This is a genomic window from Pseudomonas sp. PWP3-1b2 (genome assembly GCF_049896045.1).
Lineage (GTDB): Bacteria > Pseudomonadota > Gammaproteobacteria > Pseudomonadales > Pseudomonadaceae > Aquipseudomonas > Aquipseudomonas antarctica_B.
In genome coordinates, this window is the sequence record NZ_JAFCTN010000022.1 from 56,118 (window position 1) to 96,505 (window position 40,388).

Sequence of the window (40,388 nt, forward strand, 5' to 3'; positions counted from 1 at the left end):
GTTGGTCATCCATGAACACCCCAAGACGGCGTCTCAGGAAAGCGTCCATAGCAACCCGGTGGACGGCCACGACGTGCCGGTTCCGCACTTTGGCATCATCCTGGAATGGGCTCAGTGGGAAGCACTGGCCGAGCGTCTTAAGTCCTTCGGCACACAGTTTGTGATCGAGCCCTACATTCGCTTCAAGGGCCAGGTTGGCGAGCAGGCCACCATGTTCCTGTTTGACCCATGCGGCAATGCGCTGGAGTTCAAAGCGTTCAAGGATATGCGTCAGCTCTTCGCCAAATAATAAAAACTGGCGCGCGTTCAAACGCGCGCTCAAGACACTTAAATGAGCTGGAAGCTCATGAATCTAGCTACTGCCCTCAAGCAGTCCTTTCATTCCAACAAAAAGGCTAGACATGAAACGTATTCCTTTAGTTTGGCAAATAGTTGCCGGGCTGTTGCTTGGCGTGCTCGTGGGTTGGTATTTCAATACCCATCCGGAAAATCAAGTGTGGGTCAGTACCGAAATACTTAAACCGCTCGGTGATATTTTCATCAAGATGATGAAGATGGTCGTCGTACCGATTGTGTTCTGCTGCATGATCCTCGGCATTGCCGGGGGCGGCGATAACAAATCGTTTGGCCGCATGGGCGCAAAGTCGTTGATCTACTTCTTTGCCATCACCAGCCTCGCCATTGTCCTCGGCCTGTGCTTTGCTAACCTGTTCGAACCGGGCAAAGGCACCGAAATCGCCGGCATCGCCCATAACGCTGCTGCCGTGCATATGGAGCCGTCGAAAGGCGCGCTGATCATCCTGCAAAATATCGTGCCCGATAACGTGATTGTCGCGATGTCGGAAGCGAAGTTGCTGTCGGTGCTGTTCTTCGCCGTGCTGCTGGGTATGGCGTTGAACACCTTGCCTAAAGAGAAGAGCGCACCGGTTGTTGCGGTGGTGCAGGGCTTTTCCGACGCCATGTTCAAGGTGGTGTCGTTTGTCATGGCATACGCGCCAATTGGTGTGTTCGGCATGATCGGCGCCACCGTCGCAACCTTCGGCTTCGCCTCATTGCTACCGTTGCTCAAGTTGATCGGCGTGGTGTACCTGGCGTTGATTACCTTTGCTTTGGTGATTCTGGGCGGCATGTGCTACTTGATCGGCGAAAACGTTTTCAAGTTGATCAAATACTTTCGTGACGAGCTGATCCTGGCCTTTTCCAGTGCAGCCTCGGCGGCCGTCATGCCGCAGTTGATGACCAAGCTGGAAGCCTACGGTGTGCCTCGGCGTATCGTCAGCTTCGTGGTGCCGGTGGGGTATGCGTTTAACCTGGACGGTGCTTCGATTTTCCTCGGTGTGGCGACGATTTTTATCGCCCAGCTCTATGGCATCGACCTGTCAGTGACTCAGCAGATCTTGCTGGTGGTCACGATGGTGCTGACGTCGAAGGGCGCCGCGGGTGTCCCTGGGTTTGCCATCATCATTCTGTCGGCCACCCTGGCGTCTGCCGGGCTGCCGCTGGAAGGGGTCGCGTTGATTGCCGGGATCTTTCGGATCATCGACAGCGGTACCACTACCTTGAACGTGCTCGGGAATGCAATTGCGCCCCTGGTCATCGCCAAGTGGGAAAGGGCGCCCCTGGAGCGTAATAGAGCTGCGAGTATCGAGCAGAGCACTTAATCAACCCTACAAAAGAGCCTTCCACGTTAACCGCGTCGAAGGCTCTTTTTTTGGCTGGCATATCAATGCCCCGCAGGCGCCAGGGCGTTGAGTGCGCTGGCTAAACCAGTGGTTCACCTGAGTCTTCAGTGATCGCCAAGCGTCTGAACTCCTGGATTGCGCTTTCATGCACCGCCCCCCATTCGCGCATCGCACTGATCAAAGGCGCAAGCGAGTTACCCAATTCTGTAAGCGAGTATTCGACCTTGGGCGGGACCTCTCGATAGATTTCGCGATGGATAACGTTGTCTGTTTCCAGCTCTCTGAGTTGCAGCGTGAGCATGCGCTGTGTCACATCCGGGATTAGCCGGCGCAACTCGTTGAAGCGCCTTGTTCCGGACATCAGATGGAACAGGATGAGCGATTTCCATTTCCCGCCGATGACGTCGACCGTAAACGCGACCGGGCAAGCAAATGCTTCAACTTCACGCTGAGGTATGCATTTTTTCACTGGGATTCTCTTGGTATAAAAAATGTGCCTACAGCACAAAAATGTGCGTACTTACGCATAGGTTGTGCGTACGTTAACATCATTCCGTATCGACCACTACGGAATACACCAGATGAGCTTGTTGCTTTCGCCCCATCAAATAAAAGGCATGAAATTGAAGAACCGCGTCGTCATGTCGCCCATGTGCATGCACATGGCTGCCGATGACGGTTTTGTTACTGAGTGGCACCGCGTGCATTACGGCGCTCGCGCCCTGGGCCAGGCGGCGCTGATTTTCCCCGAAACGCTGGCAGTGCACGCCGATGGCCGTATCGGCGCCGGTGACCTCGGTATCTGGAGCGACGCACACGTCGTCGGCTTGAAGGCGCTGACAGAACTGCTTCACAGCTTCGGTGCAAAAGCCGGTGCGCAGATCGGCCACGCGGGGCGCAATGCTGACCTGCCGAATCTTGTTCATATCGCGCCATCGGCCATTGCGTTTACGGAAACCAGCCCTGTGCCTCGCGCACTGGCGGCTGATGAAATTCCGGGTTTGGTAAAGCTCTACGGCGATGCTGCACGACGCGCCAGTGAAGCCGGGTTCGATGTGCTTGAGGTCCACGCTGCACATGGTTATCTGCTGAATGAGTTCCTCTCCCCACTGGCCAATACCCGCGATGACGAATATGGCGGTGATGCCACGCGTCGCTATCGCTTCTTGCGCGAAGTGCTGGAGGAAGTGAAAACCCATTGGGGCGATCGCCCTCTGTTTGTGCGGATCTCAAGCTCTGATTACGCCGAAGGCGGCAACACGCCTGAGTCGTTCCTTGAATACGGCCGCTGGATGAAAGAGCAGGGCGTCGATCTGATCGACTGCAGCTCCGGCGGGATCAAGATAGTCAAGGTTCAGACCTATCCAGGTTACCAAGTACCGGCCGCTGAGTTACTGCGTAAAGAGCTGCACATTGCTACGGGGGCCGTGGGTTTGATTCAGAGTGGTCGCCAAGCCGAAGAAGTGCTGCAGAACGGTCGAGCTGATCTGGTGTTTATCGGGCGACAGATGCTGCGCGATCCATTCTGGGTACGCACCGCCGCAGATGACTTGAAAGAAATCATCGAGATTCCTGCCGCCTACACCCGTTATGGGGCTGTGTGGCTGGATACCAAAGCGTGAATCAGCGGGTTGTTGAACGCGGCCTATCCTCAATCCAGTGCAGCAGGAGTTAAACCATGAATACACCTACTTACGTACACGAATACCAAGCCATCACCGAGGTGCTGAACACGTACATCGAGGGCTGCAAGCTGGCCAAAAGCAGCCTCATGAAGCCAGCGTTCAACGAGCAAGCAACCATGTTCAGCGTCGATGGCGACGGCAAGTTGGCGGGCGGTGCAATTCCAATCCTGTTCAAGGGGATCGACGAGGGGTTTCGCCCATCTCCTGACGCGCCGGCCGCTATCGTGCGCATTGAGATTGTCGGTACGGCGGCCAGCGCTCGCATCGACGCCAATGACATGTCAGGCATTTCCTTCACCGATTTTTTCCATCTGTTGAAAGTCGATGGCCAGTGGACGGTCGTCAGCAAGATCTTTCACACCCACGTCGCGCCTTGAACCCGCGGTAGTCGAGGCTTCCCGGCACTCCGGCATAAAAATGGAAACGTCATGAAAACCCTTACCTCTGCTTTCGCTCCTACGGTCGTTACCCTTGCGCCCGGTACTGCCTGCGCCACCGCATACCCGGGCGTTGAGCACAACACCGCAAAACTCTTGCAATCCCTCGAAGGAGCCCAGACGCTCGACTCCATGACGCCGGCCGATGCCCGTGTCGCGCTGGCGGCTGCCCAGGCTGCGCCCCAAGTGGCCTTGCCGGCAGCTGACGTGAGTGAGGTGACGATACGCATCAACGACGGCGATCTGAAGCTGACCATCGTGCGCCCGGTCGGTAGCCAGCAGAAGAGCCTGCCCGCGTTCATGTATTTCCACGGTGGCGGCTGGGTGTTGGGCGACTTCCCGACCCACGAACGACTGGTGCGTGACTTGGTTGCTGGCTCGGGTGCAGTGGCGGTCTTCGTCCACTACAGCCTCTCGCCCGAGGCGGGATACGGCGTCGCCACCGAGCAAGCCTATGCCGCGACAAAATGGGTGGCCGAACATGGCGAACAGATCAAGGTAGACGGCACGCGCCTCGCCGTAGCCGGCAACAGCGCAGGTGGGAATATTGCCGCCGTGGTCGCCTTGATGGCCAATGAGAAGGGTGGACCGGCACTGCGCTCGCAAGTGTTGCTGTGCCCAGTGACGGATGCCAACTTTGATACGCCGTCGTACAGAGCGTTTGCCAACGGTTATTTCCTGACGAAGGCCATGATGGTGTGGTTTTGGGACAACTACACAGCGGACGGCGAGGCGCGCAAACAGATTTATGCATCCCCACTGCAGGCCACCAACGAACAGTTGATGGGCCTGCCACCGACGCTGATCCAAACGGCCGAATTCGATGTCCTGCGCGATGAAGCTGAAGCTTACGGCCGCAAGCTCGACGCAGCAGGCGTACCGGTGAAGACGGTTCGTTACAACGGCATGATTCACGATTTTGGGCTGTCGAACGCGTTCAGCCATCTGCCGACGCCTCGCAGCGCGATTGCGCAGGCCGCTGGGGAACTCAAGACCAACCTGAGCAAGTAATTTTCAAAAAAAGAGCCCGCAGGTCACGGTGGAACTGCGGGCGTTTATCAATAATTGCACTCTCTATAAAGAGCGACTAAATGAATACAATGTCTTTTAAGCCTGTGTTGTTTGCGGCCTTGATGTCGAGCTTTTGCGCGATGGCCTACGCAGAAACCTCACCGAGCGCCCCACCAGTCATCAGCAGTAAAACCGTCAGCACACCTACGTATGTAGAAGAGTATCAAGCCATCACTGCGGTGCTTGACGCCTATATCGAGGGTTGCAAACGGGCCAAAAGCAGCATCATGAAGTCTGCATTTAACGAACATGCAACGATGTACAGCGTCGGCGCAGATGGCAAGCTGGCCGGCGGTAAAATTCCAATCCTGTTCGAGGGCATCGACAAGGAATTTCGCCCCTCTCCTGACGCACAGGCCGCTATTACGCGCATAGAAATCGTGGGTAACGCCGCGAGTGCTCGCATTGACGCCAACGGCATGTCTGGCATCTCTTTCACCGACTTCTTCCAGTTGCTGAAAGTCGAAGGCAAGTGGACGGTCGTGAGCAAGATTTTCCAGACCCATCCCGCGGCATAATTGCGGTTCAACCCCTGATGCATTATTTGGGGCGCAACGCCTCTAATGCCTCTTCACGGCTTGCTCGATAATCAGCTGGGCCAGTAATTTTACTGGCTCGCTAAGGCTGCGGCGTGCGCGATGAATAAGGCCGATGTCGCGATGGAATGTACGTTGTTTGAGGTCGATCGCACGCACTTCAGCAGGCCATCCGTTACGGGTGGCGGTTTCCCGTATCAGGGCCACACCGACGCCGTTTGCGACCAGTTTGATGATCGCGTCCAGCTCATCGAGTTCGCAGACTTCATGCAATGAGAAATGGGTTTGACGCAAGAACCTGTCAACCTGGCGCCCGCCAAAAGATGAACGGTCATAGCGGATAAACGGCTGGCTCGAGACCAATTCAGCCCAATCGTCTCCCGGCATATCGGCAGGGACGATCAGCCGGTAAGGTTCACGCGCCAAGGTTGTCCATCGCAGATCACTGTGAAGCGAAAAGGGCGGGCGGATGATCGCGGCCATAGCTATTTCGCCTGAATCGACTTGGTTCACCAACTCCATCGACAGACCGGGGACGACGCGGGTTCTGCATTGCGCAGATTGTTGATGAAATTCAGCCAGAGCGTCTGGCAAGAAGGAGCGCTGAACCGAGGCAATCGCTCCAAGGGTGACCAAAACGTTCGCAGCAAGACCCACCGACGTCGCGCCCAGCTCTTTAAATTGGCGCACCAGTTCCTGACCCTGCACCAACACCTGGTGACCCATTCGATTGAGCTGAGCCGAGCGTCCCTTGCGGTCGAACAGCTCTACCCCGAGCTCCGCTTCGAGGCGTTGCATTTGTGCGCTGACGGCGGCTTGGGTAAGGCCTATCTTGCTCCCGGCTGCCGCGAAGGTGCCTTCCCTCGCCACGGCGATGAGTGTTTTCAGTTCTTTGATCATGCGCAAATAATCATTATGTTTCGCCGGGAGATATATTCATATTTTTGTCTCCCTGTTTCTCAGTCACTCTGTGCGAGCTAAAACGGCTGAATAGCTTCATCGACTGGCGTAGTGCCTTGGGTCAGTTCGATGATGACGCGATTCACGCCCGGCGTTTCAATGATCTGCAACAAGGCTGCCGCGACATCCTCGCGCGGCACATCACCGTAAGGGATGGCGAGGCCGGCGTGGACCTTGCCGGTACCGGGCGCGTCCAGCAACGTACCGGGGCGCAGAATGACCCAGTCAAGATCGCTCGCAGCGAGGTGTACGTCCGCGCGCTTCTTCACGGCCATGTAGTTTTCGAAGGTCTCGGAAACCGCTTTGCCACGGGATGCTTCTGGAAACGCCGAAACCAGAATGAAGCGTCGAATACCCGCCAAACGAGCCGCAGCTACAGACAGCTCCAGGCCGCGACCGTCGATGGCATCCGTCATCTGCGCGCCGCCTTTTCCACCGGCGCCCGCCGCGAACACGACGGTGTCACTGCCTGCCAAAAGTGTGGCGAGGGCCTGTTCATCGAGCTCAAGCAAGTTACCGGCAACGGGAGTGGCGCCCAGTGCTTTGAGCCCTTCGGCTTGTTCTGCATGGCGGTACAGCGAGCGTGGCTGATGACCCCGTTCCGCCAGTTGTCGGGCGAGGCTGCGGGCGATTTTGCCCGAGCCACCGACGATAAAAACTGAGTGCATAGATCCTCCCGATCAGGCGATGTTTTAACAGTGGCTCGCTCAAGCGAACCCGCCGTTGTGAATAACAACTGCGTGCTGCGCCACATTCTATATTGATCACTACAGAAATTGTCAAGCATCCAAAGCGCATGCTTCAGGCGTCTTTTTGCGCATTTTTGCGCGCAGGCGGGAGTTGCCCACTGGCTTGTGTATGGCCCAGAGCTTCAGGATTTCAGATGTGGATTGAGTCAGTGCGCGATGTCGCCCGCGCCTACTTTGGCTCAGTGAGCGCCGGGGCAAGCATGGCGACAGCGGTGGCGCCAATGCCCTGCAGATCTTCACGGCTGGCAGCGTCATGCGCCTGCAATGACATGCCTTCCAGCAACGTGTTCAAGGCCGCGGCGAGCAGACGAGTATTGGTGTCGCGGCGCAGTTGCCCATCGGCAACCGCGCGGTCCAGGCGTTGCTGCAGGTAGTCGCGGCCCTCTTGGCGCAAGGCCTTGAGGGTGGCGGTGACTTCTCCTGCATCGTCCGAGACATTGACTGCGGCGAGTACGACCATGCAGCCACAAGGGGCGTCGGGCTCTGTGAGGATTGACGCGGACGTGTGGAAGAAGTCGCTGATGGCGCGCACGATGTCCGTCTCGCTGTCCATGCGTTCCCACGTGGCATCCCAAAACGTCTCTTCATAGTAGGCAACCGCTTCCAGGAACAATTTGGCTTTGTTGCCGAACGCTGCGTAAAGGCTGGGAGGGCTGATCGCCATTGCTGAACACAACTCCGCCACAGACGCTGGCTCGTAGCCACGCTTCCAAAACACTGCCAGGGCTTGAAGCAAGGCCTGGTCGCGGTCGAACGCGCGCGGGCGTCCTTTGGCGCGTGGAGTAGCGAGCGGGGTAGGGTCAGTCATTGAGTGCATTACCTTAGAGCGTATCGCCAGACGAGCATGCCTGGAACAGAGTTCTGCCGATGATACACAAAACCAACTTTCCAGTTGCGCGACGTGAGTCGTGCGTGGATTCGGAGTGCGCCGTTGGTCGTGGAAAGCCAGATAAGTTCAGAAAAAAATAGACGACCGGTCTAGTTTTTATTAGAGTGGTCGCGTTATTAACAAGCGTCATTGCGAAACTCGCCAACACATTCTGGACATCGCCAGCATGTCGATGGATGGATCAATTACCTCCACGATGCCCATGCGCGATCCTGGCGCAATCTCTCTACCACGTGTGGCTCGGCGCGTCTTTGATGATGAAGATCGGCAAACGCGACGATGCATTCGAAAACTCCCTCACCCTGGCTAAACGACTTTTGTCGTCGCTATTTTTTATTCACTTACTAGATGACCGGTCTATTTAAATGAGGTCTACCATGACAGATAACGCGACTCGTACCGACTTGTTCACCCCCATTAACCTGGGCGCGATGAAACTGGCCAACCGTATTTTGATGGCGCCTGTAACCCGTAGCCGCTACGCCGAAGATGGCATCCCCAACGAGATGCACGCCGAGTATTACGCCCAGCGCGCTACAGCCGGTTTGATCGTTGCCGAAGCCACCAATATTTCCCCGCAGGGTCGCGGTTACGCGGCCACACCCGGCATCTGGAGCGAAGAGCAGGTTGCCGGCTGGAAGAAGGTCACCGATGCGGTGCATGCCGCCGGCGGCAAGATCGTCAGCCAGCTGTGGCATGTGGGACGGTTCTCCAGCGTGGAGCTGCAACCGGAGGGTGCTGCACCTGTCGCGCCTTCTGCCATCAAGGCCGAGGGTGATACCTATACCGTCAATGGCTTCGTACCCGTGTCGATGCCGCGTGCGCTTGAAACCGATGAAATTCCGGGGATTATCGAGCAGTACAAACGTGCCGCCGAGAACGCAAAGCGCGCCGGTTTCGACGGCGTAGAGGTTCACTCGGCCAACAGCTATCTGCTGGACCAGTTCCTGCGTGACTCGACCAACCATCGCACCGACAGTTACGGCGGCTCCATCGAGAACCGTGCGCGCCTGACCCTGGAAGTGACCGAAGCAATCGTCAACATCTGGGGCAACGAGCGGGTTGGCATTCGTCTGTCGCCGGTAACACCGGACGCCGGCAACACGCCGCCCGACAGCAATGTCATGGCGATGTACGGTTACCTGATCCAGCAGTTGAACGCGTTCGATCTGGCATACCTGCACTTCGTCGAGGGCGCTACCGCGACGTCGCGCGAAGTGCCCGAAGGCGTCGACATGGACGCGCTGAGCGCACAGTTCAAAGGCCCCTTCATCGGTAACAACAACTACGACCTGGACATGGCCATCCAGCGCCGTGCCCAAGGCAAGATCGACGCCGTTGCGTTTGGTCGCCTGTTCATCTCCAACCCGGATCTGGTAGAGCGCCTGCGTCGAGGCGCCGAGCTGACGATTGCACCCCGCGAGTCGTATTACGGCGGCGGCGCCAAGGGCTACACCGACTGGCCTGTCGGCAACTACTGATCCCCTTTTGCATCCGCGATAACCCCATCGACTGCCCGTGGAGTCGGGCAGCCCCTCTCTAAAGGAACGCTCATGAACTATCTGCAGAATAAAACCGCGATCATCACTGGTGCATCGTCCGGGCTGGGTGCCGCATCTGCTCGCGCGTTGGCTGAAAAAGGCGTTCGAGTTGTCGCCGCAGCCCTTGACCAGGAAGGGCTGGATGCCATCGTCAGCGAACTGAAAACCAAGGGTGGTCAGGCGGTCGGTCGCGTCAGTGACGTGACCAACCCGGATGATATGAAAGCCCTCGCGCAATTCGCCCACGACTCGTTTGGTTCGGTGGATATCCTCATCAACAATGCAGGCCTGATGCTGTTTTCCAACTGGGTCGACCTGGCCACGGATGACTGGGAAAAGATGATCAACGTGAACATCAAAGGCTACCTGCATGGCATCGCCGCGGTGCTGCCGTTCATGCTCAAACAGAAATCGGGCCAGATCCTCAACATGGATTCGGTGGCCGGGCACCAGGTCGGGCCTGCGGCGGGTATTTACAGCTCAACCAAGTTCTTCGTGCAAGCCATGACCGAGTCGATGCGCAAGGAGCTGGGCGTGCAACACGGTATCCGCGTCAATACGGTCAGCCCGGGTGTGATCAACACCGGTTGGGCCGACAAAGTCACCGACCCCGCCGGCCGTAAAGCGGCTCAGGAACTGAACAAAATCGCGATCTCGCCGGACGATATCGGCCGCGCCGTGGTGTATGCGTTGAATCAGCCTGAAAACGTCACCGTCAACGACCTGATCATTTCGCCAACCCGTCAGGATTGGTAAGCAACCCTAAGCCCGGGCACTGGCGCTAAGCCGTGTACCCGGGCGTTCTCTCATCGAAACTTAAAAAAATAAACCCCGCACCCATTGCTGGGGCGGGGCAGGGCACATCACGCCGAGGCGGTTTGGTTCAGGTGGAGCTGGAGGCTGTCATGCCCGCCGACAATCAGCGACTCGATGGTCGAGGTCAATTGCCCCTCGGGATCAGGCGCGCGGGTGTCGAAGGTTGCCGACCACATAATCACGGTTTTGTCTTCGCCGGTCAGCGGGATCAGTCGCACGGTCAACACGTAGTTGTCCACGGGCAGCGGCGCTTCAACGAAACGGTAAGAGAATTGCAGGTTGACCGCGTCCACCGACAGCAACTGCTCACGCAGGATCGCGCCGTCCTGCAGCGTCAGCCGCCTGATGCACCCAACCAGGCCGTCAGGCTGACCGTCTTCGATCACGCTTTGGGTGATTGCCGGGTGCCATTGGCTGATGTCTGCGAAGCGTTTGAGAACTCCCCAAACGCGCTCGGCGCCGCCGTCTAAAACGGCGGTGTATGTAACTATTGCCATGATTTATTACCTTTTAAACACATCATGCCTTTCAGGCTGCGCTGATCAGCCTTCGAACTGGTGATAAACCTTGGCGATGACCTTCCAGGTGCCGTCGATTTTGATCAGCGTCAGGTAATCGTTGTAGTCGGCGCCAATCGCGTCTTTCTCCATGTCCACGCGAACCACGGCCGTGGTCGGGGTGATCGCCAGCACGTCCAGTCGTGTGCTGATGTCCGGCGCCTTGCCGTTTGTGCGGACGAAGTCGAACAGATTGCTGATCGGCCCGCCCAGCAGTTCGCCGTTGGTGAAACCGTACATCACGGCCTCTTTGTGAAAGGCCTGTTCCAGAATATCCGGGCTGCCATCACGCAGGCCGTCAGCGTACTGCTGGGCCACGGCGATAACGGCGTTGTAATCCTGGGTCGGTACCGCCTTGATGTTTTTGCTCATGATCAAACTCCTGCTCGTTGGAATGACGCTCAATAAAAACGATGGCTCAAGGCGATACGTGTGTGTGGTAAATCTTGCTCACCACCGTCCATTGGCCATTCACTTTCAACAGGTTGAAAAAGTCGGTAAAGCAGAAGCCCGAGATGTCGTTGGTATCGATGCGAGCACTGGCAGCCGTGCCTACGATATCAACGTTGACGATGGCGCCTTTGGCTTGCGGCGAAGGACGGAAGGCGCTGTCGATAGTGTCGAACAGTTGCTGGATCGGCCCACCGGTCAACTGGCCGTCGGCACCGACACCGAATAGGGTGGCTTGCTCATTGAAGGCGGGTTTCATGAGGCTGGCGTCCGCGTGTTTGCCGCCTTCGTTATAGAGGTTCAATACGGCGACAATTGCGTTGTAATCCTGCACGTACGTTGGGTTGCTCATGGTGTCTCTCCAGTGTTGAAAGGGGGTGATGAAGCGCAGGGTTGATGCTCGCTGAACCCTATTTAAATAGTGATCGCTACATATTAATCTAATTCTATAGTGATCACTATGTTTTGTGTCGAGATAGGTGCTTTTGAGGGGGAGGTGTGGCGGGGGATCAACACATGGCTGGCCGGATCGGCGGGGTTGAAGTCTTTTAGCCTGACTGAGCAGCCTGGCGCTGCGCTTCGCAACCCGATAACTACAAAGAACGAGGGCCAATATCGCTATTGGCCCCCGTGGTGTTGCGCTGTTTCACATCCTTACTGGCTTTGTACTTGCTTGATCGCGCCGAGTTGATCGGGCTTACCCTCCACGATCACCAGGTAGCGCCGCTGTTCCGGCACATCTGCCTTAACGATCTGGCGGATTGGACCCACCGTGGAGACCACCGCCGCGCCCGCCGGATTGGTCATAAAGGCCAGCAGCGGTTCGAGTTTGCCGGAGCCATCAGGTTTTTCCGCCAAGGCCAGGGTGTAGGGCTGTTTTGGCTCAAGACCGCTGACCCCGGCTTGCAGCACCTGGGTCAAGCCCTGACTGAACAACGTCACGCTGGTGGCGGGCTGCCCGGCGGTCTTGCCGACAACCTGCAGGCTCAGGTGTTCGGCCTGGCTGGCCAGCCCCAACGGTTTGAGGTTGTCAGTGCCTGGGCCTTTGGTCACGGCATTGGGCACGTAGGCAATGGCTTGGGGCGCCTGGCCAATGGCAATGTTGTTGCCCACTAGCGTGTTGGTCAGGGTATCAATCACTGCAAAGGCGTCATCGTTTTCCAGGCCCACATAGATGCGCGTGCCATCGCCGGACGGCCAGATGCCATGGGGCAAACGACCGACCTTGATCGTGGCGATCTTTTCAAAATTATCGGTGCGATACACCTGCACCTCGTTCAACCCGCCGACGGTGATGTAGGCAAACGAACCGTTGGCGTTATTGACCAGGTTGACGTGGTTGGCAATCGGGCCGATGTCGAGGGTCTTCAGCAGTTTGAACGGTGGTGTGGCCTCAAACACCTGGGCCTTGCCAATGTCTTTCAAGGTGAACCACACCTGCTTGCCATCCGGCGACGCGGCGATATTGGGGCAGAACGGGCTGGCCTGTATCACTTCGCCGACTTTCTTGTGGTCAGCCACGGTGAACACTTCGGTCAGTGGGTTGAATGACGAGCAGACGTAACCGTATTTGCCGTCCGGGGAGAATATCTGCATGCCCGGGCCCGACTGGGTCTTGATGCGGGTTTTCTCCTGGTAGGTCTTCGCGTCGATCACCGACACGTAATCCTCGCCCCGCACGGTGACCCACACTTCCTTGCCATTGGGGGTGAAAAACGCCTCGTGAGGGGCGCGACCGACATAGGTCTTGTGTTTGACGGTGTTGGTTTCGGTGTCGATGAACGACACGGAGTTAGTCCCGATGGAGACTACCGCCAGGGTTTTGTGATCCGGCGAGAAGCCCATGCCGTGTACCAGCACTTCGCCGCGGTACAGCGGGCTCAGGTTGCCCGGTTGCGGATCGCCAAGGCTGATCACGCCGAGCAATTTATTATCGACCGGGTCTACCACAGACACCGTGTTGGAATACTGCTCGGCGGCGTACAACCGGTCCTGGTGGGTGATGGGAATATCGTTGGCTGACGCCTTGCCGGGAATCTGCCCTGCAATGCTCGCTCCGCTTGCCGACAGTAATGCCAGGGTCAGTAATGCCAGCGGGAATGTTGTTTTCTTCATGAATACATCCTTCTTGTTGGAATGCCGGCCCGCGCGGTTCAGGGTTGGGAAGCGGCTGGAGGTTGGGTCGGCGCAGCGGCGGAGGGCGGCAGCGGGCCGTCGATGGCCAACTGCATGGCGGCGATCTCCTGCTGCTGTTCAACGATAATTTCCTGAGCCAGGCGCTTGAGTTGCTCGTTGTGGCCGTATTTGAGGTAGGTGATCGCCATGTCGATAGCACCCTGATGGTGCGGGCTCATCATGGCGACGAAGTCACGGTCGATGTCCCCGGTCGGCTTGGCGTCCATCCCGGCCATCATCTTGTCCATGGCGGCGCTGTTTTCGTTTAGAAAGGGCGTTTCGTTGCCGCTCTGGCTGGCGGTAGCACCGTGTTCATGGCCTTCGTGGGCCATTGCAGCAAACGTCACGGTCGTCAGGGCGAGCGCGGCGATACCGCTGAGCAGGGTGCGAGGTGTGTGTAGAGGCATGGTCAGGTTCTCTTGTCGGTACACAGTGCAGACGATTGGCACACCGATTTATTCCCACTGACGATAGCCCCGCGTTTGAAAAAAACCAGGGACGCGCGCCGAGCCTCAGCGATCACCGCGTCCTTCGGCAACGCTCAGAGCAATAGCGCACCTCTTCCCAGCAGCGCGCCCATTTCTTGCGCCACGTGAAGGGGAGGCCGCAAGTGACGCAGGTTTTGACCGGGAGCTCACTTTTTTTCAAAATGACTCACCTTCATCCAGCTGTGTCAGTAACCGCTGACCACGCTGCCAAAGCGCCTGCTGTTTGGATTCATCCATGCGGTCGAGGTTTTTATAAAGCATGGCCATGCGGTGATTGCCACGCAGGCAGTCGCCGTGACGCATCAGGAAGTGCCAGTACAGCGAATTGAACGGGCAGGCGTCCTCGGTAGTGCTTTCAGTCACCTTGTACGCGCAGCCACGGCAATAGTCAGACATGCGCTTGATGTACTGGCCGCTGGCACAGTAAGGCTTGGAGCCCAGATACCCGCCATCGGCGTGCATGACCATGCCCAGTGTATTGGGCAGTTCCACCCAGTCGAAGGCGTCCATGTAAATCGCCAGGTACCACTCACAGATCTGACTCGGCGCAATGCCGGCGAGCAGGGCGAAATTGCCGGTCACCATCAGCCGTTGGATATGGTGAGCGTAGGCGTGTTCAAGGCTTTGGTTGATGGCCTGGCGCATGCAGTTCATCTGTGTGTCGCCTGTCCAGTAAAACTCCGGAAGCGACCGGGTATTGCCGAACGCGTTGCCATGGGCGTAGTCCGGCATCTTCAGCCAATAGACGCCCCGCACGTATTCGCGCCAACCGATCAATTGGCGAATAAAGCCTTCGGCGGCATTCAGGGCAATGCTGCCAGACCAATAGGCGGCCTCCACATCGCTGCACAGCTGGCGAAGATCCAGCAAGCCGATATTCAATGCAGCGCTTATCCTTGCATGAAACAAAAAGGGTTCGTCGCTGGCCATGGCGTCTTGATAGTCGCCGAAGGCAGCCAGGCCCCAATCGAGAAAGTAATTCCACAATGCTTGAGCGTCAGCGTGAGTAACCGGGTAGTCAAACGTATCAACGGTGCCGTAATGCCCGCTGAAGTGCCTGGCGACCAGCGCGAGCACATCACGGGTGATTGCATCTGGCGTAAAACGCGCCGGTGATGGCGGCTTTATCCCTTTGGGCAAGGCTTTGCGGTTTTCGGCATCGAAGTTCCACGCGCCGCCCACCGGGCTGGCGTCGCCATTGAGCAATAGCCCACTCTTGCGCCGCATTTCGCGGTAAAAAAACTCCATGCGCAGCTGCTTCTTGCCCGCCGCCCAGCGGGTGAATTCGTCACGTGAACACAGAAAACGCGCATCGCTGTGCCATTGAATCGGCAAGCCACAGTCGCGTATCGACTGCTCCAGACGCCAGTCGCCGCATTCGGTCAGGTGGAACTCGGTGGGCTGCAGGCGCGCTTGCCAGCGCAGCAGTTCACCCGGCACTGAGCCACTGTTGTGCGGGTCATCGAGTGCCACGTAGTGAACCTGGATTCCGCGCTCGCGCAACGCCTCGGCGAAGTGGCGCATGGCACTGAAGATCAGCGTGATTTTTTGCGGGTGATGGGGGACATGGCTGGCTTCTTCCATCACCTCGACCAGCAACACCGTATCGCGTTCTTTATCCAGGCCCTGCAGCGAGGCCAGGTCAAAAGACAGTTGGTCGCCCAGAACGAGGCATAGCCGGCGAGTCGATTTCATGGCGCGTTATCCAGTGAGTGAGCCACGCAGGAGCCCGCGATTTCGCCGCAGAACCCCTGAACTGATGCGTGACATAAGCAGTGGTGAATACTTGTACAAATAATGGATTTTGTACAGGTTTCTAGCGCTTTTATTGAGTGTGTGAGGTTGAAACCTTTACGCCTTAAGGCACCCAGAGGAGGACCAATGAACAGCTAGGGACGCGTGGCAATTTCTTCCAGGTGCTGCAGTAATCCCAGTGGATCTTCATACACCCTCAGCGCGCCGGATCGCTCAAGCTCGCTGATGTCGTAGCCACCCGACAGCAAGCCCACACCTGTCGCCTTGCAGCGCCGAGCGGCCAGCATGTCCCACACGGCATCGCCGACGACGACGCATTCCTCGATGGGCACTTCGAGTTTTCGCGCGGCGGCAAGAAACAGGTCCGGGTCGGGTTTGCCGTACTTGACGTCATCGCGAGTGACGATATTGATTTGGTTAATATCCAGGCCCAAAGCCTTCAGGTTGATTTGCGCAGTAGACGACCCACCGCTTGTGGCAATGCACCACTTCATCTTCGCCTGCGTCAGCGTTTGTAAAAGTTCGACCGCACCGGGTAGCGCGGTTATCTGGCCTTTGAGCGATGCGTAGGCTTCAGCATGTTTTTTACTGAGTCTTGTGCCTTGTTCGTCGCTGATTTCCACCCCGGTTTCGCGCGACAGGGTCTTTAACATCAAGCCTCCGCTCATGCCGATTTTCCTGTGGATGCGCCACATGGCGAGCGGAATGTTTTCGGCGTCGAGTGCCTGTTTCCAGGCCGCGACATTTTGATAGACGCTGTCAGTCAATGTGCCATCAAGGTCAAATATAAAAGATGTTTGAGGACGTCCACTTGAATCACTGTCGTCTTCTCGACTGACCCGTTGATCATCCGTCAGGCCCGCCTGTAACAGTTCTTCCTGTGTCGGTGGGGCAACCGGTTGAGTGTTCATTAATGAATTTGATCCCGGTTCTTTTTGCTTAGTCATTACAGCTTTCCCTTTAATTTGAGTGTGAGCGCTTAGTTGTGTGAAACCACCGAGGCCACCCCGTTCATTAATTCGTAAGCGACCAGCGGTGTTCTGCGACGAGCGCCAACTGAGGGAAACAGCCAGAGGTTGAACGAACCTGATCAGCAGGGGATCAGACCACTGATGGAGTCTGTTATGTGGCGTGGACTGATGCCCGGCACACTGATCTCTCCTGGAGGGCGCGCATGTGCATGCGCGCCCTCCAACCAAGGACAATTTGCCATGCGCCTTTCAGCTTTCCTGCTCAGCAATATCGAGCCCATTCTTCAAGAATGGGAAAATTTTGCTCGGACGATCCGTACCGACAGCGCGCCCCTGGACTCCGCCGGGCTTCGTGACCATGCCGAGCTGATGATCAGAGCCATCGCCGATGACCTGCAAACCTACCAGTCCGGGCATCAACAGCTCGAAAAATCCAAGGGGCTGGCCCCCACGGAAGACGATACGGCCGCTCAAACTCACGCTATCACCCGCTTGATGGCCGGTTTCAGCGTTGAGCAAGTCACCTCTGAGTTCAGAGCGTTGCGCGCCAGCGTGGTCAAGCACTGGATGAGCCGCGTCAAGGACGGTGAAACGTTTGAAGTGGAGGATATGATCCGCTTCAACGAAGCGATCGATCAGGCGCTCGCCGAGTCCATCAGCAGCTATGCGAGCGCCGTGCAGTCGTCGCGTGATGTGTTCCTGGGGATTCTGGGTCACGACCTTCGCACGCCCTTAAGTGCGATTCTCATGGGAGCCGACGTGCTCTTGCGCACGGATGACTTAAACGTCAGGACAACCAAAATTGCCTCCCGCATCTACGCAAGCGTCAAGCGCGCGTCACGTATCGTGGGCGACCTGCTGGACTTCACCCGCTCGCAGCTTGGCCGTGGCATTCCTGTCAATCGCACGTTAATTGACATGGCGCCCGTGTTTGATCGAATTGTTGACGAGTCCCGCGCCGTTTACCCTGAGGCCAATATCGTGGCCGACCGAGCAGAGCGTGCGGTCGGCGAGTTTGATGAGGCACGCCTGGAGCAAGTGTTTTCGAATTTGATCAGTAATGCCGTCCAGCATGGCGCCGGTCGCTCACCGGTGAAGGTGACGCTTGAAGCCTGTGACCACAGCCTTTCGTTCAGCGTGCACAACATGGGTAAAGCGATTCCCGAAGACGTGCTGCCCTTTATCTTCAACCCCATGGGCCGTTATTCGCCGCAGTCCTCAGAGGACAACGGCCCCTACGCGAGCCTGGGCCTCGGGCTGTTTATCGTGGATCAGATCGTTAACGCGCACGAGGGCTATATCAACGTCTCCTCCGATCCGGAGGCGGGTACCTCGTTTAACGTCGCTATCCCGCTCAGTTCCACCTCCGCCCACCCCAAGTGGAGACGTCACAGAGAAGAGGCACCCGTGCCCGCGGTGTGGAGTACCAAGTAAGCTCGATACAGGTGCCGGAGCCGGCTGGCTACTCGCCGAAGCCAATGATCGCTTTGGTTTCAAGGTACTCTTCAAAACCCTGTACACCGTACTCACGACCGTTGCCCGAACGCTTATAGCCGCCGAAAGGCGCCATCGGGTTCCAGGCGGGATAGTTCAGCAGCACTTGCCCGGCACGAATGCGCGAGGCAACGGCACGCGCCAGGTTCAGGTCCTGCGCTTGAACATGCGCACCGAGCCCATAGACCGTATCGTTGGCAATAGCGACGGCCTCATCGACCGTCTCGTACGCGATGATGCATAACACCGGGCCGAATATTTCCTCCTGGGCAATGCGCATGGCGCAGCTCACGTCGGAGAACACCGTGGGTTGGGTGTAGAAGCCCTTTTCAAAGCCGGCCACGCGTCCTGGCCCGCCGCACAGCAGTTTTGCGCCCTCGGCGATGCCTGCTTCGATCATGGCCTGAACGCGATTGAATTGAGCCTCGTTGGCAATCGGGCCCAGTTGCGTCGCTTCCGATTGCGGGTCGCCGACGATGATTGCATTCGCGGTGGCGGCAGCCAGTGATTCGACTTCCGCCAAGCGGCTCCTTGGCACAATCATCCTGGTCGGCGCGCTGCACGATTGCCCCACGTTGCGAAACGCCGACATCACGCCCATCGGCACCGCTTTGGCAAAGTCGGCGTCCGGCAGCAGAATGTTCGGCGACTTGCCGCCCAGCTCCTGGGTCACGCGTTTCACGGTGGGGGCAGCGGCCTGCGCTACCAGAGCGCCTGCGCGGTTTGAACCGGTGATTGAAATCATATCGATATCAGGGTGCGCCGCCATGGCGGCGCCCACCTCATGCCCGCTTCCGTTCACCAGGTTGAAGACGCCGGGCGGCAGGCCGGCGTCGTGCACCAGTTGCGCAAACAGCAGCGCGCTCAGCGGCGACAGTTCGCTGGGTTTCAACACCACAGTGCAGCCGGCGGCCAGCGCCGGAGCGACCTTGGCGGTGATCTGATACAGCGGCCAGTTCCACGGGGTGATGAGGCCGCACACGCCGATGGCTTCTCGTTCAATCGCGGTGCCGTTTTCAACCGTCTGGAAGCGATAGCTGGACAGCACGTCACGGGCGACCCGCACGTGTTCGGCCGCCAGCGATACTTGCATCGACCGCGCGAAACTTATCGCGGCGCCCATTTCCAGCGAGAGGGCTTGGGCAAGCGTTTCCTTTCGCTCAAGGATCAGCTCGTGGATTTTGCCGAGCACCTGCGCACGTGACGCCGGGGACGACGCTGACCAACCCGGCAATGCGGCACGCGCAGCGGCAACCGCACGATCAACATCCTCGGCAGACCCGCGTGCAACCTCGGCAACCACTGCTTCAGTGGCCGGATTGACCACCGGCAGGCTCGCCGGGACGGCAGGCGCGCACCAGCGCCCATTGATGTAAAACAGGCGCGAGGTGTGCGGATCAACGCTGTAGCTATTCGAAGAGTGTGTGGTCATCCAACGAGCTCCCTGGAGCGGTAATAGGCGCTGCGACGGGCACGGCCCTGGCGTGTGGTTACGCTAGCAAAACGGCCCAGTCCAAAGATGCCGTTGTTGCCGCCTGCAAGGAATAATCTGCTGAATCCGCCAGGTTGGCCGCGCATCTTGCCTGGCTTCAGCCGATGGCTTGGGTCACCAGCGCAAACTGCTGGACTCCCTCGCGTGATTGCGGGGGCACACCCAACACCATTCTGGGCGCTCGATCAACACAGGGCAGGCCCAGGCTTTCCAGCCACTCGGCCAAGCCGCAATCGGCGAGGATGTCGAAACGCACAAAGGCGCCAGGGATCATGCGCAGCGCGTGGGTAATCAACTGCTGAGCCTGCTGCAGATTCTGCGCAACCACCGGGCCGACGATATGGCCGCGCCCAAATCGGCGGAGCAGGGCGCACCCGGTCAGTTGCCCGTTTACCTCGAAACCCACCACGTGCTCGGCCGTCGGCAGCAGGTCCTTGAGGACGGCGCTGCGGTCCAGGCCACTGCCCGCGTTGGCCAGCTCGATCAGCGCTGGGTAATCGGCCTGGCTTAACACCCGGCACTGCGCGTGCCTGACCAGAGGCATGGGCGCGGGTGTCTGCGGCACGCCCTGGTGTTGCTGGATTCGCGCGAAATCCACGAAGCCCATGCTGGCATACAGCGGCGCGCCGGCCTCAGTGGCGTTGAGGATCGGCGTGCGGGGCGCGGCGGCCTCCAGGCACAGGGTCATCAGGCGGCGCCCGATGCCTTTGCCCTGATGCTGATCGCTCACGATCACCAGGCCGATGGAGGAATAGGCGCCCTGGTGACAGGCAAACGCCACGCCCACCAACTTGCCGTCCTGTTCGGCAACGAAGCCTTCGGAGGTGCGCTGCACCATGGCCCAATCCTCTTCTCGGTGGGGCCACTTCAGGTGCACCGACAGCGCATGCGCCGCCGGCATGTCGGACGCGGTGGCGGGGCGATAAACCGTAGCGAGGCTCATATGAGTTTTCCTGTCGAGAGGGCACTGGTCGCCACAGGCTGGGCAACCGATGGTTGGGTAAAGCGGCGGATATCGAACGGGCTGATCAAGGTGCTGGTGCTGCCGGTGCTGATCAGTTCGGCCATCACATCGCCGACGCCAGGCCCCAGCTGGAAGCCGTGGCCGCAAAAGCCAAAGGCATAAAACAGCCCGTCCACGGCGCCGCTCGGGCCCATCACCGGCAAGGAGTCCGGCGTATAGCTCTCGATGCCGCTCCACACGCGGATGATGTTCAGCTTCTCGGCGCCAGGTAGCAGCCGCTTCATTTGCCGCATCTGGTTGAGCAGGCTTTGCGGCTTGAAATACGCCCGTCGGTTGAGCATGTCCGGTGTGCAGCGGTTACCGCCGCCGATGATGATATTGCCGCGCGGGATCTGCCGAAAATAGATCACCTCTTCCTTGATCTTGGTAAATACCCCGATCACGGTTGGCAAGGCATACGGCACCGGCTCAGTCACCGACATCTGCGGGCCGTTGGGTTCCAGCGGCACCGCCTCGCCGAAACGCTCGGCAAGCTTTGCCGCCCAGGCACCGGCGGTGATCAGCAGTTGGTCGGCGACGAAGTGCTGGCCGTCGGTGGTGGTGACGTGAAACGCGTCGTTGACCTTTTGCACATCGGCAACTTCAGTGCGCTCTTCGATGCGCGCACCGAGCCGACGCGCCGCACGCGCAAACGCCGGCGCCGCCAGCCGGGGGTTGGCGTGACCATCGTGGGGCGCATAGGAGCCGCCCTTGACGTCCGGGCCCAGAAAGCCAAAACGTCGGTGCAGTTCGGCGCCCCGATAAATCTTCAAATCCAGCTGCGCGGCCTCCGGTGCGGCGGCGTAGGCTTCCAGTTCAGCAATTTCATCCTCGCGATAACACACGCGCATGTGCCCGCTGGCGATGAATTCAAGGTCATCGTCAATCAGCTCCGGCAGGCGTTTCCACAACGCCCAGGAGCGGTTGGCCAGCTCCAGTTGCCCCAGGTAGCGGCCCTGGCGTCGCACGTTGCCAAAGTTCACGCCGCTGGCGTACTGACCAATCTGGTCGCGCTCCAGCAGCGTGACCGAGCAGCCGCGCCGACGCAGAAAAAACGCTGAAGAGGCGCCCATGACGCCGCCCCCGATCACCAACACATCACTTTTTTGGATATTCATAACGACTCCGCTGAATTACCAGCCATGCAGGCGGCTCCAGGTGTGCACCAAGCCTTCGGCATCCAGGGCGTGGTAGTCCGGGAATTGCGCGCCGGTGGCGCAGGCGTGATTGGGCAGGATGCGCAAACGGCTGCCAATCGGGAAGCGCGCGACAACGTCGGCCGTGTCGGCGGCGCCCAGGGTGATGATGCCATGTTCCTGGTTGGCGCCAGTGACCCGTGCGCCGTCAATCCAGTCGCCGGCTTCGTTGCACACTTGGCCGTAGCCGAAGTCCTGGCGTTGACGCTGCGTGCCGCGGTCGCGACTCATGGCCATCCAGCCGGCGTCGGTGATGATCCAGCCTTTATCCGGTTGATGGCCGATGACGGTGGTCAGCACGCTCAGCGCCAATTCATCTGCCTGGCACACGCCGATGTTGTGCATCACCAGGTCGAAGAACACATAGACGCCTGCGCGCACCTCCGTCACACCCTCAAGGTTCAGCACCGAGAGCGCAGTGGGTGTGGAGCCGATGCTGACGTCTGGGCACGCCAACCCGGCCTCGCGAATACGCTGCGCGGCGCGCACGCACAGCGCGCGTTCCTGTTCAGCCAGTGCTTGCAGGGCTTGCAGCGTATCCAGGTCATAACTGGACCCCGCGTGGGTCATCACGCCACGCAGTCGCATACCGCCGTCGCTGAGGATGCGCGCAACCTCTATGAGGGCGCCGTCTTCAGTAGCCAGGCCTGAGCGATGGCCGTCGCAGTCAATTTCGATCCACACCTCAAAGCACGCGTCGTGAAGCCGGGCGAAGGCAACGATCGCTTCGGCGCCGACCACGCTGTCGGTGAGCACGCTGAGGTGGCAGCCCTCACGCATGAGCGCCAGGGCTTGAGGCAGCTTGGCCGGCGCCATCGCTACGGCGTAAAACACATCGCGGATACCGTGCGTGAAGCAATGCTGAGCTTCCTTGAGGGTGGAAACCGTCACGCCGCTGGCGCCTGCGGCCATCTGTGCGCTGATCACCGGCAGGCACTTGCTGGTTTTGATGTGCGGGCGCAAGCGCACGCCGAGGGTGTCCATGCGCTGCTGCATGCGCTGGATATTGCGCTGCATTCGCGGCACATCGACTAACGCTACGGGCGTATCGAGAGGGGCAATCGGCGTGGACATGATGGCACTCGAGTGGCTGGGTACGGGCTGCACTCTACTCAGCAATCCTTAAGGTGTGGTTCAATTGAAGCTCATCAATCATTAAGTAAAATTGAATGATCTCCATCGAAGACTTGCGCCTCGCCGTCACGCTTGCCCGCTCTGAATCACTCAGTGCTGCCGCCAGAGCCCTGAACGTGTCGCCGCCCGCGCTTTCCATGCGCCTGCGCAAGCTCGAAGGGCAATTGGGGCTCACGCTGGCCAATCGCGACGCGCGGCGCCTGAGCCTCACCGCAGAAGGCGAACGGTTCTCGCGAGAAAGCGCAGTCTTGTTGGACCAGTTGGAGGCGCTTGGGGAGTCCTTCACGCAAAAAGACGAAAGGCTGGTGGGAACCTTGCGGTTGGCGGCGCCGTTTGGTTTTGGCCGACAGCGGATCGCGCCGTTGCTGGCACGTTTTGCAAAGCTGCACCCACAGGTGTGCCTGCAGTTGGATTTACGCGAGACACCCTGGCCCGATCGCCATGACAGCGATGCGGTGATTCACATCGGTCACCTGAATGACAGCCTGTGGACCGCCCGGCAACTCACGCCCAACGAGCGATGGTTATGCGCCAGCCCTGCGTATTTGCTGGAGCACGGCGTGCCGTCGACGCCCGAGGAACTGGCCTCGCACCGCTGCATTTGCATTCGTGAAAACGATGAGGACGTGACCTTGTGGCACCTGCGAAAGGGGCAGGGGCGCAAGACCCTGCGCATAGAGCCCGCCCTGTTGAGTAACGACGGCAGCGTCGCCCGGCGCTGGGCCGAGCAAGGTTTGGGGTTGGTCTTGCGTTCGCAATGGGATGTCAGTGACGCCATTGCCAACGGCAGCCTGGTACGCGTGTTGGCGCCGTGGAGTTTCGACAGCGCACCGATCAACCTGCTGGTGCCTTCGCGCAAACTTCGCAGCCCGCGCGTGCAGGCGTTGGTGGCGTTTCTGGAAGACAGCTTGAAAACCTGAACCCAGGGCCGTGTACCTGCGGTTTCGCCCCTCTGCAGTTCACTGCACGGCGTAAACCTTGCGCACATACACCGTGCTGGTCCAGGCGCACGGTGCGCCTTTTGCCACAAAAACGGTGTCACCGGTGCAGACGGTCACGTCGGTGCCCTCGGCGTCCCGCAGCGTCACGGCGCCCTCCAGCAGATGCATTAATTCATGCAGCTTGTGCGGGCGGCCGTGGCGGGCGTAGGGCGTCGAGTCCCACAGGCCCACTCGCAGCTCGGTCACGGCGTCGTCGAACAGGTTGAGGGCGCGGCACTGCGGCGCCGGGCCGATCAGGATGGCAGGTTCCGGCGCGGCGGAGGGGTTCAATAAGCTGTGCGCAACCATCAGCGTCACGCCTGGCCGTGCGGGGGCGGCGGGCTGGTCGACGGCGCAGAAGGCCCATTGGCTGCCCACACTTGCCTGCACCGTGAGGCGCGTGCCACGGCCAATTACCGCGCTGTCACCCACGCCCAGGTCCAGGCTTTGTTCGGCGGTATGCAACACCACTTTGCCGGCGTGAACCACCAGCGTTTCGCTGTGCGGGAAATCGTCGACGGTGAGTTCGCCGCTGAACCCTACCAGGCCTGCGGACACGCCATCAGTTCCGAGCCAGGCGAGTTGGCGGGTGTCTGCAAAGGGGTCCAGCGGGCTCAGGGCGCCACGGTTGAACGGCGTGTCGACGCGGTTGCCGTCGGCGCGTGCCAACAGCAGAATTCGGGGAGAGGGCATGGGTAAGGCTCCGGATGAACAGTCAGCTGATTGCTTGGGTGATCAGGGCAAACGGGTGAACACCGCCGCTGGCCCGAGGCGGTTTGCCCAGGGCCATCTGCGCGACCGTGTCGATGTGTTTCAGGCCACTGTGTTCGAGCCAGTCGTTGAGGCCGCAATCGGCAGGAATGTCGATGCGAACAAAGGCATCCGGCACCTGCGCCAGCAACACGCCAATCAGGTGTTTGGCCTGTTTCAGGTCCTCGGCGACTACCGGGCCGATGCAGCGCCCACGCCCAAACGGGCGCAGCAATGCGAAGCCGCGTAACTGGCCATCGCGCTCAATGCCCACGGCATGCTCCACCTGCAGGTCGCGCAGGACCTCGCGGCGGTCCAGGCCGCTGGCGGCCTTGGCGAGCGCGAGCAGGGCGGTGTGATCATCGGCGCGCAACGCTCGGCAAGTTTCGCCTTCGCCAAGGTCGGGCAAGGCCGGTACCTGCGCCTGCCCCTGATGCTGTTGCACCCGTCCGAATTCGACAAATCCTTGGCTGGCATATAGCGGCGCACCGGCGAGGGTCGCGTTGAGAAGTGGCGTACGCGACTGGCACGCTTCGAGCGCGTGCTCCATTAGCCGGCGACCGATTCCCTGGCCCTGGTAATCATTGCTGACGATCACCAGGCCAATGGTGGCGTAGTCGCCCTGGGGGCAGGTGAACGCGCTGCCGATCAGACGCTCGCCGTCCAGCACCACGAAACCGTCGCTGACGCGTTGCAGCATGGCCCAGTCTTCCAGGCGGTGCGGCCATTTAAGCTGCGCCGACAGCGCATGGGCGGCCGGCAGGTCGGCGCGGGTCATCGGGCGGTAGACATAAGCGGGGTGTGGCAGTGCGGACATGGCGAGGCTCCGGAGTGCGGTTTGGGCGATGGGGGCAGGTCACTTGAACGCCTGTATCGCACCTGCATTCAGGGCTGGCAATAGGGCGCGGGTGATTCGGTAGATTTGGTGGGCAGAGGGGTGGACGGCCATAGTTACTGCTTAATTTCGGGGATGGGCCGGTAGCAAATGCCAGGCGCTTTTTTGCCGGGGCAGGTTGTGCTCGTGCTGCTGTATTGCGCCCCACAGGTTCTGCCGCCGCCAACCCTTATCCTTAAGCCTTCCCACCGCAAAAGCCCCGTAAAAGCGCACAAACAAAGGCTCTGCCCAAGCCTGGCGCGCACCGCAAACTCTGCTGAGGCCAGCCACCAAAACGGTGGTTTGTATTGAGTGCAGGTCGTTTTAGACGTCATATGCTGATTTCACAGTGGTGTAATGAAGCTGTGCTGCAACGAGGCCGACGCGCCGCCAGGGCAGCGAACGCTTGTCACCTTCAACTGACTTCAGGACCGCACTCAATGAGCTTTCTTCGTCCCAAATTCATTACGTTCGACTGCTACGGCACGCTGACCAACTTCCACATGGGCACCATGACCCGCGAACTCTTCGCAGACCGCATCACCCCCGAGCACATGGACCAGTTCGTCAAAGACTTTTCCGCCTACCGCCTCGACCAGGTCATGGGCGACTGGCGCCCATACGATGAAATCCTCAAGACCGCCCTGGCCCGCACATGCAAGCGTTGGGGTATCGACTATCGCGAAGAAGGCCAGCTGTATTACGACGCCGTGCCGACGTGGGGCCCGCATGCCGATGTACCGGCGGGCCTGTCAAAAATTGCCGACAAGATCCCGCTGGTGATCTTCTCCAATGCCATGGACAGTCAAATCATGTCCAACGTCGACAAGCTCGGCGCGCCTTTCCACAAGGTCTTCACCGCCGAACAGGCCCAAGCCTACAAACCGCGTCTGGCGGCGTTTGAATTCATGCTCGACAACCTCGGTTGCGGTCCGGAAGACATCTTGCATGTGTCTTCCAGCTTCCGTTATGACCTGATGTCGGCGCACGACATGAAGATCAAGCACAAGGCGTTCGTTGCCCGTGGTCACGAAGTACCGGCCAACGCGTTTTACGGCTACCAGCAGATCACCGACATCGGTGGGTTGCCAGCATTGGTCGGTCTGTAACAGCACACCTGGGAGTAAGACATGGGCAGTGAATCCTATTGGCTCGACACTGCACCGGCATTCACCGGTGCGCAGCTGGGCGACTTGCCCAAGCAGGTCGACGTGGCTGTGGTCGGCGGTGGGTTCACCGGCCTTGCGGCGGCTCGCGCCCTGGCGCTTAAAGGCGCCAGCGTGGTGGTGCTGGACGCCGGGCGAGTGATAGGCGAAGCCTCGGGGCGCAACGGTGGGCAGTGCAACACCGGGGTGGCCCAGGACTACGCCGGCCTGTACGCCAGCCTCGGTGCCGACAAGGCCCGCGCTTATTACCAGGCCTATGAAAACGCAGTGCACACGGTGGTTTCGTTGGTGGAGCAGGAAGCGATTGCCTGTGACCTGGTGCGCAACGGCAAGCTCAAGCTGGCGGCCAAGCCCCTGCATTACGAGGGCCTGGCTCGAACCTGCGAGCTGATTCGGCAGGAGGTCGATGCCGACGTCGAGTTGCTCAGCGCCGAGCAAACCCGCGCAGAGGTGCGCTCGTCGCAATTCCATGGCGGTTTGCTGCAACGTAACGGCGTGCAGATGCACGTCGGGCGTTTTGGTGTGGGGCTGGCAGAAGCCGCAGCGCGGCGTGGCGCAATGATCTACGAACACACCCAGGTCAAGGACTGGAAGGCCCAGGCGGGCGGCTATCACGTCAATACCGCCAAGGGCTCGCTGCACGCCGGTCAAGTGTTGCTGGCGACCGGTGCTTGCCAGCATGGCGACCTGGGTTGGTATCGCCGGCGGATCGTGCCGCTGGGCAGCTTTGTCATCGCCACCGAAGTATTGCCCCAGGCGCTGATCGACCAATTGCTGCCCCAGCAGCGTGCCTACGTGACCAGCCGCATGATCGGCAACTACTTTCGCCTGACCCCGGACAATCGCCTGCTGTTTGGTGGGCGTGCGCGGTTTGCGATGTCCGACAGCGTCTCCGATGCCAAGAGCGGCAAGGTGCTGCAGGCCGCGATGCTGAACATGTTCCCGCAGCTGGCGCACGTGAAAATCGACTACTGCTGGGGCGGCCTGGTGGACATGACGTCCGACCGCCTGCCGCGCGCCGGCCAGCACGACGGGGTATTCCATTCCATGGGCTACAGCGGCCACGGCGTGCAGATGTCGGTGCACATGGGCCAGGTGATGGCCGAGGTCATGGCGGGCAATGCCGCCGCCAACCCGTGGCGTGAACTCGATTGGCCGGCCATTCCCGGGCATTTCGGCAAACCCTGGTTCCTGCCGTTCGTGGGCGCCTATTACCGGTTCCAGGACTATCTGCACTGAGTTGCCGTTGTTGCGTCACCGTCGTTTGCGTTTCCAGGACGCTCCGGACATCCGTGAGCACTCGATTCTTCCGATTATCGACAGGTAGCCTTGATATGACTGACAACAAAAACACACCCGAGCTCATTTCCGGCCAGGAAAGCCTGCGGGTCTTCGAAAGTCTCAACCGTGGCATGTCACGCCGCAATGCCCTGCAAATGCTCGGCGTTGCCGGTGTGGCCGCCGCCGGTGCCGGCAGCCTGTTCGGCAGCGCGGGCAAATTGTTCGCCGACGAGGCGGCCGCTGAAGGCAAAGGCAAGCCAGGCGGCAAGATCCGTGTGGCCGGCATGTCCAGCTCCACCGCCGATACGCTGGACCCGGCCAAGGGCGCGCTGTCGACCGACTATGCGCGCCATTACATGTTCTACAACGGCCTGACGCGTTTTGATAAGCACCTGGTGCCGCAGCTGGAGCTGGCCGAGCGTATCGACAACGTCGATGCCACCCTCTGGACCATCACGTTGCGCAAGGGCGTGACCTTTCACAATGGCAAGGCCCTGAGCGCCGCCGACGTGGTGTTCTCACTCAACCGGCACAAAGACCCGCTCACCGGCTCGAAAGTCATGCCGTTGATGGAGCAAATCGTCGAGGTCAAGGCCAGCGGGCCGAACGAAGTGCAGATTCGCCTCAGCGCGCCCAACGCCGAACTGCCGTCGATCCTGGCGGTGTCGCACCTGCTGATCGTTCCCGAGGGCACGACCGACTTCAACAAAGGCATCGGCACCGGGCCGTTTACCGTGGGCGAATTCAAACCGGGCGTGCGCTCGATTGCCGTGCGCAACAAGAACTACTGGAAACCGGGCCTGCCGTACCTCGACGAAATCGAGTTCATTGCGATTGCCGATGAACCGTCGCGGGTCAATGCACTGCTCTCGGGCGATGTGCACATGATCAACGAGGTCAACCCGCGTTCCACCACGCGCATCGCTGCCAGCGCCAAGCACCGGGTCGTCGACGCGCCGTCGGGCAACTACACTGACTTGATCATTCGCCAGGACCAGTTGCCAGGCAAAAGCCCGGAATTCACCCAGGCCATGAAGCTGCTGCTGGACCGCGAGCAGGTCAAGTCCGCCGTGTTTCGCGGGTTCGCCGTGGTCGGCAATGATCACCCGATTGCACCGGGTTCACGCTACTTCAACACCGACTTGCCGCAAACGGTCTATGACCCGGAAAAAGCCAAGTTCCTGTTGAAAAAAGCCGGTATGGAAAGCATCACCATGCCGCTCATGGCGTCGCCTGCGGCGACCGGTTCCGTGGACATTGCGGTGCTGTTGCAGCAATCGGCGAAAGAGGCCGGGCTCAAGCTTGACGTCAACCGCCTGCCCGCAGACGGCTATTGGTCCAACCACTGGATGAAGCACCCGTTGAGCTTCGGCAACATCAACCCACGGCCGAACGCCGACGTGATGTTCTCGCAGTTCTTCCAGTCCAAGGCGCCATGGAACGAGTCCGGCTGGCAGAACGATCAGTTCGACCAGTTGTTGATGCTGGCCCGTGGTGAAACCGATGACGCCAAGCGCGCCAAAATGTACGCCGACATGCAGACCCTGGTGCATGACCACTGCGGTATCGGCGTGCCGGTGTTCATCAGCAACATTGACGGCGTCGACCAGCGTGTCAAAGGCTACGACACCAACCCGTTGGGCGGTTTCATGGGCTACATGTTCGCCGAGCAGGTGTGGCTGGACGCTTGAGGAGGGCAGCGCGATGAATAGCAATACACTGTGGTTGATTGGCCGGCGCTTCGGCGCCGGGGTCGTGACTTTGTTGATAGTGTCCATGGTCGTGTTTGCGATCACGGCCGTGCTGCCGGGGGACGCGGCGCAACAATCCCTCGGCCAGTTCGCGACCCCGGAACAGGTGGCGGCATTGCGCCTGAAGCTGGGGCTGGACCAACCCGGTGTGTTGCGGTATTTGCACTGGCTGATGAGCCTGCTCACCGGCGACCTGGGCGTGTCGGTGTCCAACGCCATGCCGGTGGGTGAATTGATGGCGGGCAGGGTGCCCAACACCCTGATGCTGGCCGGCGCGACGGCGTTAGTGTCGGTGCCGGTGGCGCTGATTCTCGGTATCGGTTCGGCCATGGGCCGGGGCGGGCGCATCGACAGTTGCCTGAGCTTTGTCACCCTGGCGATGGTGGCGGTGCCGGAGTTTCTGGTGGCAACCCTGGCGGTGCTTATTTTCGCCGTCAACCTGGGCTGGCTGTCAGCACTGTCTTACGCCAGTGACATCACCTCACCGCTGCAATTTCTGCGCACCTACGCGTTGCCGGTGATGACGCTGTGCTGCGTGATCGTCGCGCAAATGGCGCGCATGACCCGCGCCGCCGTGATTGACCAACTCGACAGCCCCTATGTGGAAATGGCCCGGCTCAAAGGCGTCAGCCCGATACGTATCGTGCTGCGCCATGCCTTGCCCAATGCCATCGGGCCGATTGCCAACGCCATCGCCCTGAGCCTGTCGTACCTGCTGGGCGGCGTCGTGATTGTCGAAACCATCTTCAACTACCCCGGCATCGCCAGCTTGATGGTCGATGCCGTGACCAACCGCGACATGGCGCTGGTGCAAGCGTGCACCATGTTGTTCTGCGCGGCCTACCTGGGGTTGGTGCTGCTCGCCGACCTGTGCGCAATCCTGTCCAACCCGAGGCTGAGAAACCAATGAACAACCTCATTGCGAAATCCAAGCCTCTGTCGTCCGCCCTGGCACTCGCCAAAGTCTCCAGCGGCCCGTCATGGCTGGGCCTGCTCGGCGCCGTGGTGTGCGTGGTGTGGTTGCTGGTGGCGCTGTTCGGGCCCTGGCTGGCGCCGCACCCGGTGGGTGAAGTGGTGTCCGATAACATCTTCGAAGGCTTCAGCCTTGCGCACCCTTTCGGCACCGATTACCTGGGCCGCGACATGCTCAGCCGCGTGTTGGTGGGCGCGCGGTTTACAGTTGGACTGGCGCTGGTCGCGGCATTGTTGGCCAGCACTTTTGGCACCGGTTGCGCGCTGTTGTCGGTGGTATCACCCAAATGGCTGGACGAAATCATCAGCCGCATCATGGACGCCTTTATTTCGATCCCGAGCAAAATGCTCGCACTGATCATGGTCTCGGCCTTTGGTTCGTCCGTCACCTTGCTGATCTGCACCGCCGTCATCAGTTACATCCCGGGCTCGTTCCGCGTGGCCCGCAGCATGGCCGTCAACATTGAGGCGCTGGAATACGTACAGGTGGCGCGCACTCGCGGCGAAGGCCGTTTGTACGTGGCGTGCATGGAAATCCTGCCGAATATGCTCAACCCGGTCTTGACCGACCTGGGCCTGCGCTTCGGCTACATCGTGTTGTTGCTCAGTGGCATGAGTTTTCTCGGCCTCGGCGTGCAACCGCCCGATGCCGACCTCGGCTCGCTGGTGCGGGAAAATATCGGCGGCCTCAACCAGGGCGCGCTGGCCATCATCATTCCGGCGCTGGCCATTGGCACGCTGACCATCGGCGTGAATCTGTTGATCGACTACCTGTCTTCACGACGTAGTCGACGCACGGGAGGCCATTGAAATGAGCGAATTGATTCGCGTCGAAAACCTGCGCGTCGTTGCTGGCGATGAGCGCGGCGAAGTGGAAATCGTCAAGGGCGTAAGCTTTTCCCTGGAAAAGGGGGAAGTGCTGGCGTTGATCGGCGAGTCCGGCTCGGGCAAGACCACCATCGCTTTGGCGCTGCTGGGCTACGCACGGCGTGGCTGTCGATTGGCCGGCGGGGTGGTGCAGGTCGGCGAACACGACATGCTCGCCTTGAGCGAAAAGCAACTGCAGGGCCTGCGCGGTAATCGCGTGTCCTACATCGCCCAAAGCGCCGCCGCTGCCTTTAACCCGGCCAAAAAGCTCCTTGACCAAGTGGTGGAGGGCGCGTTGATTCATGGCCTGGGCACGCGGGCCGAGCTGGAAGCCAAGGCCATCGGCTTGTTCCGTGACCTGGCCTTGCCCAACCCCGAGCGCATTGGCCGACGCTACCCGCACCAGGTCTCCGGCGGGCAACTGCAACGGGTGATGGCGGCAATGGCGCTGATCAGCGACCCCTTGCTGGTGGTGCTGGATGAGCCGACCACGGCGCTGGATGTGACCACCCAGATCGACGTGCTGCGCGCATTCAAACGCGTGGTGCGTGAACGTGGCGCAACGGCTGTTTATGTGTCCCATGACTTGGCCGTGGTCGCGCAAATGGCCGACCAGATTGTGGTGCTCAACGGCGGGCAGATCCTCGAACAGAGCGCCACCGCGCCGCTGCTGAAGAACCCCGCCCACGACTACACCCGCAGCCTGCTGGCCGCCGCGCGGCCGGACACCAGCATTCGCCCGCCCTGCGGAATTGCCGAAGACGTGCCGCTGCTGACCATCAGCGGCCTCACCGCCGGCTACGGCAACAAGAACATGCACGGCATGCCCGCCATTCGGGTGCTGGAAGACATCGACCTGACCGTGCGGCGCGGCCAGGCCATCGGCGTGATCGGTGAGTCGGGCTCCGGCAAATCCACGCTGGCGCGTGTGGTTGCGGGGCTGCTGACCCCGGCCCTCGGCGGGCTGACATTTGACGGCCAGCCGCTGGGCGGCAGTCTGTCCGAGCGCACCTCGGAACAATTCCGGCGCATCCAGATGGTGTTTCAGAACGCCGACACCGCGCTTAACCCCATGCACAGCGTGGCGACCATTCTCAGCCGCCCGCTGAAAATGTACTTCGGCCTTAAAGGCGCGGCGCTACAGGCGCGCGTCGGCGAATTGCTCGACCTGGTGCGCCTGCCGCGTACCCTGGCTGAACGCCGCCCCAATGAACTTTCCGGCGGGCAAAAGCAGCGCGTCAACCTGGCCCGCGCGCTGGCGGCCAAGCCCGATTTGATCCTGTGCGATGAAGTCACCTCGGCCCTCGATACGGTGGTCGGCGCGGCGATCCTCGAACTGCTGCGCGACTTGCGCCAGCAACTGGGCGTGTCCTACCTGTTTATCAGCCACGACATCTCCACCGTGCGCGCGCTGTGCGATGACATCGTGGTGATGTACAGCGGCCATAAGGTGCAGGCCGGCAGCCGCCAGTCGTTTGCCGAGCCGCCGTTCCATCCGTATACCGACCTGCTGATCCACTCAGTGCCTGAATTGCGCCAGGGCTGGCTGGAAAGCTGCGGCACCACCTGCGCCACACTGCCGACGCTCGGTCAGCGGGCCAACGTGCTGGAGTTGTGTACCTTTCTCGATCGCTGCCCGGTGCGCGTCGACGGCCTGTGCAATCGCACCGCGCCAAGCCGCCGCACCCTCGACAACGGCAGTGAAATCCTTTGCCACCACGACAGCGCCCGCTTGCTGAACACCCAGCAGGGCGTCACGACCATGACTTTGGGAGCCTATGCATGAAGGGGCGTTTTGTGAGGCTGGCCGAACAGGGCCGGCCAACGGTCAGCCTGACCGTGGATGGCTCACCCATCCAGGCGTTGCAGGGCGATACGCTGATGGTCGCCGTGCTGACCCACGCCAATGCGCTGCGCCAATCGGAATTCGACAGCGGGCGCCGCGCCGGTTTTTGCCTGATGGGCGCGTGCCAGGATTGCTGGGTATGGACCCGCAGCGGCGAACGCCTGCGCGCCTGTTCCAATGAGGTCCGCGAGGGCCTGGACATCGTTACCACACAACCGGAGGCGACATGGCCACTGCACGGGTAGTCATTGTGGGCGCCGGGCCGGCGGGGGTTCGCTGCGCCGAAACCTTGCTGGCGGCCGGTATCAAACCGATTCTTATCGATGAAAACCGCCGCGACGGCGGGCAGATCTACCGGCGCCAGCCAGACGGCTTTACCCGCGATTACATCACCTTGTACGGCACCGAAGCCGCCAAGGCCCAGGACCTGCACCAGAGTTTCGACCGCCTGCGCGGCGCCATCGACTACCGCCCCGACACCCTGGTGTGGAACCTCACGCCGGGCCAGTTGTGCTGCGCGAGCCAGGGCCGCCACAGCACAGTGGATTACGACGCGCTGATCCTCTGCACCGGCGCCACCGACCGCTTGATGCCCATCGAGGGCTGGCAACTGGCGGGTACCTACAGCCTGGGCGGGGCGCAAATTGCCTTGAAAAATCAGGCCGTGTCCATCGGTCATCGCGTGGTGTTCATGGGCAGCGGGCCATTGCTGTACCTGGTCGCCAGCCAATACGTCAAAGCCGGTGCCGACGTGGCGGCGGTGCTTGATACATCGCCGTTGAGCCTGCGCATCAAGGCCTTGCCCAAGCTGCTGGCGCGGCCCGGTTTGCTGTTCACCGGGATCAAACTGCTGGCGCAACTGTACCGGGCCAGGGTCGCGGTTCACCTGGGGATCAAGCCGTTGCACATCATGGGCGACGCGGCCAATGGCGTGATGGGCGTGCGGTTCAGCACGGGCAGCGGTCGGGCCAGGACGGTGCAGGCCGATGCAGTGGCGCTGGGTTACCACTTGCGCCCGGAAACCCAACTGGGCGACTTGGCCGGGTGCGCCATGGCGTTTGATCACGCCTCCAGCCAATGGTGGCTGGCCACCGATGAGGCCGGGCGCACGTCGGTGAAGGGTGTGTATGCGGCCGGCGACGGTTCGAAAATTCGCGGTGCAGACGCTGCCGAACACGCCGGGCGCCTGGTGGCGTTGGCCCTGCTTGAAGATTTGAAGCAACCGGTGGACAGCGTGTTGCGTGATCAACAACAGCAAGCGCTGGCAGTGATGGATCAATTTCGCCTGGGCCTGGCCGAGGCGTTCCCCTGGCCCAGCGAGCAAGCCAGGGCGCTGCCGGACAGCGCCATCGTGTGCCGCTGCGAGATGATCAGCGCCGGTGAATTGCGCCGCACTGTCAACGAGAAGGGCGCCCGCGAAGTCAATCGCGCCAAGGCGTTCAGCCGGGTGGGCATGGGCCGTTGTCAGGGGCGGTATTGCTCCCAGGCGGGTGCCGAAGTGATTGCCGCCGCCGCGGGCGTGCATGTGCAAGAGGTCGGTCGCCAGCGCGGCCAGGCACCGGTTAAACCCTTGTCGATGCTGACCGAGGAGGTTTCGCCATGAGCGTACAGAAAGCCGATGTAGTGATCGTCGGTGGCGGCCTGATGGGCTCGGCGGCCGCGTTTTTCCTGCGGCGTCGCGGGCAGTCGGTGATCCTGCTTGAGCGCGACCAGATTGGCCAATACGCCAGCGGTGTGAACTTTGGCAACGTGCGCCGGCAAGGGCGTTTTCTGGGCCAACTGGCCCTGGCCAACCGCTCGTGGGCGCTGTGGAAACGCCTGCCGGAGTTGATCGACGATGACCTCGAGTTCATCGCCAGCGGGCACATGCGCGTGTGTTATCGCGAGGACGAAATTGCTGAACTCGAGGCTTACGCCGCTGCGCCCGAGGCGGCGCAACTGGATTTGAAAATCTATCGTGGCGCCGAGCTGCGCCAACGTTTCGGCTTCCTCGGCCCGCACGTCAAGGGCGGCTCCTACGCGCCCCACGACGGCCACGCCAACCCGCGCCTGGCGGCACCGGCATTTGCGCGCGCGGCGAGGCGCCTGGGCGCGCGCATTGAAGAGCGCACGGAGGTGGCCGGGGTACACAAAGCCGGCGCGGATTTTCATGTCACCACCACCGACGGCCGCGAATTTCAGGCCGCGCAGTTGCTGATCACCGCCGGCGCCTGGGGCCAGAAACTCTCGGCACAGTTCGGCGAGCCGGTGCCGCTGGACACCCATGGCCCACAGATGGCGGTGACTGAGCCGGTGCCCTACGCCTTGCCGACCGTGATCGGCGTGTACACCAAGATCCCGGAGGAGGTGATTTACTTCCGCCAGATTCCCCGGGGCAATATCGTGATTGGCGGGGGTTATCGCAGCAAACCCGACATGCACACCCGCCGCGCTCAGGTCGAGCCGCGCAGCATCCTCAACCAGATCAACCAGATGCGCCGCCTGCTGCCGGGCGTCGGCAACCTCAGCATCATCCGCGTGTGGAGCGGCATCGAAGGCTACCTGCCGGACTCGTTGCCGATCATGGGCGCCAGTGGCACGGTCGACGGCCTGTTTTATGCCTTCGGTTTCTGCGGCCACGGCTTCCAGCTCGGCCCCGGCGTCGGTGATGTGATGGCTGAACTGCTCAGCACCGGCAGCACCAGCACGCCCATCGACGCCTTTTCCATCACCCGGTTTGCCCCTAGCGCTGCACAACGGAGCCAGGCCTCATGAAACCCCGCGTCCTCGAGATTCTCACACGGCTGATGGCCTTCGAAACCGTGTCGTCGGAGCCCAACATGGCCCTGATCGACTACGTGCGCGACTTGCTGCTGACCAAGGGCATTGAGTCGCTGATCGTCAAAGACCCCAGCGGCAAGAAAGCCAACCTGTTCGCCAGCACCGGCCCACGTGATCAGCCGGGCATTTTGTTGTCCGGGCACACCGACGTGGTGCCGGCGGCGGGCCAGGCGTGGACCTTTCCAGCCTTTGCCGCCACCGTGCAGGACGGGCGTATTTATGGGCGCGGCAGTTGCGACATGAAGGGCTTTATCGCCCTGGCCATCGACGCCATGCTCGACGCCGCCGACCACACCCTCAACCGCCCGCTGCAACTGGCGCTGTCCCACGATGAGGAAATCGGTTGCGTCGGCGTGCGGCGTTTGCTCGACGTGCTGCACCTGGCGCCGGTGCGCCCGTTTTTGTGCATGGTCGGCGAACCGACAAACATGCAGTTCGTGTTGGGCCACAAAGGCAAGGGCTCGTACCGCACCTATTGCCGAGGCCTGGAAGCGCATTCCTCGCTGGCGCCGCGTTCGGTCAACGCGATTCATGTCGCCTGCGACTTTATTAGCGCCCTGCGTGAGAGCCAGCAACAGTTGCAACGCCACGGCGCCCAGGACAATGACTACGACGTGCCCTACAGCACCGTGCATGTCGGCCAGATTGTCGGCGGCAAGGCGCTGAACATTGTGCCCAACCTGTGCACCCTGGATTTCGAGGTGCGTAACCTGCCGGCGGACGACCTGGATCAGTTCCTTGAGCAGATGCGCGAGCGCGCCGAAATCATCGTGCGCGAGGCGCAGAAGTTGTCCAGCGTGGCCGCCATCGACATCGAGACGGTCAACGTCTACCCCGGTCTCGATACGCACCCAAGTGTCGAAGCGGTGCGTTTCCTCAAACAATTTGCCGCGCCGGACACGGGCACCTCCAAGGTCTCGTTCGGCACCGAAGGCGGCCTGTTCAAGCAGCGCCTGGATGTGCCGGTGGTGGTGTGCGGGCCAGGTTCCATCGAGCAGGCGCACAAGCCGGACGAGTTTGTCGACATCAGCCAGATGGACGCCGGCGAGCGATTTTTGCAGGGCTTGCTGGGCTCATTGAAGACGTAGCAGAGCCTGCCGTCCTGGGCTGAATTTCAGCACGGCACGCTGCTTCAACCGCGCTTTCGGCATCCTCGTTCGCAGCACCTCCCTAGACTTGGGTATGTCTCGGATCAGGACTCGACCATGCTCAAGAATCGCTTGCAAGACCCCAGCCTGCTGGCTGAACTCGCCTATGTGGATGGCCAGTGGATCGCCGCCGACAGCGGCGCTACCCTGGATGTGCGTGATCCCGCCACCGGCCAGTTGCTCGCGCAGGTGCCGTCGATGGATGCGCTGGACACCCGCGCCGCCATTGAGGCCGCCGAACGTGCCTGGCCCGCCTGGCGCGCACGGCCTGCGGCGGAGCGTGCCGCGCTGCTGGAGCGCTGGTACCATGCAATGATCGACAACCTCGACGACCTGGCGCTGATCATGACCTGTGAACAGGGCAAACCGCTGAGCGAGGCCAAGGGCGAAATTCGCTACGGTGCCGGTTTCGTCAAATGGTTCGCCGAGGAAGCACGCCGGGTCTACGGCGAAACCATGCCGGCGCCAAGCGGCGACCGTCGCCTGTTGACCCTCAAACAACCGGTGGGTGTGTGCGCTGCCATCACCCCGTGGAATTTCCCCAACGCGATGATCACCCGCAAGTGCGCACCCGCGCTGGCCGCCGGTTGCCCGATCATCGTCAAACCCTCCGACCTGACGCCGCTGTCGGCCCTGGCGCTGGCGGTACTGGCCGAGCGCGTTGGCATACCGGCGGGCGTGTTCAATGTGCTTACCGGGCTGCCTGCCGGCATCGGTGCAGAGCTGACCGGCAACCCGGCGGTGCGCAAAATCTCCTTCACCGGCTCCACCGCCGTCGGCCGCCTGCTGATGCGCCAAAGCGCCGAGCACATCAAGCGCCTGAGCCTGGAGCTGGGCGGCAACGCGCCGTTTATCGTGTTTGACGACGCCGACCTGGAACAGGCGGTGGCCGGCGTGATGCTCAGCAAGTTTCGCAACGCCGGGCAAACCTGCGTGTGCGCCAACCGGATTTTAGTGCAGGCGGGCATTTATGAACGGTTCGCCGCGCGCCTGGTGGAAGAGGTGGGCAAGCTCAATGTCGGTAACGGCCTGGAGGCAGGCGTGACCATTGGCCCGCTGATCAACCCTGCTGCTGTCAGCAAGGTCGCGCGCCACATCGATGATGCCCTGAGCCAGGGCGCTCGCCTGTTGTGCGGCGCGCTGCCTGCGGGCGACAGCCAGTTCGTGCAACCCACCGTGTTGGGTGAAGCCCATGCCGGCATGTTGCTCGCCAACGAAGAAACCTTCGGCCCGGTGGCGCCGCTGATGCGATTCACCGATGAAGCCGAGGCGCTGGCCCTGGCCAACGCCACCCCGTACGGCCTGGGCGCCTACTATTTCACCCAGGACCTCAAGCGCTCGTGGCGCTTTGGCGAAGCGTTGGAGTTCGGCATGGTCGGGCTCAACACCGGGATTATCTCGATGGAAGTCGCGCCCTTTGGCGGCATCAAACAGTCGGGCCTCGGTCGCGAAGGCAGCAAGTACGGCCTGGACGAATACCTTGAAGTCAAAGCCTTCCACATCGGCGGGTTGAATTGAATTTCGCGAGGCACGATCGATGAGCAAAGTATTCAGAATCGCCGCGATTGCCGGTGATGGCATTGGCAAGGAAGTGTTGCCCGAAGGGCTGCGGGTGCTGGAACAGGCTGCGAAAACCTGGGACCTGAACCTGAGCATTGAACTACTCGACTGGGCCCACTGCGACTATTACCTGGAACACGGGCAGATGATGCCCGATGACTGGTTTGAACAGCTCAAGGGCTTCGACGCCATTTACTTCGGCGCCGTGGGCTGGCCGGAAAAAGTGCCGGACCACATTTCCTTGTGGGGTTCGCTGCTCAAGTTTCGCCGCGACTTTGACCAGTACGTAAATATCCGTCCGGTGCGCTTGTTTCCTGGCGTGCCATGCCCGCTGGCCGGGCGCAAGCCTGGGGACATCGACTTTGTGGTGATCCGCGAAAACACCGAGGGCGAATATTCGTCGGTGGGCGGCAAGATGTTCGAAGGCACCGACCATGAATTTGTGCTGCAAGAGTCGGTGTTCACCCGACGCGGCGTCGACCGCATTCTGAAATTCGCCTTCGAGCTGGCTCAGACCCGGCCGCGTAAGCGGTTGACGGCGGCGACCAAGTCCAATGGGATTTCAATCAGCATGCCGTACTGGGACGAGCGCACGGCGTTGATGGCGGCGAACTATCCAAAGGTGGTGTGGGACAAGCAGCACATCGACATTTTGTGCGCGCGGTTTGTGTTGCAGCCGGATCGCTTTGATGTGGTGGTAGCGTCGAATTTGTTCGGGGACATTCTTTCTGACCTTGGGCCGGCGTGTGCGGGGACGATTGGGATAGCGCCTTCGGCGAACCTGGACCCGGAGCGGCGGTTCCCCTCGTTATTTGAGCCGGTGCATGGTTCGGCGCCGGATATTGCAGGGCGCAATATTGCGAATCCGATTGCGATGATTTGGTCGGGGGCGTTGATGCTGGATTTTCTGGGGCAGGGGGATGGGCGTTACCGGGCGGCGCATGACGGGATTTTGCGGGCGATAGAGGAGGTGATTGCGTCGGGGCCGATTACGCCGGATTTGGGGGGGCAGGGGTCGACTCAGGAGGTTGGGTTGGCGGTGGTTCGGCGGTTGATGGGTTGAGTGAGGGCGTGAATATCCGTTATTTGGGGTGTGGCTGAAATTGGTTCCGCTCTTACAGCGGGTCACTTTTGGAAGGACCCAAAAGTAACCAAAAGGTCCCCGCCCCACCACTCGGTGCCTCGCTTAGGCTCGGCATGCCCTCACTCCGGCTCGAATCCGTGGGCCGCCGTGATGGGCCATCCTTGGCCCAGCACGGCTAACCCGGCGTCCTGCCGGGTTACCCACGGAT

40 protein-coding genes (1 of these 40 only partly in view) are annotated in these 40,388 nt (G+C 60.6%); 22 read left to right on the forward strand and 18 right to left on the reverse strand.

Features of this window, described 5'->3' with window-relative positions:
* Window positions 1-289 carry the 3' portion of a VOC family protein gene (locus ACP7A2_RS15985; RefSeq protein WP_426134991.1) on the forward strand. It extends 137 nt beyond the left edge of the window, so only the last 289 of its 426 coding nucleotides appear in the window; the start codon falls outside the window, past its left edge; its stop codon occupies window positions 287-289.
* Between the two features lie 112 nt (window positions 290-401).
* Window positions 402-1,661, forward strand: coding sequence for a cation:dicarboxylate symporter family transporter (locus tag ACP7A2_RS15990; RefSeq protein ID WP_426134992.1), 1,260 nt, complete (start codon window positions 402-404; stop codon window positions 1,659-1,661).
* Between the two features lie 100 nt (window positions 1,662-1,761).
* On the opposite strand, the gene ACP7A2_RS15995 is transcribed toward ACP7A2_RS15990, so the two are convergent.
* Window positions 1,762-2,151: a winged helix-turn-helix transcriptional regulator gene (locus tag ACP7A2_RS15995; RefSeq protein ID WP_426134993.1), complete on the reverse strand. Its 390-nt coding sequence runs from the start codon at window positions 2,149-2,151 to the stop codon at window positions 1,762-1,764.
* A 112-nt stretch (window positions 2,152-2,263) separates the two neighbouring features.
* Between ACP7A2_RS15995 and namA the strand changes: the two genes are divergently transcribed.
* The 4 genes from namA to ACP7A2_RS16015 all read left to right on the forward strand — a co-directional run bounded on the left by namA (window position 2,264) and on the right by ACP7A2_RS16015 (window position 5,393).
* Window positions 2,264-3,304, forward strand: a complete 1,041-nt coding sequence (namA, locus tag ACP7A2_RS16000) for an NADPH dehydrogenase NamA (RefSeq protein ID WP_426134994.1) — start codon at window positions 2,264-2,266, stop codon at window positions 3,302-3,304.
* A gap of 56 nt (window positions 3,305-3,360) precedes the next feature.
* Entirely contained in the window at window positions 3,361-3,744 is a 384-nt protein-coding gene (locus tag ACP7A2_RS16005; RefSeq protein WP_426134995.1) for a nuclear transport factor 2 family protein, read from the forward strand.
* Between the two features lie 51 nt (window positions 3,745-3,795).
* The gene (locus tag ACP7A2_RS16010) at window positions 3,796-4,815 is read left to right on the forward strand and encodes an alpha/beta hydrolase (RefSeq protein ID WP_426134996.1); all 1,020 of its coding nucleotides are present in this window, start codon (window positions 3,796-3,798) and stop codon (window positions 4,813-4,815) included.
* Window positions 4,816-4,955: 140 nt separating this feature from the next.
* Window positions 4,956-5,393: a nuclear transport factor 2 family protein gene (locus ACP7A2_RS16015; protein ID WP_426135029.1), complete on the forward strand. Its 438-nt coding sequence runs from the start codon at window positions 4,956-4,958 to the stop codon at window positions 5,391-5,393.
* 42 nt (window positions 5,394-5,435) lie between these two features.
* On the opposite strand, the gene ACP7A2_RS16020 is transcribed toward ACP7A2_RS16015, so the two are convergent.
* The 3 genes from ACP7A2_RS16020 to ACP7A2_RS16030 form a co-directional block, all read right to left on the reverse strand.
* Complete coding sequence (locus tag ACP7A2_RS16020; protein ID WP_426134997.1) at window positions 5,436-6,311, reverse strand: LysR family transcriptional regulator; 876 nt, start codon at window positions 6,309-6,311, stop codon at window positions 5,436-5,438.
* Between the two features lie 77 nt (window positions 6,312-6,388).
* The gene (locus ACP7A2_RS16025) at window positions 6,389-7,039 is read right to left on the reverse strand and encodes an NAD(P)-binding oxidoreductase (protein ID WP_426134998.1); all 651 of its coding nucleotides are present in this window, start codon (window positions 7,037-7,039) and stop codon (window positions 6,389-6,391) included.
* Window positions 7,040-7,289: 250 nt separating this feature from the next.
* Window positions 7,290-7,928, reverse strand: a complete 639-nt coding sequence (locus tag ACP7A2_RS16030; RefSeq protein ID WP_426134999.1) for a TetR/AcrR family transcriptional regulator — start codon at window positions 7,926-7,928, stop codon at window positions 7,290-7,292.
* A 458-nt stretch (window positions 7,929-8,386) separates the two neighbouring features.
* On the opposite strand from ACP7A2_RS16030, the gene ACP7A2_RS16035 reads away from it, so the two are divergent.
* Both ACP7A2_RS16035 and ACP7A2_RS16040 read left to right on the forward strand, forming a co-directional pair.
* Window positions 8,387-9,490, forward strand: coding sequence for an alkene reductase (locus tag ACP7A2_RS16035; protein WP_426135000.1), 1,104 nt, complete (start codon window positions 8,387-8,389; stop codon window positions 9,488-9,490).
* 72 nt (window positions 9,491-9,562) lie between these two features.
* Window positions 9,563-10,306: an SDR family oxidoreductase gene (locus tag ACP7A2_RS16040; protein WP_426135001.1), complete on the forward strand. Its 744-nt coding sequence runs from the start codon at window positions 9,563-9,565 to the stop codon at window positions 10,304-10,306.
* A 107-nt stretch (window positions 10,307-10,413) separates the two neighbouring features.
* Here ACP7A2_RS16040 and ACP7A2_RS16045 read toward each other — a convergent pair whose 3' ends face one another.
* The 8 genes from ACP7A2_RS16045 to ACP7A2_RS16080 all read right to left on the reverse strand — a co-directional run bounded on the left by ACP7A2_RS16045 (window position 10,414) and on the right by ACP7A2_RS16080 (window position 16,738).
* Entirely contained in the window at window positions 10,414-10,863 is a 450-nt protein-coding gene (locus ACP7A2_RS16045) for an SRPBCC family protein (protein WP_426135002.1), read from the reverse strand.
* 45 nt (window positions 10,864-10,908) lie between these two features.
* On the reverse strand, window positions 10,909-11,295 hold the full coding sequence (locus ACP7A2_RS16050) for a nuclear transport factor 2 family protein (RefSeq protein WP_426135003.1): 387 nt from the start codon (window positions 11,293-11,295) through the stop codon (window positions 10,909-10,911).
* 46 nt (window positions 11,296-11,341) lie between these two features.
* Window positions 11,342-11,725, reverse strand: coding sequence for a nuclear transport factor 2 family protein (locus tag ACP7A2_RS16055; RefSeq protein ID WP_426135004.1), 384 nt, complete (start codon window positions 11,723-11,725; stop codon window positions 11,342-11,344).
* A gap of 302 nt (window positions 11,726-12,027) precedes the next feature.
* Window positions 12,028-13,488, reverse strand: a complete 1,461-nt coding sequence (locus ACP7A2_RS16060) for a YncE family protein (protein ID WP_426135005.1) — start codon at window positions 13,486-13,488, stop codon at window positions 12,028-12,030.
* Between the two features lie 38 nt (window positions 13,489-13,526).
* On the reverse strand, window positions 13,527-13,955 hold the full coding sequence (locus tag ACP7A2_RS16065; RefSeq protein ID WP_426135006.1) for a DUF305 domain-containing protein: 429 nt from the start codon (window positions 13,953-13,955) through the stop codon (window positions 13,527-13,529).
* Window positions 13,956-14,067: 112 nt separating this feature from the next.
* Window positions 14,068-14,196, reverse strand: coding sequence for a DUF2256 domain-containing protein (locus ACP7A2_RS16070; RefSeq protein WP_426135007.1), 129 nt, complete (start codon window positions 14,194-14,196; stop codon window positions 14,068-14,070).
* Window positions 14,193-15,731 (reverse strand): cryptochrome/photolyase family protein, encoded by a 1,539-nt coding sequence (locus ACP7A2_RS16075; RefSeq protein ID WP_426135009.1) that lies wholly within the window; start codon window positions 15,729-15,731, stop codon window positions 14,193-14,195. The genes ACP7A2_RS16070 and ACP7A2_RS16075 overlap by 4 nt, the downstream gene beginning before the upstream one ends.
* A 194-nt stretch (window positions 15,732-15,925) precedes the next feature.
* Complete coding sequence (locus ACP7A2_RS16080; protein WP_426135010.1) at window positions 15,926-16,738, reverse strand: HAD family hydrolase; 813 nt, start codon at window positions 16,736-16,738, stop codon at window positions 15,926-15,928.
* Between the two features lie 264 nt (window positions 16,739-17,002).
* Between ACP7A2_RS16080 and ACP7A2_RS16085 the strand changes: the two genes are divergently transcribed.
* Complete coding sequence (locus ACP7A2_RS16085; protein ID WP_426135030.1) at window positions 17,003-18,196, forward strand: ATP-binding protein; 1,194 nt, start codon at window positions 17,003-17,005, stop codon at window positions 18,194-18,196.
* 28 nt (window positions 18,197-18,224) lie between these two features.
* Here ACP7A2_RS16085 and ACP7A2_RS16090 read toward each other — a convergent pair whose 3' ends face one another.
* The 4 genes from ACP7A2_RS16090 to ACP7A2_RS16105 form a co-directional block, all read right to left on the reverse strand.
* Window positions 18,225-19,688 carry an aldehyde dehydrogenase family protein gene (locus ACP7A2_RS16090; RefSeq protein WP_426135011.1) on the reverse strand — a complete coding sequence of 488 codons (1,464 nt, stop codon included), beginning with the start codon at window positions 19,686-19,688 and terminating at the stop codon, window positions 18,225-18,227.
* 157 nt (window positions 19,689-19,845) lie between these two features.
* Complete coding sequence (locus tag ACP7A2_RS16095; protein WP_426135012.1) at window positions 19,846-20,691, reverse strand: GNAT family N-acetyltransferase; 846 nt, start codon at window positions 20,689-20,691, stop codon at window positions 19,846-19,848.
* Window positions 20,688-21,869, reverse strand: coding sequence for an NAD(P)/FAD-dependent oxidoreductase (locus ACP7A2_RS16100; protein ID WP_426135013.1), 1,182 nt, complete (start codon window positions 21,867-21,869; stop codon window positions 20,688-20,690). Before ACP7A2_RS16100 ends, ACP7A2_RS16095 begins: the two co-directional genes overlap by 4 nt.
* 15 nt (window positions 21,870-21,884) lie before the next feature.
* Complete coding sequence (locus ACP7A2_RS16105) at window positions 21,885-23,021, reverse strand: DSD1 family PLP-dependent enzyme (RefSeq protein WP_426135014.1); 1,137 nt, start codon at window positions 23,019-23,021, stop codon at window positions 21,885-21,887.
* A gap of 95 nt (window positions 23,022-23,116) precedes the next feature.
* On the opposite strand from ACP7A2_RS16105, the gene ACP7A2_RS16110 reads away from it, so the two are divergent.
* A complete protein-coding gene (locus ACP7A2_RS16110; RefSeq protein WP_426135015.1) occupies window positions 23,117-24,001 on the forward strand; it encodes a LysR family transcriptional regulator in 885 nt (294 codons plus the stop codon).
* Between the two features lie 39 nt (window positions 24,002-24,040).
* Here ACP7A2_RS16110 and ACP7A2_RS16115 read toward each other — a convergent pair whose 3' ends face one another.
* Together ACP7A2_RS16115 and ACP7A2_RS16120 are read right to left on the reverse strand one after the other, a co-directional pair.
* The gene (locus ACP7A2_RS16115) at window positions 24,041-24,754 is read right to left on the reverse strand and encodes a cupin domain-containing protein (protein WP_426135016.1); all 714 of its coding nucleotides are present in this window, start codon (window positions 24,752-24,754) and stop codon (window positions 24,041-24,043) included.
* A 22-nt stretch (window positions 24,755-24,776) separates the two neighbouring features.
* Entirely contained in the window at window positions 24,777-25,628 is an 852-nt protein-coding gene (locus ACP7A2_RS16120; protein ID WP_426135017.1) for a GNAT family N-acetyltransferase, read from the reverse strand.
* A gap of 497 nt (window positions 25,629-26,125) precedes the next feature.
* Between ACP7A2_RS16120 and ACP7A2_RS16125 the strand changes: the two genes are divergently transcribed.
* From ACP7A2_RS16125 to ACP7A2_RS16180, 12 genes are all read left to right on the forward strand, one after another.
* Window positions 26,126-26,794 carry a haloacid dehalogenase type II gene (locus tag ACP7A2_RS16125; protein ID WP_426135018.1) on the forward strand — a complete coding sequence of 223 codons (669 nt, stop codon included), beginning with the start codon at window positions 26,126-26,128 and terminating at the stop codon, window positions 26,792-26,794.
* Window positions 26,795-26,815: 21 nt separating this feature from the next.
* Entirely contained in the window at window positions 26,816-28,090 is a 1,275-nt protein-coding gene (locus ACP7A2_RS16130) for an NAD(P)/FAD-dependent oxidoreductase (protein ID WP_426135019.1), read from the forward strand.
* Between the two features lie 95 nt (window positions 28,091-28,185).
* Window positions 28,186-29,823 (forward strand): ABC transporter substrate-binding protein, encoded by a 1,638-nt coding sequence (locus ACP7A2_RS16135; RefSeq protein ID WP_426135020.1) that lies wholly within the window; start codon window positions 28,186-28,188, stop codon window positions 29,821-29,823.
* A gap of 13 nt (window positions 29,824-29,836) precedes the next feature.
* Window positions 29,837-30,793 carry an ABC transporter permease gene (locus ACP7A2_RS16140; protein ID WP_426135021.1) on the forward strand — a complete coding sequence of 319 codons (957 nt, stop codon included), beginning with the start codon at window positions 29,837-29,839 and terminating at the stop codon, window positions 30,791-30,793.
* Window positions 30,790-31,665, forward strand: coding sequence for an ABC transporter permease (locus ACP7A2_RS16145; RefSeq protein ID WP_426135022.1), 876 nt, complete (start codon window positions 30,790-30,792; stop codon window positions 31,663-31,665). The genes ACP7A2_RS16140 and ACP7A2_RS16145 overlap by 4 nt, the downstream gene beginning before the upstream one ends.
* 1 nt (window position 31,666) lies before the next feature.
* A complete protein-coding gene (locus ACP7A2_RS16150) occupies window positions 31,667-33,508 on the forward strand; it encodes an ABC transporter ATP-binding protein (RefSeq protein ID WP_426135023.1) in 1,842 nt (613 codons plus the stop codon).
* Entirely contained in the window at window positions 33,505-33,813 is a 309-nt protein-coding gene (locus ACP7A2_RS16155) for a (2Fe-2S)-binding protein (protein WP_426135024.1), read from the forward strand. Before ACP7A2_RS16150 ends, ACP7A2_RS16155 begins: the two co-directional genes overlap by 4 nt.
* Complete coding sequence (locus tag ACP7A2_RS16160; RefSeq protein ID WP_426135025.1) at window positions 33,795-35,171, forward strand: FAD-dependent oxidoreductase; 1,377 nt, start codon at window positions 33,795-33,797, stop codon at window positions 35,169-35,171. The genes ACP7A2_RS16155 and ACP7A2_RS16160 overlap by 19 nt, the downstream gene beginning before the upstream one ends.
* Entirely contained in the window at window positions 35,168-36,322 is a 1,155-nt protein-coding gene (locus ACP7A2_RS16165) for an NAD(P)/FAD-dependent oxidoreductase (RefSeq protein ID WP_426135026.1), read from the forward strand. The genes ACP7A2_RS16160 and ACP7A2_RS16165 overlap by 4 nt, the downstream gene beginning before the upstream one ends.
* Window positions 36,319-37,476, forward strand: coding sequence for an acetylornithine deacetylase (gene argE / locus ACP7A2_RS16170; RefSeq protein WP_348055266.1), 1,158 nt, complete (start codon window positions 36,319-36,321; stop codon window positions 37,474-37,476). The genes ACP7A2_RS16165 and argE overlap by 4 nt, the downstream gene beginning before the upstream one ends.
* Before the next feature lie 117 nt (window positions 37,477-37,593).
* On the forward strand, window positions 37,594-39,054 hold the full coding sequence (locus tag ACP7A2_RS16175; RefSeq protein WP_426135027.1) for an NAD-dependent succinate-semialdehyde dehydrogenase: 1,461 nt from the start codon (window positions 37,594-37,596) through the stop codon (window positions 39,052-39,054).
* Between the two features lie 19 nt (window positions 39,055-39,073).
* Window positions 39,074-40,159: a tartrate dehydrogenase gene (locus ACP7A2_RS16180; protein WP_426135028.1), complete on the forward strand. Its 1,086-nt coding sequence runs from the start codon at window positions 39,074-39,076 to the stop codon at window positions 40,157-40,159.
* The last annotated feature ends 229 nt before the right edge of the window (window positions 40,160-40,388 follow it).

Coding starts and splice junctions, on each gene's coding strand:
- ACP7A2_RS16180 (WP_426135028.1), top strand. CDS start 39,074: ATGAGCAAAGTATTCAGAATCGCCGCGATTGCCGGTGATGGCATTGGC.
- ACP7A2_RS16165 (WP_426135026.1), top strand. CDS start 35,168: ATGAGCGTACAGAAAGCCGATGTAGTGATCGTCGGTGGCGGCCTGATG.
- ACP7A2_RS16035 (WP_426135000.1), top strand. CDS start 8,387: ATGACAGATAACGCGACTCGTACCGACTTGTTCACCCCCATTAACCTG.
- ACP7A2_RS16110 (WP_426135015.1), top strand. CDS start 23,117: ATGATCTCCATCGAAGACTTGCGCCTCGCCGTCACGCTTGCCCGCTCT.
- ACP7A2_RS16130 (WP_426135019.1), top strand. CDS start 26,816: ATGGGCAGTGAATCCTATTGGCTCGACACTGCACCGGCATTCACCGGT.
- ACP7A2_RS16135 (WP_426135020.1), top strand. CDS start 28,186: ATGACTGACAACAAAAACACACCCGAGCTCATTTCCGGCCAGGAAAGC.
- ACP7A2_RS16030 (WP_426134999.1), bottom strand. CDS start 7,928: ATGACTGACCCTACCCCGCTCGCTACTCCACGCGCCAAAGGACGCCCG.
- ACP7A2_RS16075 (WP_426135009.1), bottom strand. CDS start 15,731: ATGAAATCGACTCGCCGGCTATGCCTCGTTCTGGGCGACCAACTGTCT.
- ACP7A2_RS16175 (WP_426135027.1), top strand. CDS start 37,594: ATGCTCAAGAATCGCTTGCAAGACCCCAGCCTGCTGGCTGAACTCGCC.
- ACP7A2_RS16150 (WP_426135023.1), top strand. CDS start 31,667: ATGAGCGAATTGATTCGCGTCGAAAACCTGCGCGTCGTTGCTGGCGAT.
- ACP7A2_RS16055 (WP_426135004.1), bottom strand. CDS start 11,725: ATGAGCAACCCAACGTACGTGCAGGATTACAACGCAATTGTCGCCGTA.
- ACP7A2_RS16045 (WP_426135002.1), bottom strand. CDS start 10,863: ATGGCAATAGTTACATACACCGCCGTTTTAGACGGCGGCGCCGAGCGC.
- ACP7A2_RS16015 (WP_426135029.1), top strand. CDS start 4,956: ATGGCCTACGCAGAAACCTCACCGAGCGCCCCACCAGTCATCAGCAGT.
- ACP7A2_RS16155 (WP_426135024.1), top strand. CDS start 33,505: ATGAAGGGGCGTTTTGTGAGGCTGGCCGAACAGGGCCGGCCAACGGTC.
- ACP7A2_RS16160 (WP_426135025.1), top strand. CDS start 33,795: ATGGCCACTGCACGGGTAGTCATTGTGGGCGCCGGGCCGGCGGGGGTT.
- ACP7A2_RS16080 (WP_426135010.1), bottom strand. CDS start 16,738: ATGACTAAGCAAAAAGAACCGGGATCAAATTCATTAATGAACACTCAA.
- ACP7A2_RS16040 (WP_426135001.1), top strand. CDS start 9,563: ATGAACTATCTGCAGAATAAAACCGCGATCATCACTGGTGCATCGTCC.
- ACP7A2_RS16050 (WP_426135003.1), bottom strand. CDS start 11,295: ATGAGCAAAAACATCAAGGCGGTACCGACCCAGGATTACAACGCCGTT.
- ACP7A2_RS16010 (WP_426134996.1), top strand. CDS start 3,796: ATGAAAACCCTTACCTCTGCTTTCGCTCCTACGGTCGTTACCCTTGCG.
- ACP7A2_RS16085 (WP_426135030.1), top strand. CDS start 17,003: ATGCGCCTTTCAGCTTTCCTGCTCAGCAATATCGAGCCCATTCTTCAA.
- ACP7A2_RS16025 (WP_426134998.1), bottom strand. CDS start 7,039: ATGCACTCAGTTTTTATCGTCGGTGGCTCGGGCAAAATCGCCCGCAGC.
- ACP7A2_RS16125 (WP_426135018.1), top strand. CDS start 26,126: ATGAGCTTTCTTCGTCCCAAATTCATTACGTTCGACTGCTACGGCACG.
- ACP7A2_RS15990 (WP_426134992.1), top strand. CDS start 402: ATGAAACGTATTCCTTTAGTTTGGCAAATAGTTGCCGGGCTGTTGCTT.
- ACP7A2_RS16120 (WP_426135017.1), bottom strand. CDS start 25,628: ATGTCCGCACTGCCACACCCCGCTTATGTCTACCGCCCGATGACCCGC.
- ACP7A2_RS16100 (WP_426135013.1), bottom strand. CDS start 21,869: ATGAATATCCAAAAAAGTGATGTGTTGGTGATCGGGGGCGGCGTCATG.
- ACP7A2_RS16140 (WP_426135021.1), top strand. CDS start 29,837: ATGAATAGCAATACACTGTGGTTGATTGGCCGGCGCTTCGGCGCCGGG.
- ACP7A2_RS16020 (WP_426134997.1), bottom strand. CDS start 6,311: ATGATCAAAGAACTGAAAACACTCATCGCCGTGGCGAGGGAAGGCACC.
- ACP7A2_RS16060 (WP_426135005.1), bottom strand. CDS start 13,488: ATGAAGAAAACAACATTCCCGCTGGCATTACTGACCCTGGCATTACTG.
- ACP7A2_RS16145 (WP_426135022.1), top strand. CDS start 30,790: ATGAACAACCTCATTGCGAAATCCAAGCCTCTGTCGTCCGCCCTGGCA.
- ACP7A2_RS16005 (WP_426134995.1), top strand. CDS start 3,361: ATGAATACACCTACTTACGTACACGAATACCAAGCCATCACCGAGGTG.
- ACP7A2_RS16095 (WP_426135012.1), bottom strand. CDS start 20,691: ATGAGCCTCGCTACGGTTTATCGCCCCGCCACCGCGTCCGACATGCCG.
- ACP7A2_RS16105 (WP_426135014.1), bottom strand. CDS start 23,021: ATGTCCACGCCGATTGCCCCTCTCGATACGCCCGTAGCGTTAGTCGAT.
- argE (WP_348055266.1), top strand. CDS start 36,319: ATGAAACCCCGCGTCCTCGAGATTCTCACACGGCTGATGGCCTTCGAA.
- ACP7A2_RS16090 (WP_426135011.1), bottom strand. CDS start 19,688: ATGACCACACACTCTTCGAATAGCTACAGCGTTGATCCGCACACCTCG.
- ACP7A2_RS16115 (WP_426135016.1), bottom strand. CDS start 24,754: ATGCCCTCTCCCCGAATTCTGCTGTTGGCACGCGCCGACGGCAACCGC.
- namA (WP_426134994.1), top strand. CDS start 2,264: ATGAGCTTGTTGCTTTCGCCCCATCAAATAAAAGGCATGAAATTGAAG.
- ACP7A2_RS16065 (WP_426135006.1), bottom strand. CDS start 13,955: ATGCCTCTACACACACCTCGCACCCTGCTCAGCGGTATCGCCGCGCTC.